General features: G+C 43.8%; 52 protein-coding genes and 1 other annotated feature (1 of these 53 running past the window's edge). Of the genes, 43 read left to right on the top strand and 9 right to left on the bottom strand.

Features of this window, described 5'->3' with window-relative positions; translation table 11 throughout:
- Window positions 1-351 carry the 3' portion of an MIP/aquaporin family protein gene (locus O3626_RS02860; RefSeq protein ID WP_371495178.1) on the top strand. Its footprint begins 318 nt before the window's first position, so only the last 351 of its 669 coding nucleotides appear in the window; the start codon falls outside the window, past its left edge; the stop codon is at window positions 349-351.
- A 31-nt stretch (window positions 352-382) separates the two neighbouring features.
- Here the strand turns inward: O3626_RS02860 and O3626_RS02855 are convergent, their stop codons facing one another.
- The gene (locus O3626_RS02855) at window positions 383-1240 is read right to left on the bottom strand and encodes a metallophosphoesterase (RefSeq protein WP_371495176.1); all 858 of its coding nucleotides are present in this window, start codon (window positions 1238-1240) and stop codon (window positions 383-385) included.
- Window positions 1241-1414: 174 nt separating this feature from the next.
- Here O3626_RS02855 and prfB point away from each other — a divergent pair.
- From prfB to ftsX, 3 genes are all read left to right on the top strand, one after another.
- A protein-coding gene (gene prfB / locus O3626_RS02850; protein WP_100209015.1) for a peptide chain release factor 2 occupies window positions 1415-2510 on the top strand; the annotation gives its coding sequence in 2 pieces (ribosomal slippage) (window positions 1415-1486 and window positions 1488-2510; 1095 coding nt in all).
- Between the two features lie 44 nt (window positions 2511-2554).
- Window positions 2555-3247, top strand: coding sequence for a cell division ATP-binding protein FtsE (ftsE, locus tag O3626_RS02845; protein ID WP_003008021.1), 693 nt, complete (start codon window positions 2555-2557; stop codon window positions 3245-3247).
- On the top strand, window positions 3240-4166 hold the full coding sequence (gene ftsX / locus O3626_RS02840; RefSeq protein WP_042759907.1) for a permease-like cell division protein FtsX: 927 nt from the start codon (window positions 3240-3242) through the stop codon (window positions 4164-4166). Before ftsE ends, ftsX begins: the two co-directional genes overlap by 8 nt.
- A gap of 69 nt (window positions 4167-4235) precedes the next feature.
- On the opposite strand, the gene O3626_RS02835 is transcribed toward ftsX, so the two are convergent.
- Complete coding sequence (locus tag O3626_RS02835; RefSeq protein ID WP_371495173.1) at window positions 4236-4877, bottom strand: MBL fold metallo-hydrolase; 642 nt, start codon at window positions 4875-4877, stop codon at window positions 4236-4238.
- 118 nt (window positions 4878-4995) lie between these two features.
- Between O3626_RS02835 and O3626_RS02830 the strand changes: the two genes are divergently transcribed.
- From O3626_RS02830 to O3626_RS02790, 9 genes are all read left to right on the top strand, one after another.
- Window positions 4996-7449 carry a bifunctional DnaQ family exonuclease/ATP-dependent helicase gene (locus O3626_RS02830; RefSeq protein WP_371495282.1) on the top strand — a complete coding sequence of 818 codons (2454 nt, stop codon included), beginning with the start codon at window positions 4996-4998 and terminating at the stop codon, window positions 7447-7449.
- A gap of 4 nt (window positions 7450-7453) precedes the next feature.
- Window positions 7454-8434, top strand: a complete 981-nt coding sequence (locus O3626_RS02825; RefSeq protein WP_371495171.1) for a YeiH family protein — start codon at window positions 7454-7456, stop codon at window positions 8432-8434.
- A gap of 33 nt (window positions 8435-8467) precedes the next feature.
- Complete coding sequence (locus O3626_RS02820) at window positions 8468-9697, top strand: FtsW/RodA/SpoVE family cell cycle protein (protein WP_371495169.1); 1230 nt, start codon at window positions 8468-8470, stop codon at window positions 9695-9697.
- 19 nt (window positions 9698-9716) lie between these two features.
- A complete protein-coding gene (locus O3626_RS02815; RefSeq protein WP_371495167.1) occupies window positions 9717-10268 on the top strand; it encodes a DJ-1 family glyoxalase III in 552 nt (183 codons plus the stop codon).
- 165 nt (window positions 10269-10433) lie between these two features.
- The gene (locus tag O3626_RS02810; protein WP_371495165.1) at window positions 10434-10997 is read left to right on the top strand and encodes an HAD-IA family hydrolase; all 564 of its coding nucleotides are present in this window, start codon (window positions 10434-10436) and stop codon (window positions 10995-10997) included.
- A gap of 12 nt (window positions 10998-11009) precedes the next feature.
- Window positions 11010-12959: a DNA topoisomerase (ATP-hydrolyzing) subunit B gene (gene gyrB / locus O3626_RS02805; RefSeq protein WP_371495163.1), complete on the top strand. Its 1950-nt coding sequence runs from the start codon at window positions 11010-11012 to the stop codon at window positions 12957-12959.
- Window positions 12960-13045: 86 nt separating this feature from the next.
- A complete protein-coding gene (gene ezrA / locus O3626_RS02800) occupies window positions 13046-14770 on the top strand; it encodes a septation ring formation regulator EzrA (protein ID WP_021153558.1) in 1725 nt (574 codons plus the stop codon).
- Between the two features lie 114 nt (window positions 14771-14884).
- Complete coding sequence (serB, locus tag O3626_RS02795) at window positions 14885-15553, top strand: phosphoserine phosphatase SerB (RefSeq protein WP_347112948.1); 669 nt, start codon at window positions 14885-14887, stop codon at window positions 15551-15553.
- Window positions 15538-16665, top strand: coding sequence for a glycerate kinase (locus O3626_RS02790; protein WP_371495161.1), 1128 nt, complete (start codon window positions 15538-15540; stop codon window positions 16663-16665). Before serB ends, O3626_RS02790 begins: the two co-directional genes overlap by 16 nt.
- Before the next feature lie 31 nt (window positions 16666-16696).
- On the opposite strand, the gene O3626_RS02785 is transcribed toward O3626_RS02790, so the two are convergent.
- Entirely contained in the window at window positions 16697-17149 is a 453-nt protein-coding gene (locus tag O3626_RS02785) for a DUF1694 domain-containing protein (protein ID WP_214259841.1), read from the bottom strand.
- Window positions 17150-17360: 211 nt separating this feature from the next.
- Here O3626_RS02785 and eno point away from each other — a divergent pair, with 211 nt between their 5' ends.
- The gene (gene eno, locus O3626_RS02780) at window positions 17361-18665 is read left to right on the top strand and encodes a surface-displayed alpha-enolase (protein WP_031574100.1); all 1305 of its coding nucleotides are present in this window, start codon (window positions 17361-17363) and stop codon (window positions 18663-18665) included.
- Window positions 18666-18767: 102 nt separating this feature from the next.
- On the opposite strand, the gene O3626_RS02775 is transcribed toward eno, so the two are convergent.
- Both O3626_RS02775 and O3626_RS02770 read right to left on the bottom strand, forming a co-directional pair.
- A complete protein-coding gene (locus O3626_RS02775; protein ID WP_049497454.1) occupies window positions 18768-18953 on the bottom strand; it encodes a hypothetical protein in 186 nt (61 codons plus the stop codon).
- A 95-nt stretch (window positions 18954-19048) separates the two neighbouring features.
- Window positions 19049-20059 (bottom strand): lactonase family protein, encoded by a 1011-nt coding sequence (locus O3626_RS02770; RefSeq protein ID WP_371495158.1) that lies wholly within the window; start codon window positions 20057-20059, stop codon window positions 19049-19051.
- A 165-nt stretch (window positions 20060-20224) separates the two neighbouring features.
- Between O3626_RS02770 and O3626_RS02765 the strand changes: the two genes are divergently transcribed.
- From O3626_RS02765 to budA, 3 genes are all read left to right on the top strand, one after another.
- A complete protein-coding gene (locus O3626_RS02765; protein ID WP_371495156.1) occupies window positions 20225-21400 on the top strand; it encodes an AI-2E family transporter in 1176 nt (391 codons plus the stop codon).
- Window positions 21390-22619 carry a tetratricopeptide repeat protein gene (locus O3626_RS02760; protein WP_371495154.1) on the top strand — a complete coding sequence of 410 codons (1230 nt, stop codon included), beginning with the start codon at window positions 21390-21392 and terminating at the stop codon, window positions 22617-22619. Before O3626_RS02765 ends, O3626_RS02760 begins: the two co-directional genes overlap by 11 nt.
- 72 nt (window positions 22620-22691) lie before the next feature.
- Window positions 22692-23408, top strand: a complete 717-nt coding sequence (gene budA, locus O3626_RS02755) for an acetolactate decarboxylase (RefSeq protein WP_049486420.1) — start codon at window positions 22692-22694, stop codon at window positions 23406-23408.
- A 325-nt stretch (window positions 23409-23733) separates the two neighbouring features.
- Here the strand turns inward: budA and O3626_RS02750 are convergent, their stop codons facing one another.
- Window positions 23734-25395, bottom strand: coding sequence for an NFACT family protein (locus tag O3626_RS02750; RefSeq protein WP_371495151.1), 1662 nt, complete (start codon window positions 25393-25395; stop codon window positions 23734-23736).
- 150 nt (window positions 25396-25545) lie between these two features.
- Window positions 25546-25778 (top strand) — a binding site (T-box leader).
- 131 nt (window positions 25779-25909) lie between these two features.
- On the opposite strand from O3626_RS02750, the gene trpX reads away from it, so the two are divergent.
- From trpX to pheT, 5 genes are all read left to right on the top strand, one after another.
- Entirely contained in the window at window positions 25910-26911 is a 1002-nt protein-coding gene (gene trpX / locus O3626_RS02745; protein ID WP_371495149.1) for a tryptophan ABC transporter substrate-binding protein, read from the top strand.
- 123 nt (window positions 26912-27034) lie between these two features.
- Window positions 27035-27454, top strand: coding sequence for a ParB-like protein (locus O3626_RS02740; RefSeq protein ID WP_023918620.1), 420 nt, complete (start codon window positions 27035-27037; stop codon window positions 27452-27454).
- A gap of 314 nt (window positions 27455-27768) precedes the next feature.
- Window positions 27769-28824 (top strand): phenylalanine--tRNA ligase subunit alpha, encoded by a 1056-nt coding sequence (pheS, locus tag O3626_RS02735; protein ID WP_371495147.1) that lies wholly within the window; start codon window positions 27769-27771, stop codon window positions 28822-28824.
- The gene (locus tag O3626_RS02730; RefSeq protein WP_371495145.1) at window positions 28818-29348 is read left to right on the top strand and encodes a GNAT family N-acetyltransferase; all 531 of its coding nucleotides are present in this window, start codon (window positions 28818-28820) and stop codon (window positions 29346-29348) included. Before pheS ends, O3626_RS02730 begins: the two co-directional genes overlap by 7 nt.
- Window positions 29349-29415: 67 nt before the next feature.
- Window positions 29416-31821, top strand: coding sequence for a phenylalanine--tRNA ligase subunit beta (pheT, locus tag O3626_RS02725; RefSeq protein ID WP_371495143.1), 2406 nt, complete (start codon window positions 29416-29418; stop codon window positions 31819-31821).
- A gap of 56 nt (window positions 31822-31877) precedes the next feature.
- Here the strand turns inward: pheT and O3626_RS02720 are convergent, their stop codons facing one another.
- Entirely contained in the window at window positions 31878-32348 is a 471-nt protein-coding gene (locus O3626_RS02720) for an N-acetyltransferase family protein (protein WP_371495141.1), read from the bottom strand.
- Window positions 32349-32584: 236 nt separating this feature from the next.
- On the opposite strand from O3626_RS02720, the gene O3626_RS02715 reads away from it, so the two are divergent.
- From O3626_RS02715 to O3626_RS02665, 11 genes are all read left to right on the top strand, one after another.
- Window positions 32585-32899, top strand: coding sequence for a hypothetical protein (locus O3626_RS02715; protein WP_371495280.1), 315 nt, complete (start codon window positions 32585-32587; stop codon window positions 32897-32899).
- Between the two features lie 5 nt (window positions 32900-32904).
- Window positions 32905-33114: a helix-turn-helix transcriptional regulator gene (locus tag O3626_RS02710; protein ID WP_003002675.1), complete on the top strand. Its 210-nt coding sequence runs from the start codon at window positions 32905-32907 to the stop codon at window positions 33112-33114.
- Window positions 33115-33116: 2 nt separating this feature from the next.
- Window positions 33117-33902 (top strand): DUF3169 family protein, encoded by a 786-nt coding sequence (locus O3626_RS02705; protein ID WP_371495137.1) that lies wholly within the window; start codon window positions 33117-33119, stop codon window positions 33900-33902.
- A gap of 11 nt (window positions 33903-33913) precedes the next feature.
- The gene (locus tag O3626_RS02700) at window positions 33914-34807 is read left to right on the top strand and encodes an ABC transporter ATP-binding protein (protein ID WP_371495134.1); all 894 of its coding nucleotides are present in this window, start codon (window positions 33914-33916) and stop codon (window positions 34805-34807) included.
- Complete coding sequence (locus O3626_RS02695; protein WP_371495132.1) at window positions 34804-36018, top strand: ABC transporter permease; 1215 nt, start codon at window positions 34804-34806, stop codon at window positions 36016-36018. The genes O3626_RS02700 and O3626_RS02695 overlap by 4 nt, the downstream gene beginning before the upstream one ends.
- A 96-nt stretch (window positions 36019-36114) precedes the next feature.
- Complete coding sequence (locus O3626_RS02690) at window positions 36115-37038, top strand: aldo/keto reductase family oxidoreductase (RefSeq protein ID WP_371495130.1); 924 nt, start codon at window positions 36115-36117, stop codon at window positions 37036-37038.
- Window positions 37039-37187: 149 nt separating this feature from the next.
- Entirely contained in the window at window positions 37188-37763 is a 576-nt protein-coding gene (locus O3626_RS02685) for a TetR/AcrR family transcriptional regulator (protein WP_155169484.1), read from the top strand.
- Window positions 37760-38440, top strand: coding sequence for an ABC transporter ATP-binding protein (locus O3626_RS02680; RefSeq protein WP_155169486.1), 681 nt, complete (start codon window positions 37760-37762; stop codon window positions 38438-38440). Before O3626_RS02685 ends, O3626_RS02680 begins: the two co-directional genes overlap by 4 nt.
- A gap of 3 nt (window positions 38441-38443) precedes the next feature.
- A complete protein-coding gene (locus tag O3626_RS02675) occupies window positions 38444-39589 on the top strand; it encodes an FtsX-like permease family protein (protein ID WP_155169488.1) in 1146 nt (381 codons plus the stop codon).
- A gap of 384 nt (window positions 39590-39973) precedes the next feature.
- A complete protein-coding gene (locus O3626_RS02670) occupies window positions 39974-41719 on the top strand; it encodes an ABC transporter ATP-binding protein (RefSeq protein ID WP_272144595.1) in 1746 nt (581 codons plus the stop codon).
- The gene (locus O3626_RS02665) at window positions 41709-43577 is read left to right on the top strand and encodes an ABC transporter ATP-binding protein (RefSeq protein ID WP_061590967.1); all 1869 of its coding nucleotides are present in this window, start codon (window positions 41709-41711) and stop codon (window positions 43575-43577) included. The genes O3626_RS02670 and O3626_RS02665 overlap by 11 nt, the downstream gene beginning before the upstream one ends.
- Before the next feature lie 36 nt (window positions 43578-43613).
- Here the strand turns inward: O3626_RS02665 and O3626_RS02660 are convergent, their stop codons facing one another.
- Window positions 43614-44096, bottom strand: a complete 483-nt coding sequence (locus O3626_RS02660; RefSeq protein WP_371495127.1) for a glutathione peroxidase — start codon at window positions 44094-44096, stop codon at window positions 43614-43616.
- A gap of 159 nt (window positions 44097-44255) precedes the next feature.
- On the opposite strand from O3626_RS02660, the gene rexB reads away from it, so the two are divergent.
- From rexB to O3626_RS02645, 3 genes are read left to right on the top strand one after another with little or no spacing between them, the layout of a single operon-like run.
- Window positions 44256-47522 carry an ATP-dependent nuclease subunit B gene (rexB, locus tag O3626_RS02655; protein WP_371495125.1) on the top strand — a complete coding sequence of 1089 codons (3267 nt, stop codon included), beginning with the start codon at window positions 44256-44258 and terminating at the stop codon, window positions 47520-47522.
- Complete coding sequence (gene addA / locus O3626_RS02650; protein WP_371495123.1) at window positions 47519-51184, top strand: helicase-exonuclease AddAB subunit AddA; 3666 nt, start codon at window positions 47519-47521, stop codon at window positions 51182-51184. The genes rexB and addA overlap by 4 nt, the downstream gene beginning before the upstream one ends.
- Before the next feature lie 3 nt (window positions 51185-51187).
- Window positions 51188-51505 (top strand): DUF4298 domain-containing protein, encoded by a 318-nt coding sequence (locus O3626_RS02645; RefSeq protein ID WP_201088043.1) that lies wholly within the window; start codon window positions 51188-51190, stop codon window positions 51503-51505.
- Between the two features lie 357 nt (window positions 51506-51862).
- On the opposite strand, the gene O3626_RS02640 is transcribed toward O3626_RS02645, so the two are convergent.
- Complete coding sequence (locus tag O3626_RS02640) at window positions 51863-52033, bottom strand: DUF3042 family protein (protein WP_003002781.1); 171 nt, start codon at window positions 52031-52033, stop codon at window positions 51863-51865.
- Window positions 52034-52116: 83 nt separating this feature from the next.
- On the opposite strand from O3626_RS02640, the gene miaA reads away from it, so the two are divergent.
- From miaA to O3626_RS02605, 7 genes are all read left to right on the top strand, one after another.
- A complete protein-coding gene (miaA, locus tag O3626_RS02635) occupies window positions 52117-53004 on the top strand; it encodes a tRNA (adenosine(37)-N6)-dimethylallyltransferase MiaA (protein WP_201088042.1) in 888 nt (295 codons plus the stop codon).
- Window positions 52997-54244, top strand: a complete 1248-nt coding sequence (gene hflX / locus O3626_RS02630) for a GTPase HflX (RefSeq protein WP_031576943.1) — start codon at window positions 52997-52999, stop codon at window positions 54242-54244. The genes miaA and hflX overlap by 8 nt, the downstream gene beginning before the upstream one ends.
- Window positions 54228-54857 carry a cystathionine beta-lyase gene (locus O3626_RS02625; RefSeq protein WP_371495120.1) on the top strand — a complete coding sequence of 210 codons (630 nt, stop codon included), beginning with the start codon at window positions 54228-54230 and terminating at the stop codon, window positions 54855-54857. Before hflX ends, O3626_RS02625 begins: the two co-directional genes overlap by 17 nt.
- A 3-nt stretch (window positions 54858-54860) precedes the next feature.
- Window positions 54861-55790 carry a ribonuclease Z gene (rnz, locus tag O3626_RS02620; protein WP_049483030.1) on the top strand — a complete coding sequence of 310 codons (930 nt, stop codon included), beginning with the start codon at window positions 54861-54863 and terminating at the stop codon, window positions 55788-55790.
- Between the two features lies 1 nt (window position 55791).
- Complete coding sequence (locus O3626_RS02615) at window positions 55792-56547, top strand: SDR family oxidoreductase (RefSeq protein WP_350007266.1); 756 nt, start codon at window positions 55792-55794, stop codon at window positions 56545-56547.
- A gap of 10 nt (window positions 56548-56557) precedes the next feature.
- Window positions 56558-57268 (top strand): methyltransferase domain-containing protein, encoded by a 711-nt coding sequence (locus O3626_RS02610; RefSeq protein WP_371495117.1) that lies wholly within the window; start codon window positions 56558-56560, stop codon window positions 57266-57268.
- A gap of 1 nt (window position 57269) precedes the next feature.
- The coding region (locus tag O3626_RS02605; protein WP_371495115.1) for a GNAT family N-acetyltransferase at window positions 57270-57671 on the top strand (402 nt) is incomplete at its 3' end.

Genomic DNA, 57671 nt, shown 5'->3' with positions numbered 1-57671 from the left:
ACAGCTAGTCTTGGTGAAAATGCCTTGGCTAAAGGAGTGACTCCATTTGGCGGTTTCTTGTTTGAAGTGATTGCATCATTTATCTTTATCTTGGTCATCATGACAGTGACATCAGCTTCTAAAGGAAATGGCAAGATTGCTGGTCTTGTGATCGGTTTGAGTTTGACTTTGATTATTCTTGTTGGTTTGAACATTACAGGACTTTCTGTTAACCCAGCTCGTAGCTTGGCACCTGCCCTCTTTGTTGGTGGTGCAGCCCTTCAACAAATTTGGATCTTTATCTTGGCTCCAATTGTCGGTGGTGTTCTGGCTGCAATCGTTGCAAAAAATCTCTTGGATACAGAAGAGTAAAAAAATTGGTTCCGAAGGAACCAATTTTTTTTTATAGTTCAAGGATTGTCATAGCTTGCGAAAATTCATGAGCGAGCTGTTTTTTCTTGTAGGCTTTAAATTCAGGAAGGTCTTTAATTCTGCGATAGCGTTTGTAGGGGTCGTACCTTTTTGGAAAATCATATTCAGGAAAAACCTCAAAGAATTGTTTGCAGAGCTCCCATTCTCTGACATAGCCTAAAGGTCTGGCATGATAGGTGATCGTGTCAATCGTTGTTGCTGGCATTCGGTGGTGGCTATGACCAAAAATTACTTCTCTGACAGGAAATTGTCTAAAAAGCTCATGAAAGGCTTGGCTCCCTAAAAAAGCATTGAAACGTTCAAAATAAGGGTGGCGTAGGAGAAACTGACTATGGGGAACAAAGTGCATAGCGATGATCAGGGGTTGATCCACTTGCAGGAGTTCTGTTTCGAGCTCTCGCAACAAACGTTGGGTAATGGCTGGATCAGCTCCCATTCGTTGGAGGCGTCTGTCAAACCAAAACAGATTCTTGGTTTGGAGATGTTTTTGGGGAGAGAGATTAGGAACAAAGCTGTAGTCATACCAGCCAGAAAAGGCAAGGAGTGTATGCTTTGAAAAAGGAATCTTTTGAAATTCAAAAGATCTCATGGCTTCTTCTGATAGACCCAACATATCATGATTTCCCAAGCTAAAGGTCACAGGAAGATGACATTGGAGTTGGGCTAAAAATTCTTGTGAGGTATTTTCAAAGCCGTTGGCAATATCTCCTGCAATATGGAGATGTTGAATTTTTCTGTCCTTGAAAAGAGTGATAAGGGTCTCTAATTCATCTTTTCCAAAGTTGTTTGAATCAATATGTAAATCGGACATAAAAGCTACTGTTGTCATGCTACCAGTCTAGCATAAGAGGATCTTTTTTTCTAACAATTAGGTTACAAATGAATGGAAAAATGTTGAAAATTAGCTGGATTGGCAATGGTCAACCAGCAGATCCAATATTGGAAGGTGGGCAAATAGTGAAGGTTATGATATAATAGACTAGATACATAGAAAGAGGTACTTATGGACATTTCAGAAATTCGTCAAAAAATTGACGCAAATCGTGAAAAATTAGCTTCTTTCAGGGGGTCTCTTTGACTTAGAGGCATTGGAAGAAGAAATTGCCATTTTAGAAAATAAAATGACAGAACCTGATTTTTGGGATGATAATATTGCTGCGCAAAAGACATCTCAAGAATTAAATGAACTCAAGCAGACCTATGAAAATTTCCATCAAATGGTGGATCTCTTTGATGAGTCAGAAATCTTACTGGACTTTTTGGCAGAAGACGATTCGGTCAAGGAAGAATTGATCGAGAAGTTGGAGGAGCTGGATAAACGTATGACCAGCTATGAGATGACCTTGCTATTGTCTGAACCCTATGACAATAATAATGCCATCTTAGAAATCCACCCAGGTTCAGGAGGGACAGAAGCTCAGGATTGGGGTGACATGCTTCTTCGGATGTATACTCGTTTTGGAAATGCCCATGGCTTCAAAGTTGAAGTCTTGGACTATCAGGCTGGAGATGAAGCTGGAATTAAGTCTGTGACCCTATCCTTTGAAGGGCCACATGCATACGGTCTTCTGAAATCTGAAATGGGGGTACATCGTTTGGTTCGAATTTCTCCATTTGATTCTGCTAAACGTCGGCATACGTCCTTTACATCAGTTGAGGTTATGCCTGAACTCGATGATACCATCGAAGTTGAAGTTCGTGATGATGATATCAAGATGGATACCTTCCGCTCTGGTGGAGCTGGTGGACAAAACGTCAACAAGGTTTCTACAGGTGTACGCTTGACCCATATTCCGACAGGAATTGTAGTGGCATCCACCGTGGATCGGACCCAATACGGAAACCGTGATCGTGCTATGAAAATGCTTCAAGCTAAACTCTACCAATTAGAGCAAGAGAAAAAAGCAGCAGAAGTGGATTCTCTAAAAGGGGATAAAAAAGAAATCACCTGGGGAAGTCAAATCCGCTCTTATGTCTTTACCCCTTACACCATGGTTAAGGATCACCGGACCAACTACGAAGTAGCACAGGTGGATAAGGTGATGGATGGAGATATCGATGGCTTTATTGATGCCTATCTCAAATGGCGTCTCCAATAACTTAGAGGAAATCAACCAGAAAAGAATGAAAGGAATTTCATTACATGTCAATGATTGAAATGAAAGATGTTGTCAAAAAGTATGACAACGGGACGACGGCCCTTCGCGGGGTCTCTGTCCAAATTGAACCAGGAGAATTTGCCTACATTGTAGGACCTTCTGGTGCAGGGAAGTCGACCTTTATTCGACTTTTATACCGTGAAGTCAAACACGATAAAGGAAGCTTAAAAGTAGCTGATTTTGATTTGGATAAAATCAAAAAACGCGATATTCCTATGTTGCGACGCAATGTGGGAGTGGTCTTCCAAGATTATAAATTGCTTCCAAAGAAAACCGTTTATGAAAATATTGCCTACGCAATGCAAGTTATCGGTGAGCGCCGTCGCAATATTAAAAAGCGTGTTATGGAAGTTTTGGATCTTGTCGGATTGAAACACAAGGTCCGCTCATTCCCGAATGAATTGTCCGGTGGGGAGCAACAACGGATTGCGATTGCTCGTGCGATCGTCAACAATCCGAAAGTCTTGATTGCGGATGAGCCAACGGGGAACTTGGACCCAGATAATTCATGGGAAATCATGAATCTTTTGGAGCGGATTAATCTGCAAGGAACCACGGTATTGATGGCGACCCACAATAGCCAGATTGTAAATACTTTACGTCACCGTGTCATCGCGATTGAAAATGGTCGTGTAGTGCGTGATGAAGCGGAAGGAGAGTACGGATACGATGATTAGAAGATTTTTCCGACACTTAATCGAATCGCTTAAAAGCTTGAAACGAAATGGTTGGATGACGATTGCAGCGGTCAGCTCGGTTATGATTACCCTTAGCTTGGTTGCTATTTTCGCCTCTGTGATTGCCAATACCATCAAGCTTTCAGATGATATTCAAAACAGTGTGCGGGTTGTAGTATACATGCGCAAGGATATTCAAGATCAGAGCGAGCAAATTGAAAAAGACGGTCAAACCGTGACCAATGAAAACTACCATAAGGTCTACGATGCTCTGACAGCCATGAAACATGTTGACAAGGTTGATTTTTCTAGCAAGGAAGAACAGTATGATAAACTGATCAAAACGGCTGGGAACAACTGGAAGATTTTTGATGGAGACGCAAACCCCCTCTACGATGCCTATTATGTAGAGACGACAGCTCCAAAATATGTGAAGCAAGTCTCAGCAGATGCCAAAAAAATTGAAGGGGTCTCTGAAGTGAAAGATGGTGGGGTCGATACCCAACGCTTGTTTGCACTTGGAACCTTCATCCGAAACTGGGGCTTGATCGGTGTAGCTTTATTGATCTTTATCGCAGTCTTCTTGATTTCTAATACCATACGGATTACCATCATTTCACGTAGTCGTGAGATTAAGATTATGCGACTGGTAGGAGCAAAAAATGGCTATATTCGTGCACCATTCCTTTTAGAAGGTGCTTGGATCGGTCTCTTGGGAGCCTTGGTTCCTTCAGCTTTGGTCTTCTATGTTTATAATGTTGTCTATACGTCAATGAACAATAACTTGGCAGATCAAAACTTGTATCTCTATAGTCCTCATCTCTTGGTACCGATCATGGTCGGTGGCCTCTTTGGATTAGGAATTTTGATTGGGGCGATTGGTTCTTCAATCTCCATGAGACGTTTTCTTAAGATATAATAAAAAAGCAAGTACGAACTTGCTTTTTTTGTCTACTTTATGAGGACAGGAAGGAGGATACATGATTCTTTAAGATTGTCTAAAGAAGGGATTGAACATCTTCTCGTGACCAATAGAAGTTTCAGGGCCATGACCGGGATAGACGGTGTAGGAAGATGGAAGGGTAAAGAGTTCTTCTCTGATACTGCTAAGCAACTGTGCCGCGTTCCCTGTTGGAAGATCGGTCCGTCCAATGGTTTCACGAAAAAGGGCATCACCAGATAGAACCAAGTGATCCTCAGGAAAGACGATGGAAACCCCTCCGGCAGAGTGGCCTGGTGTCTCCAGAACATAAAAGTGGAAATCAGCTATTTGGTAATCGGAGCGAATATTATAAAGGAAGTCGGCCTCCTGACAGACAACATCTTCTAAATCCGCATGACGATCCAAACCAGATAAATTATCGACAGGAGAAGACAACCAACTGGCTTCTGCTGAATGGACATAGACTGGTGGGAAATGATACATCTGACGAACCTTTTCAAGACTCATAATGTGATCGTAATGCGTATGGGTTAAAAGAATCGCTACGATTGGTTTTCCGATGCGATCAATTTGTCTTTGAATGGTCGCCCAGTCGCTCCCTGGATCGACAAGAATGAGGGAGTGGTCATTTTCAAGGTAGTAGGTGTTTTCATAAGCTATAGGATTAACAGTACGATAGATTTTCATAAGGACTCCTTTCTAGAATAGTGTATCAAATTGCGAAGAAAATAACAGGATTGAAGTCAGCATGAAAGGAGAAAAAAATCTGCAGAGCTTGCTCAAACGTGATATAATTTTAAGTATTATGACAAGACAGAAACGGAAATATGCCATTGTGGATCTGGAAGCGACCAGTGCTGGAAGCAATGCTAAGATCATTCAGGTTGGGATTGTCATCATCGAAGATGGGAGGATTACGCAATCCTATGAGACGGATGTGAATCCCCATGAACGATTGGATGAGCATATCAAACAATTGACTGGCCTGACAGATGCTCGCTTGAAAAAAGCACCAGAGTTTGCACAAGTGGCAAAAGAAATTTTTGAATTAATAGAAGATGCCGTCTTTGTGGCCCATAATGTCAAATTTGATGCGAATTTATTGGCAGAAGCCCTCTTTTGGGAAGGATTTGAGCTAACGACTCCTCGGATTGACACGGTTGAATTGTCTCAAATTTTCTATCCGACTTTAGAACGCTACAATTTAGGAGCGCTTGCGGCTGAACTGGAAATTGAGTTGCACCATGCTCACTCCGCTCTAGCGGATGCTATGGCAACAGCCCAGCTGCTGTTGAAATTGAGAGAGAAAATTGCGAGCTTACCAAGAGGATTGATCGAAAAACTTCTTTCGATGGCAGATTGTTTGATTTATGAATCGCGACTCTTAATAGAAGATGCGCTTGAAGACAGTAGTCTTTTTTTACCAGCTCATTTAGTAGAAGTTCATGGACTCTACCTGCGAAAGCCACAGCAGTTCTTAGAAAGTCACTATTTGTCTGAACAGTTTGAACTCAATATGCAGTTGTTGGGAATGGAAGCTTATCCGGAGCAGAGAGAATTTGTTGCCTATATCGAGGACAGTTTGCACCAGCCGCTTCCGAGTTTTATCGAGGCGCCAACGGGAATTGGGAAGACCTACGCTTATCTTTTAACGCTTTTGGCTAAAACCTCCAAGCGCATTCTTGTGAGTGTTCCAACTAAAATTCTTCAGGATCAAATTATGAAGAAAGAAGGAAAGACCATCCAGGATCTTTTCCAAATTCCCTTTCATAGCCTTAAAAGTCCCAAGGATTATATCCAACTCGATAAATTTTATGAGACCTTACAGAGTGAGTCAGATAATGGGATGATTCGACGCTTTAAAATGCAACTGTTGGTTTGGCTGACGATGACTGAAACAGGAGAGTTCAGTGAAATTGGCCAACTCTATCGTCATGTCCATTTTGTAGCTGACATTTGCCACGATGGTCAATTGTCGAAACGTTCACTATTTTATCAGGAAGATTTTTGGCGTCTTGGTCAGGAAAAAGTGAAAACCAGCCGGGTGATTTTGACCAATCATGCTTATCTGCTAACCCGTCTAGAAGATGATAAGAGTCTACTTCAAGAGTCTGTTCTGGTCGTGGATGAAGCGCAAAAACTCTTCTTTGCTTTAGAGCAATTTTCACAGAGAGAAGAAACCTTGCAATCTCTTCTTTTAAACTTGCAACACGCTATTGAAGAGGAAAAAGATCTTCTACAACGACGTTTGCTGGAGAGTATTCAATTTGAGTTAAATGCCTGCTCCAAAGAAGTTGTGCAAGGAAAAACGGCAGTCTTATCAGATCAAACGGTGGCAAAAATTCGGCAGGATGTATCGGAATTAAAAACCGAATCTCTAGAGAATCTAAAGGAATTGTTTGATGAGCGATACCAAACCTTTTGGATAGACAAAGAAGTGGTTGAAAGCCACCAGATTCTTCGTCTTCATGGAGGAGTGGAGGACTTACTATCCTTTAAGGAATTTGTACCTGAAGAAGTGACCGTGCTCTTTGTATCAGCGACGATCGCGATCAGTAAAAAGGTGCATTTGCCTGCTCTTTTAGGATACCAAGAGCAGCAAATCTACCGGGTGCCAATAACAGTCAAACAACACCAGGAATTGTTGGTGCAGATAGATTTCCCAGATGTTGTTTCTTTATCTTCAGTGGAGTACGCAGGGGAGATTTGTCAGCTCGTCGGTGAACTCCTTCCTTTACGAAAGCCAATTTTTCTTTTGTTTACTTCAAAAGAATTGTTACTGGAAACGTCAAACGCATTGAAGTTTCCCCACTTGGCCCAGTATCGAAATGGGGATGCAGCCAATATTAAGCGACGATTTGACCGAGGAGAAAGCTCCATTTTATTGGGAACAGGAAGCTTCTGGGAGGGAGTCGATTTCTCTCAACAAAAAGAAGTGATTCAAATCATCACGCGCCTTCCTTTTGACAATCCTAAAGATTATATGGTTCAAAAGCTGAATACAAAACTCAGAGAACAGGGGAAGAACCCCTTTTACGACTATAGTCTTCCAGTCGCGATTTTAAGGCTCAAACAGGCTATTGGGAGAACCAGCCGTTTTCAAGATCAGGAATCTTTGGTGCTTTTATTAGATCAGCGGGTGGTAACCAAGCGATATGGAAAACAAATTTTGGACGGGTTGCAACAAGTGTTGCCCCTTCACACGACATTGAGAGAGCGGCTTGTTGAGCAAGCAACTGACTTTTTTGAAAGGAATTGAGAAAATGAAAAATAAAGGATTTGGACTTGCAATTGCATTTGTACTGGCTCTTTGTGCCATGTTTTTGGGAACTTTCTTTCCCATTATTGGCTCCAGTGTTTTTGCCTTAATTTTAGGAATAGTCCTGAATGAATTTGTGGATTTGCCGGAGAATTCACGACCAGGCTTGAACTGGTCAGGTAAGAAATTGTTGCAGTATTCGATTATCTTCATGGGATTTAGCTTGCCCATTGCAACAGTAGCCTCTACTGGTCTTTCATCTTTAAAGATTAGTCTGCCAACGATAACCGTTGCCTTTCTTGCAGCTATTATTTTTGGGAGAGTCTTCCACCTGAAATCTCATCTACGGACCTTAATTGGGTTTGGTACAGCTATTTGTGGTGGATCTGCTATTGCAGCAGCAGCGCCGATCATTGAAGCTGACGAAGAGGAAATTGCCCTATCTATGTCAACTATCTTCTTCTTCAACATTTTGGCTGTCTTTATCTTTCCAGTATTAGGGCATTTATGGCATATGTCTAATTTCCAATTTGGCCTCTGGTCAGGAACAGCCATTAACGATACGTCATCTGTTGTAGCAGCAGCATTTTCTTACAGTAAATCAGCGGGGCAAATGGCTACAATTGTTAAGTTAACACGCGCCCTGATGATTGTACCAGTTTGTTTGGGCTTGATCGGTTTAAAATGGTATCGGAGTAAACAACAAGGAAGAAACAAAGGAATGTTAAAAAAAATTATTCCTTGGTTTATTATCTGGTTTATTGTGGCTTCCATTCTTTCTTCTATTGGCCTGGTACCTAAAGTGGTCCTACCTTACCTAAATGACCTTTCTCACCTCTTTATGGCCATGGCCTTGGTTGGAATCGGAAGCAAGGTTTCTTGGAAACAGTTCCGTGCGGCAGGAGCAGCCCCCCTTCTGGTAGGTTTGATTGCTTGGTTCTGTGTGGCAGGATCTAGCTTGATTCTACAGATGTTGTTCTACTAATCCATCATTGAATCATTATAGAAAGGAACGTGAATGAAGAAAAATCATTTTTGGACGATCCACCTGGATTATTCGATCATTGGAATTGTCTTCACCCTACTTATGATTGGGATCTTATCCGTTTATGTGGCAGTTTCTCATGATTATCCCCAAATGATGTGGCCTTTTTTGGGGCAGCAATTGGCCTGGATTGGTGTGGGATGTATCATTTGCCTGATTGTGACGATTTTTAGTACGAAATTTCTTTGGAAAATCACTCCCTTTCTTTACCTACTAGGCTTGGCCTTGATGGTTCTTCCTCTTGTTTTTTATAATCCAAACTTGGTGGCTTCAACAGGAGCAAAAAACTGGGTAGCTTATGGAAACATCACCTTATTTCAGCCTTCAGAATTTATGAAGATTCCCTTCATCCTGATGCTGTCGCGTTCTATTGTTCGATTTTTACAAAGAAATAAGGGGCGTGAGCGATTGTTACGACAAGATTGGTTTTTAATTCTAGAGTTGACCATCTATACAATTCCGGTCTTTGCCTTATTGGCCCTCCAGCAGGACTTGGGAACGGCCTTAGTATTCTTGGCCATCTTTGCGGGCTTAGTGCTCGTTTCAGGAGTTTCCTGGAAAATTATCTTGCCGGTCATCTTGCTTCTGGCAGGTGGGTTAGCAGGCTTTCTCTTTCTCTTTCTATCAGAAGGGGGTCGGGCTTTTCTGCACCAGCAAGTAGGGATGCCAACCTACCAAATGAACCGTATTTTAGCCTGGTTAAATCCTTTTGACTATGCACAAACAACCACCTACCAGCAGGCGCAAGGACAGCTAGCCATTGCCAGTGGTGGCCTCTTTGGTCAAGGCTTTAATGTCTCCAATTTATTGGTTCCCGTACGGGAAAGCGATATGATTTTTACAGTAGTAGCAGAAGACTTTGGCTTTGTTGGAGCTCTTGTGCTGTTGATTTTATATGTGACCCTGATTTACCGTATTTTAAAAATCACCCTCCAGTCCAACAACCAATTTTATACCTATATTTCCATCGGATTTATTATGATGCTGGTCTTTCATATTTTTGAAAATGTCGGAGCGGTAACAGGTCTTCTCCCCTTGACGGGGATTCCTCTCCCCTTTATCTCACAAGGAGGCTCCTCTATTATTAGTAATCTGATTGGTGTTGGTCTAGTACTCTCAATATATAATCATAGTAGTAAAAAGAAAGGGCCAGAAAAAGAGGTTCCAATCCGTAAAAAAGTAGTCCTTAAAAAGGCGCAATAGTTAGAAAGAAGGAATGAAAATGAAAAAAGTAGCAACGATTTTAGCAAACGGTTTTGAAGAAATTGAAGCCTTGACCATTGTCGATGTTTTGAGACGTGCTGGGATTGACTGCGACCTCATTGGCATGGAAGAAACAGTCACGGGTTCTCACCAAATTACAGTGGAAGTAGATCGCCTTTGGAATGGAGATCTTTCAGATTATGATGGAATCTTCTTACCAGGTGGGATGCCAGGAGCAGCGAATTTGAGGGACAATGCAGAATTGATCACAGCCCTTCAGGAAGAAAGTGGCAAAGGAAAAACCATCTCTGCAATTTGTGCTGCTCCCATTGTTTTGGCGCGTGCAGGTCTCTTAAAAGATAAACACTATACGTGTTACGATGGCTTTGAAGAAGAGATTCAAGATGGCCATTATCAGAAAGAAACAGTGGTGAAAGACGGTAATCTTCTCACCAGTCGTGGTCCTTCAACAGCCCTAGCCTTAGCTTATGCCTTGGTAGAGCAATTTGGAGGAGATGCCCAAAGCCTTCGGGAAGGAATGCTCTATCAGGACGTCTTTGGAGGTGCATAAAAGGGCTCTTTTGGACACAACGGTTTCTGGTGATAGATCACTTTTTATAGTGTGAAATGAGTTTTATTTGATTTAAAATGAAATGACCGTAAAAAATGGCTAAAATCCCCCCTAAATGAGGGTTTTAGCTTATTTTTTTTGTCCATTTGTGGTATAATATTGACTATGAATTATCATGATTTTATATGGGATCTTGGTGGGACGCTATTGGATAATTACGAAACGTCCACAAATGCCTTTGTAGCGACATTGAAGGACTTTCATATCCAAGCCGATCATGATTCTGTTTATGCAGCGTTAAAAATCTCAACACAGGATGCAATCCATACCTTTGCCCCTCATATTTCCAATTTTCGTACGGAATACAAGAAAAAAGAAGCCTTGGGTTTGCAAGATCCGGTTTTATTTGATGGAGCAAAAGAGTTACTAGAAGAGATTCAAGCACATGGAGGACGTCATTTTTTGGTATCTCATCGAGATCGCCAAGTTTTGACCCTTATTGATCAGACGGGCATTGCTCCCTTCTTTACGGAGATTGTAACAGCAGACGAGGGCTTCCCTCGCAAGCCAGATCCAACCTCGATGCTCTATTTGAAAGAAAAATATGGCATTCAAGACGGTCTGGTCATTGGAGATCGTCCGATCGATATAGAAGCTGGGAAGGCGGCAGGGCTGACAACTTATTTATTTGATACCATGCCCCACTTACACCAGTTTATATTTGAATAGAAAAGGGAAATTATGACAGAGGATAAACAGCAAGAAATTCAAGCGCAAGAATATGATGCCAGTCAGATTCAGGTCTTGGAAGGACTAGAAGCCGTTCGCATGCGTCCGGGGATGTATATTGGATCTACTTCAAAAGAAGGTCTTCATCATCTGGTCTGGGAAATTGTAGATAACTCGATTGACGAAGCCTTAGCCGGTTTTGCTAGCCATATTGAAGTTTTCATTGAAAAAGACAATTCTATCACGGTTGTCGATGATGGTCGGGGAATTCCAGTGGATATCCAAGAAAAGACGGGTCGACCTGCCGTTGAAACTGTCTTTACCGTGCTCCACGCGGGAGGAAAATTCGGCGGAGGTGGCTACAAGGTTTCTGGTGGTCTTCACGGGGTAGGGTCATCTGTTGTCAATGCCCTTTCCACATCCCTCGATGTTCGCGTCTATAAAAACGGCAGTATCCATTACCAAGAGTATCGTCGTGGACAAGTTGTGGATGATTTGAAAGTCATCGGAGAGACAGATCGGACAGGGACAACTGTTCACTTTATTCCAGATCCAGAAATCTTCACGGAAACGACTGAGTATGATTTTGAAAAATTAAACAAACGGATTCAAGAATTAGCCTTTTTGAATCGTGGTTTGCGTATTTCCTTGACGGATAAGCGCGAAGGCTTAGAGCAGGAAAAGCATTACCACTACGAAGGTGGGATCTCTAGTTACGTTGAATACATCAATGAAAATAAAGATGTCATCTTTGAAACACCCATCTATACAGATGGCGAAATGGATGATATTACCGTTGAAGTGGCGATGCAATATACTACGGGCTACCATGAAACGGTCATGAGTTTTGCGAATAACATCCATACCCATGAAGGTGGTACCCACGAGCAAGGTTTCCGTACAGCCCTCACTCGTGTGATCAATGATTACGCTAAGAAAAATAAACTCTTAAAAGAAAATGAAGACAATTTAACAGGTGAGGATGTTCGGGAAGGTTTAACAGCAGTTATCTCAGTTAAACATCCAAACCCACAGTTTGAAGGACAAACCAAGACAAAGCTTGGAAATTCAGAAGTTGTAAAAATTACCAATCGACTCTTTAGTGATGCCTTTTCTGATTTCCTTTTGGAAAATCCACAAATCGCTAAGAAAATCGTTGAAAAAGGGATTTTAGCAGCTAAAGCTAGGGTAGCAGCTAAGCGGGCACGGGAAGTGACCCGTAAGAAATCGGGACTTGAGATTTCTAACCTGCCTGGTAAATTGGCAGACTGTTCTTCAAACAACCCACATGAAACAGAACTCTTCATCGTCGAAGGGGATTCTGCTGGAGGATCTGCTAAATCAGGTCGGAATCGTGAATTTCAGGCAATTCTTCCAATCCGTGGTAAAATTTTGAACGTTGAAAAAGCAAGTATGGACAAGATTCTTGCCAATGAAGAGATCCGTAGTTTATTTACTGCTATGGGAACTGGATTTGGTGCTGAATTTGATGTCACAAAAGCGCGTTATCAAAAATTAGTCATCATGACCGATGCCGATGTCGATGGCGCACATATTCGAACCCTTCTGTTGACCTTGATCTATCGCTATATGAAACCAGTCTTGGAAGCGGGATATGTTTATATTGCGCAACCACCAATCTATGGGGTCAAAGTCGGTAGTGAGATCAAAGAATATATCCAACCTGGTGCGAACCAAGAAGCAGAATTAGCTGCAGCTTTGGAACGCTATTCAGAAGGTCGCTCAAAACCAACCATCCAACGTTACAAAGGTCTTGGGGAAATGGATGATCACCAATTATGGGAAACAACCATGAACCCCGAACACCGCTTGATGGCACGGGTATCAGTAGACGATGCTGCGGAAGCAGATAAGATATTTGATATGTTGATGGGGGACCGCGTGGAACCACGTCGGGAATTTATCGAAGAAAACGCTGAATATAGTACACTCGATGTATAAAATTCAACGAACGCTTCCCATTAATGGATATTTTATGGTATAATTACTAGGATTACGTTCAAGTAATACGATGAAGGAGTTTTTATATGTCTAGTGGACTAATTGTTCTCATCTTTATTGTCGCCCTTATCTTGATTGTAGGATATGTGGTTGCAGTAATTTTGAGAAAACGAAACGAGGCCTTACTGGCAGCACTGGAAGAACGAAAAGAAAAGTTATATAACCTTCCGGTCAACGATGAAGTTGAGGCCGTAAAAAACATGCATTTGATTGGTCAAAGTCAAGTTGCATTTCGTGAATGGAATCAAAAATGGGTAGATTTATCCTTAAATTCATTTGCTGATATTGAAAACAATCTGTTTGAGGCGGAAGGCTACAATAATTCTTTCCGTTTCATGAAGGCTAAACAAGCCATTGACAATATCGAAAGTCAGATCCAATTGATCGACGAAGATATCAAGGCGATTCGCCAAGCCCTTTCAGATCTTGAAGAGCAGGAACAAAAAAATAGCGGACGCGTGGTTCATGCCTTAGATATGTTTGAAGAACTTCAAAAAGAAGTCACTTCAGATCCAGAGCGTTATGGCAGTGCGCTTCCTGAAATTGAAAAGCAAATTGGGAATATTCAATCTGAGTTTTCACAATTTGTCACCTTGAATTCTTCAGGTGACCCTGTTGAAGCGGCTGAAATCCTTGATACAGCTGAGAATCATATTGTGGCCTTAAAACAAATTGTTGAGCGAGTGCCAGAAATTGTCACTGCTCTTCAGTCAAAACTTCCAGACCAATTAGAGGATTTGGAAAGTGGCTACCGCAAGCTTTTGGAATCTGGCTACCACTTCACTGAAACAGATATTGAATCTCGTTTCCAACAGTTGCATGCTTCCTTGAAGAACAATATGGCAAATGTATCCGCGCTTGAATTGGACAATGCTATTTACGAAAATGAGCAAATTCAAGAGGAAATCGATGCATTGTATCACATCTTTACTCGTGAAATCGAATCACAAAAAGTCGTGAAGAAGTTAGTGAAACAACTGCCTGGCTATTTGAAACACGCAAAAGATAACAATAGCAACCTTGCAGCAGAAGTGGAACGCCTTGGTAAAACATTCGTCTTGAATGAAGCTTTCAGTCAACAATTAAAAGAGTTAGAAGCTGAGCTATCTTCACAAGAAAATGTGGTAGAAGATGCTTTGAAAGATTCATCTGAAACACAAAAAGCTTATTCTATCGTAGAAGAAGAGTTAGAAGCTATTGAGGCTCGCTTGAAAGAAATCGAAGATGAGCAAATCAGCTTAAGTGATTCCCTTTCAAAAATTGAAAAAGACGATGCCAATGCTCGCCAAAAAGTCAATATCTATGCCAACCGTTTGCATGCCATTAAACGCTATATGGACAAGCGAAACTTGCCAGGAATCCCTCAAGAATTCTTGGAATTATTCTTCACAGCAAGCAACAATACAGAGGCTTTGATGGATGAGTTGGAAGGGGATAAAATCAACATCGAATCAACCAATCGTTTGTTAGATATTTTGACAAATGATATGAATGAATTGGAAGAAGCGACTTATCGAATTGTACAAAATGCGACTTTAACAGAGCAGTTGTTGCAATACTCAAATCGCTATCGTTCCTTTGATGATCATGTGCAGGCAGCCTTTGACGAGTCACTCTATATTTTCGAAAGAGAATACGACTATGCGGCTTCCTTCAAAGTCATCTCAGATGCTTTGGAGATGGTAGAAGCTGGAGTGACCGATCGCTTTGTTACTTCGTATGAAAAAACTCGGGAGCAAATTCGCTTCTAATAACAAAAAAACGACTTTTTAGGAGGTCGTTTTTTTTTATCTTCAAATGATCATTGAAACTTGAAATTTAAACCCTATTTTTGTATAGTAAGGGAGAAATAAGAAGGGAAAGCGATGAAAGAAGTAACAGGTCTCCTCGTTATGGATGTAGATGGAACTTTGATCCAACAAGAAGGAATTGATTTACTAGCTCAAGAAGCTGGCGTGGGACAAAAAGTAGCAGAGATTACGGCACAAGCAATGAATGGAGAGTTGGATTTTAAAGCATCTTTACAGGCGCGTGTCGCTTTATTGAAGGGATTAGAGGCCTCTATTTTTCCGAAAATTGTAGAGCAGATGGACGTCACACCGGGAGCTAAGATCTTAATCACGGAACTTCATCAAAGAGGTTACAAGGTTGGCCTTGTTTCAGGGGGATTTCATGAAGTCATCGATCCTATCGCGAAGTCTTTAGGAATTGATCTGGTTCGTGCTAATCGTTTGCAGACTTTTGATGGCCGTCTGACAGGGAAAGTGCTCGGAGAGATTGTGACCCCTGAAAGAAAAAAAGACTCTCTCCGGACATGGGCGAGAGAAAATCATATTCCACGAAGTCAGACGATTGCTATGGGAGATGGTGCCAATGATCTTCCCATGATTGAAACAGCCGGAATCGGGATTGCCTTTATGGCAAAGCCGATCGTTGCCGAACGAGCTCCATACCGTATTGAAACGAGGGATCTAAGCCTTGTTCTTGAAATTCTAGACCAGCATAGAAAGGAAACAGCATGCATATCCTACTAGCACCGGATTCATTTAAAGAATCCTTATCTGCCAAACAAGTAGCAGAAGCCTTAAAAAAAGGATTTCAAGAGGCTCTACCAGATGCAACTTTTGACCTCCTTCCCATAGGGGATGGTGGCGAAGGAACCATGGATACACTTGCTGGCGTTCTGAATTTAACCAAGAAGCATACTCAGGTAACAGGACCATTTGGGAAGCCTGTTTCAATGGCTTACTACCAAAAAGATGAGATGGCATTTTTTGAGATGGCCTCTCTTGTTGGCTTAGGCTCTATCCCAGCTGAAAAACGCAATCCACTAGAACTAGAGACACGAGGAATTGGTGAACTGATTTTGCAATTGGTTGACCAAGGGGTTAAAACGATCTGTGTGGGAATTGGTGGTTCAGCGACCAATGATGGTGGGATTGGAATGGCAGCCGGACTAGGGGTAGCCTTCTATGATGACCAAGGTCATCTGCTTCGTCCTGTAGGTGCTTCGATCGGTCGTGTGGATAGAATAGATACCAGTGCGGTTCCTAAAGCTTTACAAGACATCGAGCTCCAGGTCTTAACGGATGTCACCAATCCACTCTGTGGCAGTCAAGGAGCAACCTATATCTTTGGCGGGCAAAAGGGATTGAATCCCCTTCTGTTTCCAGCAGTTGATCAAGCTATGGAGGATTTTTATCAGCTAGTCGATCCACGAATCTTGTCTATGGCTGGCGCCGGAGCTGGAGGTGGCATGGCAGCTGGCTTGGTCGCTTTTGCGGGAGGTCAGATTTCCTCAGGAATTGAGAAAAGTTTGGATCTAATCGACTTCGATCGTAAGGTTCAAAAAGCGGATCTGGTCGTCGTGGGAGAAGGTAGGATGGACCTCCAATCTTTGTCTGGAAAAGCTCCTGTCGGGGTAGCTAAACGAACACCAGAGAAGATCCCAGTGCTTGCTATTTGTGGTAGCTTAGCGGACGATTTGCTAGCATTCCCAAGTCATCATATTGAGGCTGCCTTCTCTATTGTAGCAGGTCCTTGTGAGGTGGCAGATGCACTCACTCATGCTGAAAAAAATCTGATTTCCTGTGCCCGAAATATTGGTAACCTCTTAAAAATGAAAGCAAACAAAAAAACCAATTGAAAAGGAAATTCCTTTTCAATTGGTTCTTTCTTTAGCTAAAGAGGCGTTTCCAAAATGATTTTTTTTCAGGTGCTGTGCTCTCTTCTTTCTTTTCAAACAAATTTGGATACTGGAGGCTGATATCGGTTGGAGAAATTCCAGATGGATGATCAGTATGGATGATGAGACCAAAGGGAGAGTGGCGACAGTCATCTGAAACAATGCTTGCCACAAGACCAAGATCCTTTGTCTTTTTCAAATATTGAAGTTGGCTGCTTTCATCCAAGGCAGGCGAAATCTTGACCAATACAGGTTCAAAGCGTTCTGAAATGTTCGTAAGAATTGAAGAATAGTGCTCCAAATAGAGATTGTCCCTTGCCTCCTCCAAGGTACATGATGCAATCACACGCTCCTCATAAGTCTCCAAAAATCGACGCTGTTCATCAGGATTGAACCGAGTAGGACCAGCAGCTTTTTCTAAAATCGTTTTATTAATATCTGTCATAAGTTTAGTATAGCATAAAGCGTAGCAGAAGAGTAGAGGAATGCTAAAAAATTAAATAAGGAGGGGAAATGGAAGAAAATAAGACAGTGGAACCGTTTTCTTGTTAAAAACTTCTCAATTTTCGTAGATTTCCTTGTTTTTTCTTGAAAAAATAGCCTAATTACGATATGATAGAGGAGTAAAAAATATAACTCAATAAGGAGAGTAAGAAATGTCAATTATTACTGATGTTTACGCTCGCGAAGTCCTAGACTCACGCGGTAACCCAACACTTGAAGTAGAAGTTTATACTGAATCAGGTGCTCATGGACGTGGTATGGTTCCATCAGGAGCTTCTACTGGTGAACACGAAGCAGTTGAACTTCGTGACGGTGACAAATCTCGTTACGGTGGTCTTGGTACTCAAAAAGCTGTTGACAACGTAAACAACATTATTGCTGAAGCTATCATCGGCTATGATGTACGTGATCAACAAGCTATCGACCGTGCTATGATCGCTCTTGACGGTACTCCTAACAAAGGTAAATTGGGAGCAAACGCTATCCTTGGTGTGTCTATTGCCGTTGCTCGTGCAGCTGCTGACTACCTTGAAATCCCACTTTACAGTTACCTTGGTGGATTCAACACTAAAGTTCTTCCAACTCCAATGATGAACATCATCAACGGTGGTTCTCACTCAGATGCTCCAATCGCTTTCCAAGAATTCATGATCGTACCTGCTGGTGCACCTACATTCAAAGAAGCTCTTCGTTGGGGTGCTGAAATCTTCCACGCTCTTAAGAAAATCCTTAAAGGTCGTGGTCTTGAAACAGCCGTAGGTGACGAAGGTGGATTTGCTCCTCGTTTCGACGGAACTGAAGATGGTGTAGAAACTATCATCGCTGCTATCGAAGCTGCTGGTTATGTTCCAGGTAAAGACGTATTTATCGGATTTGACTGTGCATCATCAGAATTCTACGATAAAGAACGCAAAGTTTACGATTACACTAAATTTGAAGGTGAAGGCGCTGCTGTTCGTACTGCTGAAGAACAAATCGCTTACCTTGAAGGATTGGTTGACAAATACCCTATCATCACTATCGAAGATGGTATGGATGAAAACGACTGGGACGGTTGGAAAGCTCTTACTGAACGTCTTGGTGGTAAAGTTCAATTGGTTGGTGACGACTTCTTCGTAACAAACACTGACTATCTTTCACGTGGTATCGAAGAAGGTGCTGCTAACTCAATCCTTATCAAAGTTAACCAAATCGGTACTCTTACTGAAACATTCGACGCTATCGAAATGGCGAAAGAAGCTGGTTACACTGCCGTTGTATCACACCGTTCAGGTGAAACTGAAGATTCAACAATCGCTGATATCGCAGTTGCAACAAACGCAGGACAAATCAAGACTGGTTCACTTTCACGTACAGACCGTATCGCTAAATACAACCAATTGCTTCGCATCGAAGATCAACTTGGTGAAGTAGCTGAATACCGTGGATTGAAATCATTCTACAACCTTAAGAAATAAGCTAGTTTACTAGACTAAAAAGATCCTTGAGTTTTCTCAAGGATTTTTTTGTTATCGAGCCAAACAAAAACTCCTCAACTACAGCGTTGAGGAGTCGTGTTATTAGAACAAGCCTTTGATTTTGTCCAAGGCACCGCTGACCATTTCATTTCCAGAAACAAGCCCTTTTGCTTGTTCAAGGTAGTCACCGAGGTTGTCTTTGTTGTCTTCAACAAATTTCTTTGCAGCGTCGAAATCTTTCTTTTCGATCATTTCTTTTACTTGGTTAAATAAGTCCATTGGATTCATACTTGGATCTCCTAAAATATAAGTTGTGAAGTCAGGCACGCGCCTTTTTCTCATCTATTTAATCATTTTTTTAGAGGTTTGACAACTAAAACGACTTAATGAAAAACCGTACAAACTGCCTCTGGAACATAGAAGTCGTCGGATAGAAGGGTCAATTTTCCGCTAGCAGAATCCCGCTTGAAGACTGTTGCGTTAGGTGAATCTTGATGGGCTGCGATGAGGTAGTTTTGATCTGGACTAATAGTGAAATCACGTGGATTGAGCCCTTGGCTTGGAACAATTTCAATGAGTTCTAAGCTGCCATCTGCTACAACTTTAAATACAGCGATAGAATTGTGAGCACGGTTAGATGCATAAAGGAATTTTCCATCGGCTGAGAGCTTGATAGCAGAAGCCCATTTTTGACCATCGTAGTCTGATGGAAGTGTGGAAACGGTTTGGAAGTGTTCGAATTCACCCATACCGTCATAAAAGAGGACGTCGATTGTGGCATTTAATTCATTGATGAGATAAGCAGTCTTGTAGTGGGGATGAAAGACAAGGTGACGAGGTCCTGATCCTGGAGCTGTTTGGTACTGATTGATCTGGGTAAGTTTTCCTTCCTCACTGACATCATAGACATGCAAACTGTCTGTTCCTAGGTCACACGTGATCAGGTACTGATCTGGCGTAAGGTCTGCATAGTGGGCATGCGGACTTGCTTGATTGGCGTGGGGACCACTTCCTTGGTGAGTGTCCTCATCAACAAAGGACAAACGCCCATTTGCCTCTATCTTGTATACAAGAACTTGCCCTTTGTGATAGTTGGCTCCATAGACTAGTTGACGGTTATCATCGACAGAGACATAGCAGAGTGGAGCCCCTTCTTCGACAACATGATTGAGCGGCTGAAAATCGGCTGCAAAACTAGCGATTCCCCCTTTTCCATCTTCAGCTCCGACACTATAAAGATTTCCTTTTTTAGAAAAAGCGATGTAGGTTGGATTGGGCTCAGCTGCCACTAGTTCAAGTTGGCTCAATGCCCCTATTTCAGGGTCAAATTGTGCCTTGTAAATTCCTTTGGATTCTTTTTTGGTATAGGTACCGAAATAAATGGTTTGAGACATAGGTCACCTCGTAAGATTTGTTAGGTTTATTATATCAAAGGTCCTATTGGAAGGCAATTGCTAGTTGAAGAAGGGAGTGGTCTTTCTGATTTTACTAGTTTTTTCGTAACTTCACGCTAAAAAAATGCTAAAATAGATACATGTTGAAATGAAAAGGAGTTTTCCGTGGATAATAAAGAAAAACAGTTTAGTATGTCCTGGTTTTTTAGATGGTTTTTAGACAACAAGGCTATTACCGTATTTTTAGTTACCTTGCTCTTGGGTCTGAACCTCTTGGTCTTGAGTAAGATTACCTTTATTTTTATTCCGATTTTTGAGTTTGCAGGAGCTGTCATGCTGCCAGTCATTATTTCTGGTTTGCTCTATTACTTGCTCAATCCTATTGTCGACTTTCTTGAAAGAAAAGGTCTTAAGCGGATTTTTGCGATTTCCTTCGTCTTTTTCTTGATTGCAGTCCTCTTGGTATGGGGGCTGGCCGTCGTGATTCCAGCTGTTCAACGACAAGTGGTGAGTTTCTTTCATAACCTGCCAACTTATTTGGAGAAGGCCAATGCAACCATCGACGATTTTCTAGACAATCGCGTCTCTTCTGATATCAAACCCCAGTTGGATGAGATCACCAAGGAATTGTCTGCAAACATTACTTCTTGGGCTAGTTCGATCTCTGGACGAGCTGTCAATTGGGTCAGCAACTTGATCGGAGTTGCTTCACAAGTCATTGTTGCCTTGATCATCATGCCTTTTATTGTCTTTTATCTTCTTCGAGATGGGAAAAATTTAAAGGGTCACATTGTTCGCTTCTTACCGACTAAGATTCGTAAATCGGCTGAACAAGTTCTCTCAGATGTCAATACCCAGCTCTCCAATTATGTTCGAGGGCAAATTACGGTAGCCATTGTCGTCGCTATTATGTTTATCCTCTTCTTTAAAATCATTGGCTTACGTTATGCGGTGACACTGGGGATCTCTGCGGGGATTTTGAATTTGATCCCTTACTTGGGTAGTTTTTTGGCTATGTTGCCTGCTATGGTCTTAGGTTTGGTGGCAGGACCGGAGATGTTTATCAAGGTCTTAATTGTATTTGCAGTGGAGCAAACCATTGAAGGACGTTTCGTATCTCCTTTGGTTTTGGGAAGCCAGTTAAATATCCATCCGATTACCATTTTATTTGTGCTCTTGACGTCAGGATCTATGTTTGGAATCTGGGGAGTTTTCCTTGGTATTCCGGTCTATGCGTCTGCTAAGGTCGTTATTGGAGCTATCTTTGAATGGTATAAGGTCGTCAGTGGCTTGTATGAAGAACATAATGAAATAGAAGAGGAAACACAGAGTGAGTCATAGTCAACAAATGCTAGAGGCTCTTGCTCAGCAAGAGCTAGAAGAAGCAGAAGTTCAATTTCAAAAGGCCTTGTTAGAAGATAGTGAAGCGAAACTATTGGATTTGGGTCAATATCTTGAAAGTATTGGTTTTTACCCTCAGGCAAAAGAGGTTTATGAACAGATTGTAGAAACCTATCCAGAAGTATATTTGAGTTTGGCAACCATCCTTGCAGAGGAAGGGCAAACGGAAGAGGCCTTTGCTTATTTAGAAGAAATTGGCCCTGAGTCTAACTGGTATGTAGCCAGTCTCTTGGTCAAGGCTGATCTCTATCAGCTGGAAGGTCTTGCAGATGTGGCGCGTGAAAAATTAGTTGAAGCAGCCAGTCTGTCTGATGACCCGATCATTCAATTAGGACTTGCAGAAATCGATCTGGAATTGGAACGCTACCAAAAGGCTATCCAAGAGTATGCCCAGTTGGACAATCGGGAGATTTTGGAAGCGACAGGGATTTCTACCTATCAACGGATTGGTTTTGCCTATGCCAATCTTGGTAAGTTTGAAGCAGCTGTTCCTTTCTTAGAGAAAGCTCTGGAGATTGAGTTTGATGACCAGATTGCTTACGAATTAGCGACCTTATTGTCTGACCAAGAAGAATTCCAAAAAGCCCTGATCTACTACAAACAAATTGATACCTTGTCGCCTGATTTTGAAGGGTATGAGTACGGGTATGCCTTGGCCTTACAGGCAGAAAATGATCGTGAAAAAGCGCTTGAGATTGCTAAACAAGGGATCCAGAAGAATCCCTTTGATGCCCAATTGAAGCTTCTTGCTTCTCAGCTTTCTTATGAACTTCACCAGCCTGAACAGGCAGAAGCTTATCTATTAGAGGCTAAAGAAGTGGCAGATGATCTCGAAGAGATTGCTCTTCGTCTGACTACCCTTTATTTGGAACAGGAACGCTTTGACCAAGTCTTGGCTTGGCAAAATGAAGAAGTCGAAACAGTTGTTACCCGGTGGAACATTGCCCGTGCCTTGGCTGCCTTGGAGAAAACAGAAGAGGCTGTCTCAGCCTACCAAGAGCTCTATGAGGACTTAAAGGACAACCCAGAATTCCTCGAAGCCTATGTTTATTTGTTGCGTGAGGCTGGAGATGTGACGAAGGCGCGTGAAGTGGCTAATCAGTATTTGGCGATCGTACCAGACGATGTACAGATGCAAACCCTCTATGATAGCCTCTAATCAAAACCATATCGTGAAGATTCGGAATAGTTTGTGGTATACTGGTAGAAGATAGAATGAGGAGAGAAAAACATGGAACCAGTAAAACTTTTTCAATACAATACCTTAGGTGCCCTAATGGCGGGTCTGTACGGGGGTTCATTTACGATTGGAGAACTCTTGGAACACGGAGATCTAGGAGTTGGGACGCTTGATTCTATTGATGGAGAGTTGATCGTATTAGATGGTAAGGCATATCAGGCCAAGGGATCAGGGGATCATCCTGAAATAGTCGAAGTTTCTCCGGATGCCAAGGTTCCTTATGCAGCAGTCGTTCCTCACCAAGCAGAAGTGATTTTCCGCCAACGCTTTGAAATGACGGACGAGGAATTGGAAGCTCGTATTGAGTCTTATTACGATGGCGAAAATCTTTTTCGCTCCATTAAGATTCGTGGTGACTTTGTCAAGATGCATGTCCGTATGATTCCAAAATCAACACCGGAGATGAAGTTTGCAGAGGTTGCAACCCATCAGCCAGAGTATACACGGGAAAATGTCACAGGGACCATCGTCGGCTTTTGGACACCAGAAATTTTCCATGGCGTGAGTGTGGCAGGATACCATTTGCACTTTATTTCAGATGACCACACCTTTGGTGGCCATGTGATGGATTTTGTCATCTCAGAAGGGATTGTAGAGGTGGGGGCTATCGATCAGCTGGATCAACGTTTCCCAGTCCAAGACCGTCAGTACCTCTTTGCCAAATTCAATGTCGATGAGGTCAAAGAAGACATCAATAAAGCAGAATAAAAGGTTGAGCGTCGCTCAACCTTTCGAATTGAAGATAATGTTATTTAAGAAACTTTCCTTAGGTGAGAACGGACGTCAGCGAACTTCAAAGAAGTTCCATGACTTAGTTTTGGACCTAAGGTTCCAAAACTCCCGAGTGCTAGAAACAAGATTGTTTCTAGCACTTTTCTCACAGCGGAAAGTTTCAATATATATTGAATGAGCCTAAAAGTATACCTCATTTTGTTTTTTCAACATACTTAGAATGTGACTTTCAGTCCGTCTCGCTCCGTTAGGTGCGAGACAAAAAAACCACCCGTTTGACGGGTGGTCATGATTTTTGAAATCAGTCTGTTAGTTTCATGGCTTTGATTTTTTCTTCTTCTGGGGTAACCCGCAGAGTCTTCTGGCCGGTATAGGTCACAAAGCCTGGTTTTCCGCCGGTTGGTTTATTGAGTTTCTTGGCTTCGATCATATCGACTTGGACCAGATTTGAGAGACGAGCCTTGGAATAGTAGGCGGCCAACTCTGCGGCATCGGTCTTCACTTCATCCGTCGGATCGAGATTTCCTGTAATGACGACATGGCTGCCTGGGATATCTTTGGCATGGAACCAGAGTTCGTCTTTTTTAGCGATTTTAAAGGACAGTTCATCGTTTTGCAGATTATTGCGACCCACTAAAATGATGGTTTTGCCATCACTAGCCAGGTATTTCTCAGGTTTTTTCCGTTTATGAATTTTTTCACGGTTGCGCCGTTTGATAAAGCCGGTCTGGATTAACTCTTCACGAATCTCTGCCACCTCAGCCAGGCTCGCTTGAGAAAGGGCCGTTTCAACCGTTTCAAGATAAGAAATGGTTTCCTTGGTTTCTTGAATGAGGATGGTCAAATGTTTGACGGCTTCTTTTAATTTCTGGTAGCGTTTGAAGTAGCGTTGCGCATTTTGGTTGGGGGTCAGGGCCTTGTTGAGTTGGATGGTGATCGGTTCGTTGGTATAGTAATTGTCCAGGACAACCTGGTCTTGGTCGTTTGGTACCTGATGGAGGAAAGTTGTCAGCAATTCTCCTTTTTGGCGGAACTCTTCTGCATTGTCGGTCGCTGCTAACTCGGCTTCTTGTTTGGCTAATTTTTTCCGGTTCTTTTCAAGATCGTTTTCGACCTTCCGGATCAATTCGCTGGCCTGTTGTTGCACCCGATCGCGCTCAGCCTTGTCTCGGTAATAGTCATCTAGCAGATCTGAAAGTGTCTCAAAGGTTTGACTGGTCGCATCCGAAAAGGGGATAGCCGAGAAGGATTTGGTCGTTAGGCGAGGCTCAGAAGGTGTCTTGAAAAAGGCACGGAAGGTCTTTAATTTTTCATCTGTCTCAAGTCGCTTGGCTAATTCTTGAGCCGTATCTCGCCCCAAACCTTGGAAACATTTTTGAAGGTTTTTGGGACTTAACTCTTCCTTGTGAAGAAGGGCGAAGAGGGCTTCATCTCCAATTGTAAAAGGATTGACAGCGTCAGTTTTCGGAGGGGCTACATAGGTTGATCCAGGAAGAATGGTCCGGTAGCTATTTTGTGAGAAGCCGACATGTTTGATGGCTTCGATGATTTTATTGCTGGTCCGGTCTAGGAGAATAATATTACTGTGCTTGCCCATGATTTCGATCATGAGGCTGACGGAAATGGCATCTCCAATTTCGTTTTTATTGGAGACACGGATTTCGAGAATCCGGTCGTTCTCTAATTGCTCAATCCCTTCGATGACAGCGCCTTGAAGATATTTACGCATGACCATAATAAAGGTATTAGGAAAGGCAGGATTTTCAAAGTTGGTCTGGGTCCGTTGGATCCGTCCGAAAACAGAATGGGCAGAGAGCAAAATCTTTTGGTTTTTCCGATTGCCTCGGATTTGGAGTACCAATTCTTGCTCGAACGGTTGGTTAATTTTTTGAATGCGACCACTTAAGAGTTCGGCCTTCAATTCGTGGACCATATGGTGTAAAAAAAATCCATCAAAAGACATGGGATTCCTCATCATTCTAGCGTTTATTCTAGTAAATTATATCAAAAATAGAGCGGAAATCCCAGAAAGAAGCTAGAGGTTGTTAAATAGAAAATGCGAACGTTTTCAAAAAAATGCAGAAAAAGTATTGACATTTTTGAAAGAAAACTTTAAAATGTAAGAAATTAGAAAAGTAGTAAATGAAAGTTTCAAGAGAGCCCACGGTTGCTGAGAGTGGGTAGCGGCAGTTTATGAAATTGGACTAATGATGAGATGAATTTGAAACAATAAAAATTCGGTTGGCACACCTTATCGTGCAACTTGTTGCTAGACAAGACAGAGATATGGGAGGAGACTATCCTTTTCCCATAAGTGAGGTGGCACCGCGATGACACGTCCTCACATAGCTTTTGCTATGTGTGGGCGTGTTTTTTGTTTTAGATGAGAAGGGAGAAAAGATATGAAGAAACGATGGCGTCGCATTCTTTAGAGGATGAAAAATAGAAGAAAATAAAAAAATAGAAGAGGTAGTAAAATGAAAAATAAACGGTTAATGGGAATTATTGGTTTGATTGCAGCAGCAGTCATTGGGACAGCGATCTATTCAGCTACAGCAGGTAAAGACAACAAGGCAGCAAGCAGCAATGAAAAGGCTAAAGTTGGGGTCTTGCAGTTGGTCAGCCACCCTTCGCTTGATTTGATCTACAAGGGGATTCAAGATGGTTTAGCTGAAGAAGGTTATGACAAGGACAAAGTGGACATTGATTTCCTTAATGCTGAAGGCGACCAAAACAAAGTTGCAACCATGAGTAAACAATTGGTAGACAAGGATAACCAAGTCTTGATTGGAATTGCAACTCCATCTGCTCAAGGTTTGGCTAGTGCAACCAAAGACAAACCAATTGTCATGGGTGCTGTAACCGATCCAGTCGGCGCAAACTTGGTCAAAGATTTGAAAAAACCAGGTGGCAATATCACTGGGGTATCTGACCACAATCCTACTGAGCAACAGTTGAAATTAATCAAAGAATTGACTCCGAACGTGAAAACAATTGGGATCCTGCACTCAACCAGTGAAGATAACTCAAAATCTCAAGTAGAAGAATTTACAAAATTGGCTGAAAAAGCAGGCTACAAGGTCGTTCCTTATTCTGTTCCTTCTACAAACGAAATTGCTTCCACTGTGTCTGTAATGTCAGGCAAAGTCGATGCCATCTGGGTTCCAATCGATAATACCATCGCTTCAGCCTTCTCAACAGTTGTCGAAGCCAACAAAACAGCTAAAAAACCAATCTTCCCAAGTGCGACAGCTATGGTAGAAGCTGGTGGTCTTGGTTCAGTCGTTGTCGACCAACACGATCTTGGAGTAGCAACTGGTAAAATGGCTGCGAAGATCTTGAAAGGTCAAAAACCTGCGGATACACCTGTTGAAATCTTTAGCCAAGGAAAATCTGTCATCAATAAAAAAGTCGCAGATGAATTGGGTATTACTATTCCAGAATCTGTCTTGAAAGATGCTGGACAAGTCATTAAATAAAAAGAAAACGAATCACAAGAATGGCGGGGGAATTTGGCTTTGGCAGGTCTTTAAATTGTGACCTTTGAAAATGTCTACCAGTGCCCAGAACCAACTTTTATACTCTTGGTAGAGGAGAAAGAAATGGAAGTCAAGATAACAGATCTTCATCCGACCCAACTATATTTATCAGAAAAGAAGTTACAAGCTATCCAGATGCTGGATCAGTCGGTAGACATCATCAATGTGGATCCAATTAGTGTTCTTGCATTTGGAAATCGCTTCTTGATTACAGACGGGCATCACAGGGCTTATCAGGCTTTATTGGCAGGTCGGGATACGATTTCTGTTGAGTTTGATAGAGACGGTGGTGATGAACTCTATCATCTCTATGCGCAAGCTTGCGAGGAAAGAAAGATATCCTCTGTTTTGGATTTAAAACATCGTATCTTACCTCAAGATGAGTATGAAGCAAAATGGTATAACTGGTGTGATGGTTTTAACCAAGCAACCACTCTTCTATTGAAAAGGCAAGCAGATGAAACAGACAAGGCAAATAGATAATGTACTGCCTCTTGTTCCTTTGTCTATTGAAATTAGTCTCATCTAACTTGTTTTTTAACAAAAAATCTGCTAAACTAGATAGTAATCGAATAGAAATCTGCAAGACTAGTATCTCAAGGGAAGTGCGACAGGGAGAAGGGCCGTGACTGAAAGCTCTTTGCATGAAAGCTGAGTGAATTCACTTGCGTAAAGGATTTAGAAATTAAGGTCTGGTTTACAGATAAAAACGGATGGTACCGCGTGTCAACGCTCCGAATGAGGATGTTGGCGCGTGGTTTTTTCTATGTCTGTAGAGGGACCATGATGGAGGAAATATGTCAACGATTGAAGAACAATTAAAAGCGCTTCGTGAAGAAACGCTGGCAGCTTTGAAGCAGATCTCTGCTGAAAATGAAAAAGAATTGCAAGAACTACGGGTCTCTGTCCTTGGGAAAAAAGGATCTCTGACTGAGATCCTCAAAGGGATGAAAGATGTCTCTGCAGAGATGCGTCCGGTTATCGGGAAACACGTCAATGAAGCCCGCGATGTCTTGACGGCTGCCTTTGAAGAAACAACCAAACTCTTGGAAGAAAAGAAAGTCCAAGCTAAACTAGCTAGCGAAAGCATCGATGTGACCCTTCCTGGTCGTCCGGTTGCTAGTGGTTACCGTCATATCTTGACCCAAACCAGTGAAGAAATCGAAGATATCTTTATCGGGATGGGCTACCAAGTTGTGGACGGTTTTGAAGTGGAGCAAGACTACTACAACTTTGAACGCATGAATCTGCCGAAAGATCACCCTGCGCGGGATATGCAGGATACCTTCTACATCACAGATGAAATCTTGCTTCGGACCCATACCTCACCTGTACAGGCGCGGGCGATGGATGCGCATGACTTTAGCAAGGGACCATTGAAGATGATCTCTCCAGGGCGTGTTTTCCGTCGGGATACAGATGATGCGACCCACAGCCACCAATTTCATCAGATCGAAGGCTTGGTCGTTGGGAAGAACATCTCAATGGCAGACCTTCAAGGAACACTTCAATTGATCGTGCAAAAGATGTTTGGTGCAGAACGTCAAATCCGTCTTCGTCCTTCTTACTTCCCATTTACCGAGCCATCGGTAGAGGTGGACGTTTCTTGCTTCAAATGTGGTGGAGCTGGATGTAACGTATGTAAGAAAACTGGTTGGATTGAAATCATGGGAGCCGGTATGGTTCACCCACGCGTCCTTGAGATGAGTGGTATTGACCCAACAGTCTATTCAGGATTTGCCTTTGGACTTGGTCAAGAGCGTGTAGCTATGCTTCGTTACGGAATCAATGATATCCGTGGCTTCTATCAAGGGGATATCCGTTTTTCAGAACAATTTAAATCATCATGTTAGTAAAAGTTAAGCCGAATGAATTTCAAATTTTAAGGGAATTAGAGGTGGAAACCTATGGGGATACCTTTGGTCCCTACATCTCTGATGCCGATATGGAAGATTACTACCAGACGGTTTTATCGCTAGAGCAAATCCAAAAGGATTTGGCAGACCCGGAATCAGAGACCTATTTTGTCCTAGATCACAATCAGGAAATTTGTGGTTTTCTCAAGTTTAACTGGGGTAAGGCACAAACAGAGCCAGTAGAGATGGACAATGCTTTTGAAATCCAGCGCATCTATGTCAAAAAAGAACATCATGGCAAGGGCTATGGCAAGGAAATGTTTAGCTTTGCCTTAAAAGAAGCTCAAAAACGTGGATTTGACTGGGCCTGGCTGGGTGTCTGGGAACGAAATTTTAAGGCCCAAAACTTTTACAAACAATTCGGATTTAAACGGTTTAGCGAGCACCACTTTATCACAGGTGAAACTGTAGATACAGACTGGTTGCTGCGCAAGCATTTGAAGGAGAATCCGCAAACTTAATTGTGGGTCCAAATTGAGAGAAAGGAATTGAAAAGGTCTCACCCGGTGGGATCTTACGATCAGAATTATGTTAGTATCATATAAATGGTTAAAACAATTGGTGGACGTGGATGTGCCATCAGAAGAGTTGGCTGAAAAAATGTCAACCACAGGGATCGAGGTAGAAGGTGTGGCATCACCTGCTGCTGGTCTCTCAAAAATTGTCGTTGGAGAAGTCTTGTCTTGTGAAGATGTGCCAGAAACACACTTGCATGTCTGCCAAGTCAATGTGGGTGGAGAAGAAGCCCGTCAAATCGTCTGTGGAGCACCAAATGTTCGAGCAGGCATCAAGGTCATGGTGGCTCTTCCAGGTGCTCGCATTGCGGACAACTACAAGATTAAAAAAGGGAAAATCCGTGGTTTGGAATCTCTCGGAATGATCTGTTCCCTTGGTGAATTGGGAATTTCTGACTCCGTTGTACCAAAAGAATTTGCAGATGGCATCCAAATCTTGCCAGAAAATGCTGTTCCAGGAGAAGAAGTCTTCTCTTACCTCGACTTGGATGATGAAATCATCGAACTTTCCATCACTCCAAACCGTGCAGACGCTCTTTCTATGCGTGGGGTGGCGCACGAAGTAGCAGCGATCTATGACAAGGCAGTCAATTTCAAAGACTTTACGTTGACTGAAACGGACCAAGCTGTAGCAGATGCTCTTTCTGTCAGCATTGACACTGATAAGGCACCTTACTATGCAGCCCGTATCTTGGACAATGTGACCATCGCACCAAGTCCACAATGGTTGCAAAACCTCCTCATGAACGAAGGCATCCGTCCCATCAATAACGTGGTCGATGTAACCAACTATATTCTGCTTTACTTTGGTCAACCTATGCATGCCTTTGACTTGGATACCTTTGAAGGAACTGATATCCGTGTGCGTGAAGCGCGTGCTGGTGAAAAATTGGTAACCTTGGATGGGGAAGAACGTGAGTTGGAAACAAGTGACCTCGTGATTACAGTAGCTGACAAACCAGTAGCCCTTGCAGGTGTCATGGGTGGAGAAGCTACAGAAATCTCTGAAAAATCTACTCGTGTTGTTCTTGAAGCAGCTGTCTTCAATGGCAAATCGATCCGTAAGACTAGCGGTCGCCTTAACCTTCGTTCTGAATCATCTTCTCGCTTTGAAAAAGGGATCAATGTGGCAACCGTCAATGAAGCCCTTGATGCGGCAGCGAGCATGATTGCAGAGCTTGCAGGTGCCACTGTTCGCAAGGGAATCGTTTCAGCAGGCCAGCTCGATACTTCTGATGTGGAAGTTTCTTCTACCCTTGCAGACGTTAACCGTGTCCTTGGGACAGATCTTACTTATGCCGATGTCGAAGATGTCTTCCGTCGTCTTGGATTTGGTCTTTCTGGAAATGCTGAAAGCTTTACTGTCAGCGTCCCTCGTCGCCGTTGGGATATCACCATTGAAGCGGACCTCTTTGAAGAAATCGCTCGGATTTACGGTTATGACAAATTACCAGCAACCCTTCCAAAAGATGACGGGACAGCCGGTGAATTGACAGCGACACAAAAATTACGTCGTCAGGTTCGGACTATTGCTGAAGGTGCTGGTTTGACAGAAATCATCACTTATGCACTGACAACACCTGAAAAAGCAGTGGAGTTCACGACTGCACCAAGTAACTTAACGGAGCTCATGTGGCCAATGACTGTGGACCGTTCAGTCCTCCGTCAGAATATGGTATCTGGTATTTTGGATACAGTAGCTTATAATGTCGCTCGTAAGAACAAAGATTTGGCTCTCTATGAGATCGGAAAAGTTTTCGAGCAAACTGGTAATCCAAAAGAAGACTTGCCAAATGAAATCAATAGCTTTGCCTTTGCTTTAACAGGTTTAGTTGCTGAAAAAGACTTCCAAACAGCAGCGGTTCCGGTTGACTTCTTCTATGCCAAGGGAATCTTGGAAGCCCTCTTTGCTCGTTTAGGTCTTGATGTGACTTATACAGCAACACAAGAAATCAAGAGTCTCCACCCTGGCCGGACAGCCTTGCTCTCACTTGGTGACCAAGTAGTCGGTTTCCTCGGTCAAGTACACCCTGTTACGGCTAAGGCTTACGATATTCCAGAAACTTATGTAGCTGAGCTTAACCTTTCAGCTATTGAAGCAGCTCTTCAACCAGCCGCAGCCTTTGTGGAAATCACCAAATTCCCAGCGGTGAGCCGTGATATCGCCCTTCTCCTCAAAGCAGAAGTGACTCACCAAGAAGTGGTCGATGCCATCCAAGATGCGGGCGTGAAACGTTTGACAGCTATCAAACTCTTTGACGTCTTCTCAGGTGAAAAACTGGGACTTGGCATGAAGTCTATGGCCTACAGCCTGACCTTCCAAAATCCAGAAGATAGCTTGACCGATGAAGAAGTCGCTCGCTACATGGAAAAAATCCAAGCATCACTTGAAGAAAAAGTCAATGCAGAAGTGCGGTAACAAATGTGTATAGGAAAAACCGTTGATGAGATGCATCAACGGTTTTTTAATCAGTTTTATAAGATGGTTTCCATGACAGTTTCTTGAGGCTTCATTCCCTGTCTTTGATAGAAGCGAAGGGCTCTTTCATTGTCATTCCAGACATTAAGTGTCATGTTGTAGCATCCGATTTCCTTGGCATAACGAAGGGCAAACTGATAAAGTTGATCGCCGATTTTTTGTCCACGCGTTGCTTGATCGACACACAAGTCCTCGATGAAGAGGGTTTTTATCAGATGAAGTACAGGATTGTCAGAGACTTCTTTAATAGTGACGAAGAGATGTCCTAGGATCTGGCCATCCGCATTTTCATAGACGAAAATTGGTGTCTGATCTTGTGCCATTAACTGTTCTAACTCTTCTTCACTATATTTTCCGCCACTTTCCTTGAAAATATCGGGACGAGCTTGGTGGTGAACGGAAAGAATCTGTTCTAAGAGACCAATCAAAGCAGGAATATCTTTTGGTTGCGCTAAACGAATCGTCATGTAGGTTCTCCTTAGTCGTATTTTCTATATTATAAAAATTTTTTACAGAGCTTGTCAATGGAAAAAGGATCGTTAAAAGGTGCGCAAATGCGGGCCTTTTATTTCTTACCTCAAAATATCTATGTCAACAATCCTGCTATTTTTGACAAATATTTTTATTTTTTTGACAAATATACTTGTCAAAAAGAAAAAGAAGTGTTACAATGTTTTTAGTTGAAAGAAGAGGAGATATTCTTATGGGAGCTATATGGATTCTATTTATCCCTTTTCTGGTTATCATTTATGCAAGCACAGAAAAGAAGATAAAAAAGTTGAACAAACGTATTAAAAGATTAGAAAAACAAGTGAAAGGAAATCAAGACATGTCTAGACTTTTAGAAGAATTAAAAGGCCAAACGGCCACGGTTACTGTAAATGGTTTTGGAACTAAGTGGGAAATTGTTGATTTTGATGAAGATTGGGTCAAATTGAGTCGTGAGACCGATAAACAACATGGGGTGACAAAATTAGTTCGTATTGAAGATGTTGAATTAATTCAACAATTGAGGTAGTCATTATGATATTAAAAAATCGACTGAAAGAGCTGAGGGCGCGTGATGGTCTCAACCAATCCGAGCTAGCCAAGCTAGCAGGAGTCTCGCGCCAGTCCATCAGTCTCTTGGAGCGTGGGGAATACACCCCATCGGTTATCATTGCGATCACCATCGCCCAGATTTTCAAGGAACCGGTGGAGAATGTTTTTAGTCTAGTAGAGGGAGAAGAATAAAAATGAAAAAGCAACAACAAGAACGATCTGATCGTTACCGTTTTTGGAGAAATGTCGGAATCATTACGGTTTCCGGCTTGATAGGAGGAGTTATCGGATTTTTGACAGGAATGTTTGGATCCGAAAAGCCCCTGGAAATCCAATCCTTCTTTAGTAAAGAGCTGCTTCTTTTGGGCTCAGTAGTTTTTTTCCTGGTCGTGTTTCTGATCACGATGGCTTTATTGATGCGGGTAAGAAAACTTCATTACAAGTTGCTCCAAATAGAAGACGATGATGAAGCCTATCACTATGACATCCAGAAGGAAAAACTGTATGGGTTAGCGACCATCTTTAAAGGCATCATGATCTTGCCCTACTTTTTCGTTATCATCTTTTATATTCAATTGATGTATTTGGATAAACCTACGGCCTTTATCTTTGGACCTTTTACCATGCTCTATCTTTTTCTTGCTTTGATTGTCCTATTTTTCCTAGTGAGTATCTTCTATCGTAAGACCTTTAACTTGGTTTACGGGAAACCGATTCCCCGCAATGCCGATGCCAAGGAAATGCGTGAATTTATGATGAGTATGATGGATGAAGCAGAAAAGCAGATTAGCTACGAGGAAAATTTCGAAGTGGTGGTTAAGTTAAGCAATTATATCTTGCCGAGCCTTCTCCTTGCTCTCCTCCTCATTGGGGTTGCCTTCAAAACGGATATCCTCTTAGCTTTGTTCGTCGTATCCATTCTCTATATTTATATCCTTATTTCACAATACAAAATTACCAAACGTTATTATAAAGAGTAAAGGAGTCATCTATGTTAGAAATTAGACATTTAGAAAAAAGCTTTGGGAATAAGCAGGTTCTCTTCGGAGTAGATCTGACAGCTCAACAAGGGCATATCCTTGGCTTAGTTGGGAAAAATGGTGCCGGGAAAACAACTATTTTCCACAGCATCCTGCGCTTTTTGGACTACAGCGGCGAGATTCGCCTAGGTGGCAAACCCATTACACAAGAGACTTACAAGGAAATTGGCTATTTGCCTGAAGAGCGCAGTCTTATGCCAAAACTTACGATTTTTGAGCAGGTCCGCTATTTGGCTGCCTTAAAAGGAATGAGCACCGCCGAGGTCAAGGAAAAATTACCGATTTGGATGGAAAAACTCCAAGTAAAAGGGAAATTGACTGATAAAATCAAGAGCCTCTCAAAAGGGAACCAACAGAAGGTGCAACTGATCATCACTTTGATCCATGAGCCTAAATTGATCATATTAGATGAACCATTTAGCGGATTGGATCCGGTCAATACAGAGGTGCTCAAGCAGGTCATCTTTGAAGAAAAAGAGCGTGGGGCAACCATTATCTTTTCTGACCACGTCATGACCAACGTCGAAGAGTTGTGTGATGATATCCTAATGATCCGTGATGGTTCGGTTGTCCTTTCAGGGCCTGTCCAAGAGGTCCGGAATAGCTATGGCAAGACCCGCCTCTTTGTCTCTAACGACTTTAGCAAAGAAGAGCTAGAAGCTCTGCCACACGTGACCAAGGTCAGCATGACCAAGCAAGGGACTTGGAAGTTGATCTTGGATGATGCGTCAGCTGGTCCAGAATTATTTAACCGCTTGACCAAGGGCCACTACCTTGCGACCTTTGACCACCAAGCCCCAACTATTGATGAGATCTTTAAACTTGAATCAGGAGTAGAAGTATGAAACAGATGTTTGTCGTAATGAAAGAAACCTATATCAGACAAGTGAAATCATGGAGTTTCCTCTTCATGGTCTTCGGTCCCTTCCTCTTTTTAGGATTGAGCATTGGAATCGGTTATCTGACAGGTTCTTCTACAGATGCCAAAAACCAGGTGGCCTTGGTGACAGAAGTTCCAGCTGTCAAAGAAAGTCTCAAAGGAACTGATGGCTTGACCTTGGACTACAAGGATGAAGCTGCAGCTAAAAAAGCTATCAAGGATGAGAAAGCAGCTGCTTACCTAACGGTCGATGAAAAAGATGGTCAGCTAGAAGCTACTTATGTGGGCGACCAAGCCATGAAAACAGAATTGAAAACCCTTGTCGCTGCGAAATTAAGCCAAGTCCAACAAGGAATCAATCTAGCGCGTGCTAATCTAAGCAAAGAGCAGCTGACAGCCTTGTCTCAACAGGTTTCTCTCAAAGAAAAAATTGACGAGAAAAAAGAAGGCTTGAAAATGGTGCAAACCATGGTTGCAGGTGGTCTGGGAATGCTGCTTTATATGATTTTGATCTTCTACTCTAGTATCACAGCCCAAGAAGTGGCCAGTGAAAAGGGAACCAAGATCATGGAAGTGGTCTTCTCTAGTATCAAAGCAACCGACTATTTCTTCGCACGCATGCTCGGACTCTTCGGAGTGATTTTTACCCATATTTTTGTCTATGTCGTTGGGTTAGTAGCTGTTTGGATCTTTAGAGCAGATATCCCAGTTGTCAAGGATATTCTCGCTCCAAACTCTCCGATTACCCAACACCTTGCAGAGGCGATCTCGCTCAATACCGTCTTCTTCATTATCCTTGGCATCTTTATGTATGTAGTGCTCTCTGCCTTCTTAGGCTCAACAGTTGCACGACCTGAAGATTCAGGAAAAGCGATTTCGCCACTAATGATGTTAGTTATCTTTAGCTTCCTTGGGGTAACCACCTTGGGAAGTGCCGGTGATGTCTTCTTATTGAAGATCGGTTCGTACATTCCTTTCATCTCAACCTTCTTTATGCCTTTCCGTACCATCAATGGCTATGCAACTGGTCTTGAATCTTGGGCTTCATTGGGAATTGCGGTCCTCTTTACCATCGTGGGAACAGTGCTTATTGCCCGTATCTACGCGAGCTTAATCCTCCAGACCGATGACCTCGGACCGTGGAAGACCATCAAACGTGCTCTCAGCTATCGCTAATCAAACAAGCTCTCAGTTATAGCTGGGGGCTTTTTGATTTCACATTGACTTTTGCAACCCTTTTCAATACAATAGAACTACAGAAAGGAGGCGGACATGAACTATATTGAGTTTGCTGAAAATGAGCATCTGTCCACGATTGTCCTTGGGATGATGCGGATCAGTCAGATGAGTGAAGACGAGGTGGAGGCCTTGGTGGAGGCGGCCTTGTCGATTGGGATCAACACTTTTGATCTAGCAGATATCTATGGCGATGGCCAGTGTGAGGTCCTGCTGGGGAAGGTTCTCAAGCGTCGTCCGGATCTTCGGGACCAGATGTGGATCCAGTCCAAGTGTGGGATTCGCAAAGACGGCTTTACCTATTTTGATTTTTCCAAGGACTATATTTTGGGCTCTGTCGATGGCATTCTCGAGCGTCTGCAGATCGAGCGCTTAGATAGCCTCCTCCTTCACCGACCGGATGCCCTCATGGAACCGGAAGAAGTGGCGGAAGCTTTTGATCACTTGGAGCAAGCGGGCAAGGTCCGTCATTTTGGGGTGTCCAATCAAAATCCCATGATGATGGAATTGCTTAAGACGGCTGTCAAACAACCTCTCAAGGTCAACCAGCTGCAGTTGAGTGCAGCCTTTACACCGAGCTTTGAAGCTGGTTTTCATGTCAACATGGAAGGGCCAAAAGCAGCCGTGCGAGATGGCAGTGTCTTTGAGTATTGTCGCTTAACCGATACGGTGATTCAAGCTTGGTCTGTCCTACAGCATGGCTATTTCAAGGGGAATTTTGTCGGCAAGGAAGAGTTTGCAGCTCTCAATCATGTCCTCAATGACTTAGCGAAAAAATACCAGGTCACACCTACAGCTATCGCCCTTGCCTGGGTCCTCCGCTATCCTGGTAAGATGCAGGCGGTCATCAGAACAACCAAGCCACAGCATGTCCTTGAAGCAGGGAAAGCAGCAGAGGTGAATTTGACCCGCAAGGAATGGTACCAAATCTACTTGGCTGCAGGAAATGATTTGCCTTAGAATCTTGTTAGTAAACCAGATTTCACTCTTATCGGTGGTCTGGTTTTTTGTTTTGTGATTTTCAGATTTTTCTTGACAAGTCTTTCTTTTTTATGGTATTCTTTTATGCAACAAGTGTTGCGCAACGGATGTTGCGCGAAAGGAGTCTTATGCCACCCAAGGTTAAATATAGTAAAGAGGCTATCATTGGGACAGCTTTACAATTGGTGAAAGAAGAGGGAATGGCTAGTTTGACGGCTAGAGCCTTAGCGGAGAAACTGGGAGCTACACCGAGAGTCATTTTTGGGCAATTTGCTAATATGGCTGAGTTACAAGCAGAGGTTATTGGTGCTGCGGAGATGGTCGTGGTGGAGTATATTCGCAAGGCCTTAGAAGATGAGAAACCTTTTCGATCTGTCGGGGTTGCTTATATCCTTTTCGCCTCAAAAGAGCCACAACTCTTTCAATTGCTTTTCCAAAATCCTAGCAAAGATCCGATTCGTCGCTTTCAAGATTTTCTTCCCATGAAGGATCATAGTTACCAATTGGTTCTGGATTCGATTGTTGCAGACTATCCTTTGACTGTAGAGGAAGCTAGTCGCTTGTACCAGCATCTATTTATTTACTCACACGGGATGGCCTCTATGGTTGCTTCTGGTATTTATCAGTTCGGCATGGAAGAAGTGATTGGATTACTGACAGAGGTTTGTCAATCTCTCATCAAAGAAATGGTAGGAAAGAAATGATTCAACTAGAAAATGTGCACAAAAGTTACGGCCAAACTAAGGTTTTAAAAGGGATTGATTTGCAGATTCAAGACCAGGATGATGTGGTTATCCTCGGCCCTTCTGGATCGGGGAAATCAACTCTCTTAAATGTGTTATCAGGCTTAGAAAAGGTGGACGAAGGGCATATCCTCATTCAAGGACAAGATTTGTCTCAACTCACGGATGCTCAATTGACAGCCTTTAGACGGGAGAAGATTGCCTTTATTTTCCAGCAGTATTATCTATTGCCGAATCTAACGGTTAGACAGAATGTAAAGATGGGAGCTGATCTGGCAAACAATCATGATTTTTTGCAGATCATCGAGGATTTGGGGCTTGGCGATAAGCTGGACAAGTATCCGAGTGAATTGTCTGGTGGAGAACAGCAGAGAGTCTCCATTGCTCGGGCCTTGGCCAAAAAGCCAGAGATTCTTTTCTTAGATGAGCCGACGGGCGCCCTGGATGAAGAAACAGGGCGAAAGATTCTCGACTATATCTGGAAACTGAAGGAAAAGCTGGGCTTTACCCTCGTCATGGTGACGCACAACCAAAATATTGCGGATATGGCCAGAACTATTATCCGTGTCAATAGTGGCAAGATTACAGAAGTTGAGACCAATGATCAACCTCAGACTGCTTATGAGATTGGATGGTAAGCCATGTTTTCAGTAAAAGATATTCGTAAATTAGTTGTCGTCAGTATCATTGGGGTTTGTGCGGTCTTTGTGGCCAATCTCTTCTTGAATTTTTACCTGGATATCGAGCAGTTGGAGATTTCGAAAACCAATCCCATGATGCAGACCTACTATGATGCCCAGGTTTCGCTTTCCTGGATGGTGGCCATGGTCAGTGGGGTTGTCTTGTCCTTGACGTCGGTCCTTCTCATGTGTTTTTATATCAAACAATTTGTTGATGACCACAAGGAACAATTAGGGATTTTAAAGGCTTTGGGATACAGCAATGGCCAGTTAGCTAAACGGTTTTGGGCCTTCGGGCTCAGTTTTGGAGCTGGAGCGCTTCTTGGCTATTTCGCTTCATTTCTCATGATGGGGCATTTTTACGACTTCCGTAATGAGAAGGGGATTTTGCCAGAAATTACCATTCACTTTCATTGGCAGCTCTTGCTTGCCTTGGTGATGCTACCAACGATCTTCTTTATGGTTCTCGCGATTGGTTATGCTGGAAGACAACTACAAACGCCAGCGCTTCGCTTATTGAAAAAATCTCCAACACCAATCAAGGTCCAAAGGAGAAAGAGGGCTCCTAATAAAGAGAAAGACTTCTTAAAAGAGCTAGCTTCGTCACTGATTTGGGGAAGAAAATCTATCTTGTTTTTTGTAGTCTTTGGCTCCATGTGTTTTGCGGCCATGGTTCAATTGTCCTTTGGCCTCAGGGATTACACAGATGATATCATCCAAACCATGATGATTATGATTGGTTTGATCCTTTCTTTCTCGATTCTCTTTTTGTCATTGGGAATTGTTGTCTCTGAAAGTCGGGAAACCTTGGCTCTTATGAAGGCTTTTGGCTACACCGATCGTGAATGCCAAAGTCATATTCTCGCTCCCTATCGTTTTTGGGCTTATTTAGGATTTGTTCTTGGGACAGCTTATCAATATGGCATCATGGAAATTTTGATCGGTGTGATCAAAGACACGGTTCCTGAAAAGATTGAGCATCACTTTGATGGGAATGTGTGCTTTTGGACTTTAATAGGTTTTGTGGTGGTTTATGAAAGCCTCTTTTATCTATCCAACAGAAAACTCCAAAAGCAAACCATCAAAGAAGTGCTCTTAGCTGAATAAATAAAAAAGAGAGTGGGACAGAAATTGGTAATTCGTTAGAATTCGATTTCGTCGTCCCACCTCCGCACAGTTGAGTAGGCCTGTAAAAGCTGATAAAATCAGCGTAGTAGAGCCCACTCAGCCACTGCGTCTTGCTCGACAATCAAAAACAATTGAGAGGCTAGGACTTTTGTCCCAGCCTCTTTTGTACTAGATAAACAGAAAAACGGATGCTGTCTAAAAATCTTGCATTTTTTTGCAATTTAGGTTACAATGAAGACTATAAAAAACGCGTAATCCCTAGGGTCTTTCCCTCAGGGAATTTTGTGTGTTTTGACCTATTTTCGGTGGAAATAAGATTTGCTTCTACCGCAAGAAAAAGTATGAATAACATTGGAGGTAATAATGATTCGATCCTTAATTTCCGAGATCAAAGAATTTAAGAAGCCCTCGATTTTGGCTTCCTTGTTCATGGTCTTTGAAGTCATGTTTGAGATTTCGATTCCCTTTGTCATGGCGAGTCTTTTGGACCAGGGTGTTCAACAAAGAAACATGAACAATATTTTGTTTTACGGTGGGCTCATGCTGGTCTGTGCCTTTCTCTCCCTCTTTTGTGGGATGCAGTCTGCCCGTTATGGCGCCTATGCATCGGCTGGTTTTGCCAAAAACCTTCGTCGGGCTATTTTCAAAAAGGTTCAAACCTTCTCATTTGAGAATATTGATCAGTTCTCATCTGGTGGTCTGGTTACTCGGATGATGACGGATGTGACCAATGTGCAAAATGCTTATCAAATGGTGATCCGGATCTGTGTGCGGGCACCGCTCAATTTGATCTTTGCCATTGTGGCTTGTTTCTTGATCAATCCGGAAATGGCCATGATCTTTGTCTATGTGACCATCTTTTTGGCAGCGGTCTTAAGCATCATTATGAAGATTGTGTATCCGCTCTTTACAGAAGTATTTGAAGCTTATGACAATCTCAACAACAGCATTCAGGAAAACATCACCAATATGCGAGTGGTGAAGTCCTACGTTAAGGAAGCAGATGAAACCGTTAAATTCAAAAAAGCTTCACGCCGGATTTATAACATGTTTATGAAGGCTATCCGTGTCGTTGTCTTGAGTAGCCCAGCTATGATGCTTTCCATGTATGCTTCTTTCCTTTTGATCTCTTGGATTGGGGCTCATCTGATCGTTGGTGGCCAACTCTCCACTGGGAATCTGACTTCTATGTTTAGCTACACCATGACCATTCTCATGTCGCTCATGATGTTTATGATGATCTTTGTCATGTTGTCGATTTCCATGGCCTCTGTCGAGCGGATCAATGAAGTCTTGACGACCAAAACGACGATTGACTCTCCAGAAAATGGGATCAAAGATGTCGCTGATGGTTCGATCAACTTTGAGGATGTGACCTTTGCTTATACCGATGAAAATGGCGACAAGACCCATGTCTTACAAGGGATTAATCTTTCCATTCGTTCAGGGGAAGTAATTGGTATCTTGGGAGGAACAGGATCAGGGAAATCAAGCTTGGTTCAGTTGATTCCTCGTCTCTATGATGTCGAGTCTGGTCGGGTGACAGTAGCAGGCCACGATGTCAAAGAATACGATCTTGATTCCCTTCGTAAGCAAGTGGCCATGGTTCTTCAGACCAATGTCCTTTTCTCTGGTACGATTAAAGAAAATATGCGCTGGGGAAATAAGGATGCGACAGATGAAGAGATCATCGCAGCTTGTAAAATTGCGCAAGCCGATGAATTTATTCAAGATTTCAAAGAGGGTTATGACACCATGATTGAACGTGGGGGATCCAACGTCTCTGGTGGGCAACGCCAGCGTCTCTGTATTGCGCGTGCTCTTCTCATGAATCCGAAGATCTTGATCTTGGATGATTCGACTTCAGCGGTCGACACCAAGACAGATAGTTTGATCCGTCAAGGATTGGCAACCAGCTTGAAAGAGACTACCAAAATCATCATTGGTCAACGGATTTCCTCTATTCAAGATGCAGATCGCATCATCGTGATGAATGATGGCCAAATCGATGCGATCGGTCGTCACGAGGAATTGCTTGCGACCAATGCCATCTACCAAGAAGTATATGAAATGCAAACACAAGGGAAAGGAGAAGCAGATGAAAACTAAGAAAAAAGCAAATCTAGGCTCTATCCTTCGCCTGCTCGACTTCCTTTGGAAAAACTACAAGGTATCCTTGATTGTTTCCTTTATCTTAATCATTCTATCGTCTCTTGCGACGGTCAATGTAACAGCTTCGATTCAGTCCTTGGTCGACGTCTATGTGGAGCCCATGTTAACGTCAAACAGCCATGATTTCGGACCGCTCTTGTCCTTCTTGACACGGGTTGGTTTGATCTGTTTGATCGGGGTACTTGCCAACTATGGCTTTACCTTGATCATGGCGACCGTTTCACAAGACTCACTTAGAAGTCTTCGAAATCAGTTGTTTGCTCGCATGCAAAAACTGCCGGTACGTTACTTTGATACCCACCAACACGGGGACATCATGTCTATCTATACCAATGATATTGATGCCCTTCGCCAAGCGATTGAACAATCCATTCCTCAACTTCTATCCTCAGCGATTACCATCCTTGGGGTAACGATTACCATGCTGACGGTTAGTCCACTCCTGTTTTTGATTGTTCTTTTCATGGTTATCGTCATGGTCTTTATCATCAAGGATGTTTCTGGTAAATCAGGTCGTTACTTTGGGGCCCAACAAAAGAACTTGGGGATTGAGAACGGCTTTATTGAAGAAATGATGTCTGGTCAAAAAGTGGTCAAGGCCTTTGTGCATGAAAGAGAAAGCATTGAAGATTTTGATCGGATCAATGACCAACTCTTTGAATCCTCTTACCAAGCCAACCGCTATGCCAATGTCCTCATGCCGATTCTTGGGAACTTGGGAAATGTTTCCTTTGTTCTGACAGCCTTGATCGGTGGACTCTTTGCGCTAAACGGCGTCGGTGGTTTAACCATTGGTGGTCTCATGGCCTTTCTGCAATTGAACCGTTCCTTCACAGGTCCCATTGCCCAGGTCTCTCAACAATTGAACTTTGTCCTCATGGCCTTGGCTGGTGGAGATCGTGTCTTTGATCTCTTGGATGAAGAAGAAGAAGTCGACCAAGGAAAAGTGACGCTGGTCAATTATGAACTGGTCGATGGAGAAATGGTCGAAACGGATCAGAAAACCAACAAATGGGCTTGGAAACACCCACGTCCAAATGGGGATTACCAGCTTGTCAAGATGGTCGGAAATGTGGTCTTTGATGATGTTGATTTCTCTTATGATGGGAAGAAACAAATCCTTCATGGCATCAATTTGTACGCGGATAAGGGTCAAAAAGTGGCCTTTGTCGGAGCGACTGGTGCAGGAAAGACAACCATCACCAACTTGATCAACCGCTTCTATGACATCCAGTCAGGAATGATCACCTATGATGGGATCGATATTAAATTGATTGAGAAAGATTCTCTGCGTCGTTCCCTCGGAATCGTTCTTCAAGATACCCACTTATTCACTGGTACGATTGCGGAAAACATCGCTTATGGCCGTGCTGATGCAACACGGGAAGAAATCCTTGAAGCAGCTCGGATTGCCAATGTGGATTCCTTTGTTAAGCACTTGGATCAGGGCTATGAGACAGTCTTGACGGATGATGGGGCTGGCCTATCAAATGGTCAACGACAATTGATCGCCATTGCCCGTGCAGCCCTTGCCAATGCGCCAGTCTTGATTCTGGACGAAGCGACGTCTTCGATTGACTCACGGACAGAGAAGATGGTGCAAGAAGGGATGGACCGCTTGATGGAAGGTCGGACAGTCTTTGTCATTGCCCACCGTCTATCGACAATTGTCAATTCCGATGTCATCATGGTGATGGACCACGGACGCATCATCGAGCGAGGCAACCATGCTTCCTTGATGGCAGAACGTGGCACCTATTACCGCTTGTACACCGGTGGACTTGAAATTGATTAAAGAAAAAAAGCTTGAGCGTTGGCTCAGGCTTTTTGCTTATTTCTCAAGTAATTCTTGGATCAAGTCTTTCATGGCAGCTGGTTCTGTTTTGGAGGAGAAGCGTTGGGCGACTTGGCCTTGTCGGTCGATGACAAATTTTGCGAAGTTCCATTCGATGCGTTTGCCCAGTGGCCCGGCTGCTTGGCTTTTGAGCCAGTCATAGAGAGGAAGGGCTTCTTTACCATTGACCTTGGCTTTAGCGAATCGTGGGAAGGTGGTCTGGTAGTTGAGGCTGCAGAAGCTATTGATTTCTTCTGCCGTTCCTGGTGCCTGCCCCATGAATTGGTTACAGGGGATGTCTAGGATTTCCAGCCCCTTTTCCTGGTAGCGCTGGTAGAGATCTTGCAGTCCTTGGTATTGCGGGGTCAAGCCACAGCCTGTTGCTGTATTGACCACGATGAGGACCTTGCCTTGGTAGTGGGAAAGGGGAATCTCCTCCCCATTCTGGTTTTCTAAAGAAAAATCATAAATGCTGGTCATAGGTGGTATCCTTTCTGTCTCTTCAACTTTTATTGTAGCATAAATCTCCTAATATTGGGCCTAGAGGAGCATGACTTCTTGCTTTAGTCCCTCCTGTGAAAATGATATAATAAGAAGATAACAAGCTCTCAAGAAAATGCCAAAAGGAGAACGGATCGGATGAAATTACTCTATACGGATGTTCGGACCCCCTTGACCCAGGTCCTGACACAAGAAGCCGTAGGGTTAGTAGAACAGGGCAAGCGTGTGTTTTACATTGCGCCCAACTCTCTTTCCTTTGAAAAAGAAGCCAAGGTCTTGTCCTATATAGAAGGTCAGGCTTCTTTTGCCATTACCGTCACGCGCTTTGCCCAAATGGCCCGTTATTTCATCCTGAATCAGGTTTTTGAGGAGCAACCCTTGGATGACATCGGTCTAGGTATGCTATTTTTTAAAGCTCTTTCCCACATGAAGGAGCAGGATCTCAAAGCTTACGGGGCCCTGCGCAAGGATCCTCAGTTTATCCAGCAACTGGTCCAGCTCTATCATGAATTGCAGACAGCCCAGATGGATTTTACCGATTTAGAGTTGCTCGAGGAAGCTGAAAAAAGAGAGGACCTATTGGCGATTTTTGAAGCGGTCTCTGAGATGCTGGTCAAGCATCAGTATGAATCCCAGTCCAAGATTGCCTTTTTCCTCAATCAGGTTGAAGAAGGACACTTGGAAGAGCAATTAAAGGATGTAGCGATCGTTGTCGATGGCTTCACGCGTTTTTCTGCGGAAGAAGAGGCCTTGATTAGTCTCCTTCATAGAAAAGGAGTGGAGATTGTCATTGGGGTCTATGCCAGTGAAAAAGCCTATCGAGCAAGCTTTAGAGAGGGCAATCTTTACCAGGCTAGTGTTGACTTTCTCCTTCAGCTGGCAAAGACTTTTGAGGTACAGCCTCAGTATTGTGGGCAAGCACTCGAAGACTCTTTTAGTCGCATTACCCGCATGCTAGAAGCGCGCTACGATTTTTCACAAGTGGAAGATGAGTTAGGGGACCAAGATCGAACAGCGGTTCAACTCTGGCAGACCAATACGCAAAAAGAAGAGTTGGAATTTGTCGCCAAATCTATCCGTCAGCGTCTTCATGATGGGGCCCGCTATCGGGATATTCGGGTCTTGTTAGGCGATGTAGAAGCTTATCAACTGCAGCTCAAGACCATTTTTGACCAGTATCAGATCCCCTTTTACTTGGGACGAAGTGAGGCCATGGTCCACCATCCCTTGATTCAGGTCATTGAATCGCTAGGGCGGATCAAGCAGTTCAATTACCAGACGGAAGACGTCATCAATCTGTTAAAAACGGGTCTGTATAGTGATCTGACGCAAGAAGAAGTCGATGCTTTTGAGCAATACCTTCGCTTTGCGGAAGTAAAGGGCGCTACAAAATTTCACAAGCCTTTTACTAGCAATCGTCAGGGCAAGTTTGATCTGGAAGCACTCAATGACCTCCGGGAACGCGTCGTAGAACCTCTAGTCCCTTTCTTTTCACAGCGCAAACAAAAGGTGACCCAACTCTTAACCGCCTTTACAGAGTTTCTGCAAGAGGCCCAGCTTTCTCAGAATCTACAAGCTTTGATCAAGGATCTAGCCTTGGAGGAGCAGGAGCGCTATGATCAGGTCTGGAAGGCCTTTCTCCATGTCTTAGAGGAGTTGAACCTGGTCTTTGAGGACCAAGAGCTGACAGTGGATGACTTTTTGGCCCTCCTCTTATCGGGGATGCAATTATCTCAATATCGGACAGTTCCTGCTACGGTCGATGTGGTGACCGTTCAGTCCTATGACTTGATTGAACCCTTGACAGCGCCTTATGTCTACGCGATCGGGCTGACCCAGGAGCGTTTTCCAAAGATTGCTCAGAACACCTCTCTACTCAGTGAAGAAGAGCGCCAGCAGCTCAATGAGTCCACCCAAGAAGGAGCAGAGCTCCAGGTGGTGACCAGTGAAAATCTCAAGAAAAATCGCTTTGTGGCAGTTTCGCTTCTCAATGCGGCGACCAACCAACTGGTCCTATCGGCCCCTAGCTTGGTCAATGAAATGGAAGATAGTGTCTCTCCTTACCTTGTCGAATTGACCAAGAAACCTATTGCCATCGAGTGGACGACCAAACAAGCCCAAGCCTCGAGTGATGATATCGGGACCTACCGGGCCCTCCTAGCGCGCGTGATCGAACTCCATCAAGAAGAAATTACGAGTGAGTTGTCTCCTGAAGAAGCCAGCTTTTGGGGTGTGGCCGTACGGGTCTTGCGCAAGAAATTAGCCGCTGAAAGCATCCAGATTCCTCAAATTTCAACGGAATTAAAGAGCCGTCAGCTTCAGTCGGATACGCTTCAAGCGCTCTATCCAGAGGGCAAAGCCTTGACCTTATCCGCTTCTGCCTTGAATGAATACTACAAGCACCAGTATGCCTTTTATCTGCGCTATGTCTTGGGCTTACAAGAAGACGAAACCATCCGGCCAGATGCTCGCAGTCATGGGAATTTCTTGCACCGGATCTTTGAAAAAGTCTTAAAAGATAGCTCCGATCAAGCGTTTGATCGGCGTTTAAACGAGGCGATTCGAGAAACCAGCCAAGAAGCAGAGTTCCAGCAATTGTATGGAGAAAATGGAGAGACCGAGTTTATTCGCAACTTGCTTCTTGATACCGCGAAAAAGACAGGGCGTGTCCTCGCCCAGCAAAATGGGATCGAGACCATCGGTGAGGAGACCCTCTTTGGCGGAAGCACCCATACCTCTTATCCATTGTCCGATGGCCGTCTCCTGCAGCTACGAGGCAAGGTGGATCGCATTGATCAATTGAGGGATCAGGGAGCCCTCGGAGTCGTGGACTACAAGTCCAGTCTGACGCAGTTCCACTATGACAAGTTCTTTAATGGACTGAATTCTCAATTGCCAACCTATCTTTCTGCGATTCAGGATTTGAAGGAGTACCAAGAGGAGCAGGGGATTTTCGGAGCCATGTATTTGGAAATGGGAGATCCTGTAGTGGATCTGAAAAAGACCAAGACAGTAGAGGATGCCATCAACCAAACCATGAAAAGTCAACAGTACAAGGGGCTCTTTATGGCAGATCAGGCGCCTTATCTGGGAGAGGCCTATGATAAGAACAAGGCTATGATGCTGAGTAAGGAAGAACTGGACTTGCTCCTCTTGTACAACGCTTATCTTTATAAAACAGCAGCAGAAGGGATCCTCAAGGGGCAATTTGCCATCAATCCCTATAGCGAAAATGGGCGCAATATCGCACCATTCGTGGAGCAGTTTAAATCTATCACAGGATTTGAAGCCGATCGTCACCTAGGTCAGGCACGGTTCTTGACCAAACTAGACCAAAAAGGCATACGCGGTGAAAAAGTGAAAGCCGCTTGGATCGAGAAGATGAAGGAGGTCTTGAACAAATGATCAAACAAGCATTTTTGACAAGAGAAGAAATCAAGGCCCTTCAGGCCCAAGAGGCAGCTTCTACCAAAGAGCAAAAGCGAACACCAGAACAGATCGATGCCATCTATAGTTCGGGGACCAATATCTTGGTGTCAGCCTCTGCTGGATCAGGAAAGACCTTTGTCATGGTGCAAAGGATTTTGGATCAGATACAGCGTGGCATTTCGATTAAGGAGCTCTTTATTTCGACCTTTACGGTCAAGGCAGCAGGTGAGCTCAAGGAGCGTTTGGAAAGTGAACTTGGAAAAGCCCTGCAAGCGAGCGATGATCCAGAGCTCAAGCAACACCTGGCCCGTCAAATTACAGATGTCGCCACCAGCGATATCGGAACCATGGACTCTTTTACCCAAAAGGTCCTAACGCGCTATGGCTATTTGCTTGGGTTGGCACCCCAGTTTCGCATTTTACAAAACGCTAGTGAGCAACGCCTCTTACAAAATGAAGTCTTTCAGGCTGTTTTTGACCGCTATTACCAGGGGGAAAACCAAGAAGCCTTTGTGCAGATGGTCAAGAATTTCACGGGACAGCGCAAAAATTTAACCTTGTTTAAAGAACAGATCTACCAGATCTATGACTTTCTTCAGTCGACTAGTGATCCGGAGAAATGGCTGGAAGAGCATTTCCTAAAAGGTTATGAGGAGACTGATTTTGAACAGGTTGAAGGCGATCTGATGGAGAGCATCCAGCAGGCCCTTTATGAGGCAGAAAGCTTTTTTGCCTTTCATTTGTCCAATGAGGGCCAAGCATTTGGCAAGGCCAAATATTTGGAAGCTGTCGAAGAGGTGCTCGATCAGATTGGAAGCCTGACAGGTAGTGTCAATAAAGAGCAACTGACCTCTGTCCTAAAGGCGGTCGTGGCGATTAGTCGGGCTTCAAATGGGGGAGCCTTGACCAACAGAGCCCGAAAAGAAGAGCTAAAAGACCTAGTCACAGCCTATAACCAAGACAAAACCATACATATCAATCGCCTCAGAGACTTGGAAAATCAGCTCTATCAGCTGGAATTTCAACAAACCTTCCACCAAGAAGAAGGCCCCATGCTCTCCTTGTTGCGGGACTTTATCAGAGACTTCGCTCGCGCTTATCTAGAGCGAAAAATCCAAGAAAAAGCTTATGAATTTGGGGATATCAGTCATTTTGCGATTCAAATTTTAGAGCAATTCCCAGAGGTGAGACAAGCCTTTCAAGAGCGTTATCATGAGGTTATGGTCGATGAGTATCAGGATACCAATCACACCCAAGAGCGGATGTTGGACTTGCTGTCAAATGGCCACAATCGCTTCATGGTGGGGGATATCAAGCAATCGATTTATCGCTTCCGTCAGGCAGATCCACAGATTTTCAATGATAAATTTAAAGCCTACCAAGAAGAAGGGGCGAAAGGGAGGTTGATCCTCCTCAAGGAAAATTTCCGGAGTCATGTGGAAGTATTGGACGCGACCAATGATGTCTTTCGCCATTTGATGGACGAAGAGGTGGGCGAGATTGACTACAATCAAACCCACTATCTGGTCGCAGGAAGCGACAAGCAGCGGATGGCCTTGCCACAACATCGGGCAGAATTTTTGCTTTATGATGGCTCCCAAGACCAGGAAGAAAAGACCGAAGACGAGGAAGCTCCTCTTGGAGTAGAGACGATTTCCAAGGGAGAAATTCTCCTGGTCATCAAAGAAATTTTACGTCTCCATCGGGTAGAAAAAGTGCCCTTTAAAGAGATCACGCTCTTGACTGCGACTCGAACGCGAAATGATGCGATTCTGGAAGCTTTTGACCAGTACCATATTCCGATTGTGGCAGATAGCGGACAGGCGCATTATCTTGAGTCACTGGAAGTGATGGTCATGTTGGATACCTTGCGGACCATTAACAATCCCTTGCATGATTATCCCTTGGTTGCTCTCATGAAATCACCCATGTTTGACTTTGATGAAGATGAATTGGCACGGATTTCCTTGCAGACCCTTCCAGAGCAAAAGCAAGTGGCCTTCTACCACAAGGTCCAGTTAGCCCTTGAAAAGACTGCAGAGCATGCAAATCTGATTGATGCCAAGCTCTCAGCTAAAATCGAGAACTTCCTCAAGGTTTTATCTACTTGGAGAGCTGCTGCCAAGACCCATTCGCTCTATGATTTGCTGTGGAAAATCTATGAGGATCGCTATTACTATGACTATGTCGGCGCCCTTCCAAATGGGGCCCAGCGCCAGGCCAATCTCTATGCCTTGACGCTTCGGGCCAATGATTATGAGAAGGCCAGCTTTAAGGGCTTGTCGCGCTTCATTGCCATGATCGACAAGGTGATCGAAAATGAACACGATTTGGCTAGCGTACCTCTTGCGGCTCCAAAAGATGCCGTCCAGCTCATGACCGTCCATAAGAGTAAGGGGCTGGAATTCAAGTATGTCTTTATTCTCAATATGGACAAGGCTTTTAACCGTAAGGATCAATCGGGGCCAATTATTCTCAGTCGTCAAAAAGGGATTGGCTTTAAATATGTTGCGAACCTGCCGGTTGAGACAGAGAATCCAGCTGCTCCTGAAACCATTCGCCTGCAGGTCGAAACGCCTTGCTACCAACGCAATGTGGAAGAAACAAAATTGGCTACAATTTCTGAGCAGATGCGTCTTCTTTATGTCGCTATGACACGGGCTGAGATCAAGCTCTATCTAGTCGGAAAAGGCCGCGAGGACAAACTGCGTGATACCGATTGGGGGACTAGTCGCAATGGCAAGTTGGATCCGGAAAAACGAAAAGCATGGACCTCTTATCAGGACTGGCTCTTTGCTATTCAAGATGTATTTACCAAGAATACCCTGGCCTATGACACGCGTTTTGTGACAGATGAAGACCTGACACCAGACCAGCTGGAACCACTAGAGAAAGAGAAGGATTCCAGCCTTGATCAGCTCAAGGATGTCCGTCAGTCAGAGGATATTCGTCGAGCCTTGGATATCTTGGAAAATGTTGATCGGCTCAATCAGCTCTATGCTCCGGCCATTCATTTACCAAGTGTTCGTACTCCAAGTCAGATCAAGAAGTTCTACGAGCCGGTCATGGATGCCAATGGCGTCCAAATCATGGATGCAAAGCTAGTTGCGCCTGACTTTGAGCTGCCAACTTTTGGTCAAGAAAAAGCCGTGACAGGAGCCCAGGTCGGTAGTGCTGTCCATGAACTCATGCAGCGCGTGTCTCTTGGAGAAGAAATCACGCTGGATACGCTGCATCAAGCCTTGGAGCAAGTTCAAGCGGAGCCAGCGGTCAAAGCCCGCATCAAGCTAGAGGCCATCCTTACTTTCTATGATACCCCTTTGGGTACCTTGCTTCAAAAAGAGGCCTCTCGAGTTCGGCGCGAAGCTCCCTTTGCCATGCTGAAGAAAGATCCAGCTAGTGGTGAGGACTTTGTCGTGCGGGGGATCTTGGATGGTTACGTGGTGCTAGAAGACCGGATCTTGCTCTTTGATTATAAGACGGATCACTACAAGGTTCCTAGTCAATTGGTCGAACGCTACCGGGATCAGCTCGATCTCTATGCAGAAGCTCTTCGTCGTTCTTATGGCAAAGAGCAAGTAGAAAAATACCTCGTGCTTCTAGGCGGCCCCCATCTAGAAGTGGTGAAAGTGGAGTAAATCATGTCAATTGCACAGGAAAATATCGAACGCATCCAAAGAATGGAAGGTTATTTGAATGACTATGCCAAGACTTTGGAAGAAACTAAAAAAGCAGTGGATCAGCTAAGAGAGCATCAAGAAAGCTATATCCAACTGCGCGATTATTATAGTAGTCAGGTCTATTTTGATGATTTGGACTTGTCCAATCAAGCTGACTTTCCAACAGATCTACCTTGTGGTGTCTTGTCCGAAGATGCTGTCTATGATTTGTTAGACGAGCATTTTCAGATGGGAGTGGAACTCTTGGAGATCGCAACGAAGATGATCAAAGAGCGGTGAAATTTCAATCTAAAAGCTCCGGTTTCCCGGGGCTTTTAGATTGAAGACAATCGTCATCATAGAAACTTTCCTTAGGTGAGTACGGACGTCAGCGAACTTCGAAGAAGTTCCATGACTTAGTTTTGAACCTAAAGTTTCAAAACTACCGAGTGCTAGAAACCATAGTGTTTCTAGCACTTTTCTCGCGGCGGAAAGTTTCAGTATATGTTTGAATAAACATAATATATATCATTCTAATTCTTTTAGCATAACTTGTGTTAGCATATCGTGACAAACCCTACCAATAAGAGAAAATTTTCCAAAATGGACTTTTTCTTCAGCAAAAAAAGCTCCGGTTGCCCGGAGCTTTTTGAATGATTAGTGTGAGACACGGCGACGTGCTGCTTTTTTGCGGTTTTCTTCGATGAAAGCTGCTTTTTGTTCTTCTGGTTCGATTACTTTCTTCTTGAATGTGTAAACTGCACCTGCGACAGCAGCAACTGTACCAGCAACACCAGTAACAAAACCTTTACCAAATCCTTTAGCCATGAGAATTTCTCCTTTTCTGAACTTTAAATATTTATGTTATAATATATGGTAACGAAAAAACGTGAATTTTGCAAGGAAAAACGATGAAAACCAAGATAATTGTGATTGTGGGACCGACTGCTGTTGGAAAGACAGCTCTTGCGATCGATTTAGCGCAAGCCCTCAATGGTGAAATTATCAGTGGCGATAGTCAACAAGTCTATCGCAAGCTAGATATTGGAACAGCCAAGGCTACACCAGAAGAGCAAGCAGCAGCTCCCCATCATTTGATCGATGTCCGGGAGGTGACCGAGTCTTACTCGGCTTTTGATTTTGTAAGAGAAGCTAAGACTGCAATTGAGGAGATCACAGCTCGAGGCAAGCTTCCTATCATTGCAGGTGGGACGGGCCTTTACATCCAAAGTTTGCTCGAAGGTTATCATCTAGGTGGTGAAGTTCCTCATGAAGAGATTCTGGCCTATCGCGCTCAATTGGACTTGCTGTCGGATGAAGACTTGTACCAAAGAGTGGCGGAGCAAGGACTTGTGATTCCTCAGCTCAATCGCCGTCGGGCCATGCGGGCTCTTGAAATTGCGCATTTTGGGCAGGACCTCACAAACGAAGAGACCGATTATGAACCCTATCTCATCTGTCTAGATGATGAACGGTCCTTGATCTATGAGCGCATCAATCGCCGAGTAGATCGCATGCTAGAGGAAGGCTTGCTGGATGAAGCCCGGTGGCTCTATGATGACCATCCGGAGGTTCAGGCAGCTAAAGGCATTGGCTACAAGGAACTCTTTCCTTACTTTAAGGGAGTGCAGAGCCTAGAGGAAGCTAGTGAGATCCTCAAGCGCAATACGCGTCGTTTTGCCAAACGCCAGCTGACTTGGTTTCGAAATCGAATGGAAGTGACCTTTTACGCCATTTCTGCCCCCCACTTCAAGGAGCAGGTTCTTGCAGATGTAAAGGAGTTTTTACAGCATGATTGAAACAGAAAAAAAACAAGAACGCATCCTTTTGGTCGGTGTGGAACTTCAAGGCATGGACAATTTTGACATGTCTATGGAGGAGTTGGCGAGCCTGGCTAAAACAGCCGGTGGAGATGTCCGGGGTTCCTATACACAAAAGCGGGAGAAATACGACACCAAGACCTTTGTCGGCTCAGGAAAACTAGAAGAAATCGCTCAAATGGTCGAAGCAGATGAGATTACGACCGTGGTGGTCAATAATCGCCTGACCCCGCGTCAAAATGTCAACTTAGAAGAAATCCTTGGGGTCAAGGTCATTGACCGGATGCAGCTGATTTTAGATATCTTTGCTATGCGGGCTAGGAGTCATGAAGGGAAGTTGCAGGTACACTTGGCCCAGCTCAAATACCTTTTGCCACGCCTTGTCGGTCAAGGAATCATGCTCAGCCGTCAAGCTGGGGGAATTGGTTCTCGTGGTCCAGGGGAAAGTCAGTTGGAGTTGAACCGCCGGAGCGTTCGCAATCAAATCACCGATATCGAGCGACAGCTCAAGGCAGTTGAAAAGAACCGGGAAACCCTTCGTGAAAAACGCTTGGAATCACCTGTCTTTAAGATTGGTTTGATCGGCTATACCAATGCTGGAAAGTCGACCATTATGAATCAGCTGACCAGTAAGAGCCAGTATGAAGCCGATGAACTCTTTGCGACCTTGGATGCCACAACCAAGAGCATCCACCTAACAGGCAATCTGCAAGTGACGCTGACCGATACGGTTGGCTTTATCCAAGATCTACCAACAGAGCTGGTATCGAGCTTTAAGTCGACCTTGGAAGAAAGTAAGAATGTAGACCTTCTGGTCCATGTCATCGATGCATCTGATCCTAATCACGAGGAGCATGAAAAGACCGTGCTTTCGATCATGAAGGACCTGGATATGTTGGAGATCCCTCGTTTGACGCTTTACAACAAAGCAGATAAAGTAGCAGACTTTACACCAACCCAGACACCTTTTAGCTTGATTTCAGCGCGCTCTGAGACAGCCCGTGAAGATCTCCAGGCTTTGCTTCTAGAAAAACTGAGAGAACTCTTTGTTCCCTTTACCATTCGCGTTCCCTTTTCAAAATCTTATCGGACACATGATCTAGAAACAGTTGCGATCATTGACCAGCGCGAATTTGAAGAGGATGTCGAGGTCATTCAAGGCTATATCGCAGAGAAAAATAAGTGGAAGTTGGAAGAATTTTATGACGGATTACGTTGATTTAGCAATAAAATATGGAGGTTATACCAGCCTCGATCGGGTCTATCTGACCAATCTTTTAAGCACGATCCCTGAGGAATTGCGTCTCCGTGTGATTACACCTCCGCCAAGTGTGATCAACGCTTATTTCGCTGAGCTCTACCAAAAGAAGAGCCCCAAGGAGGCCATGGATTATTTCTTGGACTTGAGCCGGGCATTTGACTTATTCACAGTTCAGCAAAGCTTTGATGAACGGAAACCTTTTATCCGCCTCAACTTATCAGGTAAGTCTTATGGCTTGGCCTACGCAAATGAAGAGCTAGCCTGTGTCTTTGCTGAACATCCAGCAGAGGATATCACCTCTTCGATTTTATTCGAAATTGCAGAGATCTTTCCACATTGTTTGGTCTTTGAAACAGATGGCAAGATCTGTCTGCAAGAGGCTGAACCAGAAGTGGTCACTGAAACAGAGGCCCTCTCAGCCCTGACTGACTTGATGACCTTGGAAGATGGACGCTTGAAACTGTCAGGATATAACCAAGAAGAGCTCCTCGAGCTAGCGCAAGCCTACCCAGGCAACCTTTCTTTCCGTTCAGAGAACCGGACGGCCATGATTTATATAGATAGAAAGTAGACAATGGACATTCAATTTTTAGGAACGGGAGCTGGGCAACCCTCAAAAGCCCGTAATGTATCGAGCCTAGCGCTCAAATTGCTGGACGAGATTAATGAAGTCTGGCTCTTTGATTGTGGCGAAGCGACACAGAATCAAATTTTAGAAACGACCATTCGTCCGCGAAAGGTTAGCAAGATCTTTATCACTCACTTACACGGAGACCATATTTTTGGTTTGCCAGGTTTCCTCTCTAGTCGGGCCTTTCAGGCCAATGAAGAGCAGACGGATCTGGATATCTATGGACCAGTAGGAATCAAATCCTTTGTGATGACTAGTCTTCGTGTATCAGGCTCTCGGCTACCTTACCGCATCCATTTTCATGAATTCGATGAACATTCTCTAGGTAAGATTTTAGAAACTGATAAATTCACGGTTTATGCGGAGGCTTTGGACCACACCATTTTCTGTGTGGGTTACCGGATCATGCAAAAAGACCTCGAAGGGACGCTGGACGCAGATAAGCTGAAGGCAGCGGGTGTTCCCTTTGGACCGCTCTTTGGTCAGGTCAAAAATGGCCAAGATGTCACCCTGGAAGATGGGACTAAGATCATTGCAGCGGATTATATTTCAGCCCCTCGGCCTGGTAAGATTATCACGATCCTTGGAGATACCAGAAAGACTGATGCCAGCGTCCGCCTCGGGGTCAATGCAGATGTCCTCGTCCATGAGTCCACCTATGGTAAGGGCGATGAGAAGATTGCTCGTAAACACGGCCACTCGACCAATATGCAGGCAGCAGAAGTGGCGCGTGAAGCTGGAGCCAAGCGCCTTCTTTTAAACCACATCAGTGCTCGCTTCTTATCAAAAGACATCAGCCAATTGCGCAAGGATGCGTCCACCATTTTTGAAAATGTCTATGTCGTCAAAGATTTGGAAGAAGTGGAGATCTAAGATGCGAACTATTCTCATAACAGGAGCAAGTGGAGGCTTGGCCCAAGAAATGGTCAAGCTCCTCCCTGAAGATCGGCTTATTCTCCTAGGTAGAAATCAAGAAAAACTGGAACAACTCTATGCCAGTCATCCTCAAGCTGAATGCATCGGGATCGATATCACTGATTCCTCAGCCGTCCAAGATTTGGTAGAAGAGCTCTATCAGCGCTACGGGCAGATTGATATCTTGGTCAACAACGCAGGCTATGGGATTTTTGAGGCCTTTGATCGCATTTCTGACCAGCAGGTGCAGGAAATGTTTGAAGTCAATACCTTTGCCCTCATGCAGCTTTCACGCTTGATGGGTGCGCACATGAAGGAAGCAGGCAAGGGGCACATCGTCAACATCGTCAGCATGGCGGGTCTCGTTGCAACAGCCAAATCCAGCCTTTATTCGGCCACCAAGTTTGCGGCCATTGGCTTCTCGAATGCCCTGCGGTTAGAACTGATGCCCTTTGGTGTCCATGTGACGACGGTCAATCCAGGCCCTATCCGGACCACTTTCTTTGATCAGGCAGACCCAGACGGAAGCTATGTCAAAGCTGTGGACCGCTACATTTTGGAACCCGACTTTGTAGCCAAGAAGATCGTGAAGAACTTTGGAAAAGCAAAACGCGAGCTCAATTTGCCTTGGCTCTTGAACCTGACCCACAAGCTCTATACCCTTTTCCCTCGCATCTCAGACAAGCTAGCCAGTAAGATGTTCAATTTCAAATAGGAGGAACCAGATGGCCGCAAATATTCAAGCCTATTTAGAAAACCTCCGGCAACCCTGGGGACAGATCTATTATGATATACTTTTTGAACAATTGAAGGACATCAAGGGAAAGCGAGTGCTTGATTTTGGCAGTGGCTTTGGCCTGGTGGCCAACCACCTGGCGCAAGACAATGAAGTCCTAGCTGTGGAGCCTAATGGGGAAATGGTGGCTTTGCGGGCCCAGGACCATCCCTACCAGCAATTCGTCGGAAGTCTGGAGCAGATAGAGAGCTTTGAAGATGCCAGTTTTGATGTCATCCTTTGCCACAATGTCTTGGAGTATGTGGAGGATCGCAAGGATGTTCTCAAGGAATTCACCCGTCTCTTAAAACCAGGAGGCCTGCTCTCTATCGTCAAGCACAATGAGGTTGGCCGCGTTCTGCAGACAGTCGTCTTTGAAAATGATACTCAAAAGGCCCTTGATCTCTTAGCCGGTCAAGACCTGGAAACCCACTCCATGGGCTTGGCACAGGCCTATGATCTAGATAGAGCAGTCGACGATCTAGCCCTCGAAGTTCAGGACTACCAAGGGATCCGTGTCTTTTATGCCTTGCAGGACAATCGTTTCAAGGACCAAGAAGGCTGGCGAGAGTCTATGCTCAAGATGGAGCTAGCTGTTTGCCAAGAGTCCCCTTACCGGGATATCGCCTTCTTCCAGCACTATCGGTTAAAAAGGAGTTAAGATGTTAGATTATAAAAAAGAAATTCCAGCGATGACAGACCTACTCGCACTCTACAGCTCGGTGGGTTGGACCAATTATACCAACAATCCAACCATGCTGGAACAAGCTGTCAAAGCTAGTCTCTGGCAGTTGGCCGTCTATGATGAGAAAGAGCTCGTCGCCTACATTCGCTTGGTAGGTGATGGCCACTCGGTTATTTTTGTGCAGGACCTTTTGGTAAGACCAGATCACCAGCGCCAAGGCATTGGAAAGAAACTCTTAAAAGAGGCTTTAGCGACCTTCCCAAATGTCTATCAACGGCTCCTTGCCACTGAACGTAGCGAGAAAAATCTAGCCTTTTACCAATCCCTGGGCTTTGTTGAACTTTCCGAGCAATCCTGTACAGGGATGATCTATATGAAA

The organism is Streptococcus sp. 20925_1_77 (assembly GCF_041432125.1).
Taxonomy (GTDB): Bacteria; Bacillota; Bacilli; order Lactobacillales; family Streptococcaceae; genus Streptococcus.
This window is presented reverse-complemented; position numbering and strand designations above follow the sequence as displayed.

What these genes read in the sequence shown, in the direction of transcription:
- O3626_RS02640 (WP_003002781.1), bottom strand. Translation starts at nt 52,033, where the DNA reads ATGGCTAAAGGATTTGGTAAAGGTTTTGTTACTGGTGTTGCTGGTACA.
- gyrB (WP_371495163.1), top strand. Translation starts at nt 11,010, where the DNA reads ATGACAGAGGATAAACAGCAAGAAATTCAAGCGCAAGAATATGATGCC.
- O3626_RS02670 (WP_272144595.1), top strand. Translation starts at nt 39,974, where the DNA reads ATGATTCGATCCTTAATTTCCGAGATCAAAGAATTTAAGAAGCCCTCG.
- addA (WP_371495123.1), top strand. Translation starts at nt 47,519, where the DNA reads ATGATCAAACAAGCATTTTTGACAAGAGAAGAAATCAAGGCCCTTCAG.
- hflX (WP_031576943.1), top strand. Translation starts at nt 52,997, where the DNA reads ATGATTGAAACAGAAAAAAAACAAGAACGCATCCTTTTGGTCGGTGTG.
- eno (WP_031574100.1), top strand. Translation starts at nt 17,361, where the DNA reads ATGTCAATTATTACTGATGTTTACGCTCGCGAAGTCCTAGACTCACGC.
- O3626_RS02730 (WP_371495145.1), top strand. Translation starts at nt 28,818, where the DNA reads ATGTTAGTAAAAGTTAAGCCGAATGAATTTCAAATTTTAAGGGAATTA.
- O3626_RS02625 (WP_371495120.1), top strand. Translation starts at nt 54,228, where the DNA reads ATGACGGATTACGTTGATTTAGCAATAAAATATGGAGGTTATACCAGC.
- O3626_RS02665 (WP_061590967.1), top strand. Translation starts at nt 41,709, where the DNA reads ATGAAAACTAAGAAAAAAGCAAATCTAGGCTCTATCCTTCGCCTGCTC.
- O3626_RS02695 (WP_371495132.1), top strand. Translation starts at nt 34,804, where the DNA reads ATGAAACAGATGTTTGTCGTAATGAAAGAAACCTATATCAGACAAGTG.
- O3626_RS02775 (WP_049497454.1), bottom strand. Translation starts at nt 18,953, where the DNA reads ATGAATCCAATGGACTTATTTAACCAAGTAAAAGAAATGATCGAAAAG.
- O3626_RS02790 (WP_371495161.1), top strand. Translation starts at nt 15,538, where the DNA reads ATGCATATCCTACTAGCACCGGATTCATTTAAAGAATCCTTATCTGCC.
- O3626_RS02830 (WP_371495282.1), top strand. Translation starts at nt 4,996, where the DNA reads ATGACAAGACAGAAACGGAAATATGCCATTGTGGATCTGGAAGCGACC.
- O3626_RS02680 (WP_155169486.1), top strand. Translation starts at nt 37,760, where the DNA reads ATGATTCAACTAGAAAATGTGCACAAAAGTTACGGCCAAACTAAGGTT.
- trpX (WP_371495149.1), top strand. Translation starts at nt 25,910, where the DNA reads ATGAAAAATAAACGGTTAATGGGAATTATTGGTTTGATTGCAGCAGCA.
- O3626_RS02715 (WP_371495280.1), top strand. Translation starts at nt 32,585, where the DNA reads ATGGGAGCTATATGGATTCTATTTATCCCTTTTCTGGTTATCATTTAT.
- O3626_RS02855 (WP_371495176.1), bottom strand. Translation starts at nt 1,240, where the DNA reads ATGACAACAGTAGCTTTTATGTCCGATTTACATATTGATTCAAACAAC.
- O3626_RS02685 (WP_155169484.1), top strand. Translation starts at nt 37,188, where the DNA reads ATGCCACCCAAGGTTAAATATAGTAAAGAGGCTATCATTGGGACAGCT.
- O3626_RS02690 (WP_371495130.1), top strand. Translation starts at nt 36,115, where the DNA reads ATGAACTATATTGAGTTTGCTGAAAATGAGCATCTGTCCACGATTGTC.
- O3626_RS02710 (WP_003002675.1), top strand. Translation starts at nt 32,905, where the DNA reads ATGATATTAAAAAATCGACTGAAAGAGCTGAGGGCGCGTGATGGTCTC.
- O3626_RS02675 (WP_155169488.1), top strand. Translation starts at nt 38,444, where the DNA reads ATGTTTTCAGTAAAAGATATTCGTAAATTAGTTGTCGTCAGTATCATT.
- O3626_RS02740 (WP_023918620.1), top strand. Translation starts at nt 27,035, where the DNA reads ATGGAAGTCAAGATAACAGATCTTCATCCGACCCAACTATATTTATCA.
- O3626_RS02815 (WP_371495167.1), top strand. Translation starts at nt 9,717, where the DNA reads ATGAAAAAAGTAGCAACGATTTTAGCAAACGGTTTTGAAGAAATTGAA.
- rexB (WP_371495125.1), top strand. Translation starts at nt 44,256, where the DNA reads ATGAAATTACTCTATACGGATGTTCGGACCCCCTTGACCCAGGTCCTG.
- O3626_RS02785 (WP_214259841.1), bottom strand. Translation starts at nt 17,149, where the DNA reads ATGACAGATATTAATAAAACGATTTTAGAAAAAGCTGCTGGTCCTACT.
- O3626_RS02645 (WP_201088043.1), top strand. Translation starts at nt 51,188, where the DNA reads ATGTCAATTGCACAGGAAAATATCGAACGCATCCAAAGAATGGAAGGT.
- O3626_RS02770 (WP_371495158.1), bottom strand. Translation starts at nt 20,059, where the DNA reads ATGTCTCAAACCATTTATTTCGGTACCTATACCAAAAAAGAATCCAAA.
- ftsE (WP_003008021.1), top strand. Translation starts at nt 2,555, where the DNA reads ATGTCAATGATTGAAATGAAAGATGTTGTCAAAAAGTATGACAACGGG.
- O3626_RS02615 (WP_350007266.1), top strand. Translation starts at nt 55,792, where the DNA reads ATGCGAACTATTCTCATAACAGGAGCAAGTGGAGGCTTGGCCCAAGAA.
- pheT (WP_371495143.1), top strand. Translation starts at nt 29,416, where the DNA reads ATGTTAGTATCATATAAATGGTTAAAACAATTGGTGGACGTGGATGTG.
- miaA (WP_201088042.1), top strand. Translation starts at nt 52,117, where the DNA reads ATGAAAACCAAGATAATTGTGATTGTGGGACCGACTGCTGTTGGAAAG.
- ezrA (WP_021153558.1), top strand. Translation starts at nt 13,046, where the DNA reads ATGTCTAGTGGACTAATTGTTCTCATCTTTATTGTCGCCCTTATCTTG.
- O3626_RS02820 (WP_371495169.1), top strand. Translation starts at nt 8,468, where the DNA reads ATGAAGAAAAATCATTTTTGGACGATCCACCTGGATTATTCGATCATT.
- O3626_RS02720 (WP_371495141.1), bottom strand. Translation starts at nt 32,348, where the DNA reads ATGACGATTCGTTTAGCGCAACCAAAAGATATTCCTGCTTTGATTGGT.
- budA (WP_049486420.1), top strand. Translation starts at nt 22,692, where the DNA reads ATGGAACCAGTAAAACTTTTTCAATACAATACCTTAGGTGCCCTAATG.
- O3626_RS02610 (WP_371495117.1), top strand. Translation starts at nt 56,558, where the DNA reads ATGGCCGCAAATATTCAAGCCTATTTAGAAAACCTCCGGCAACCCTGG.
- ftsX (WP_042759907.1), top strand. Translation starts at nt 3,240, where the DNA reads ATGATTAGAAGATTTTTCCGACACTTAATCGAATCGCTTAAAAGCTTG.
- O3626_RS02810 (WP_371495165.1), top strand. Translation starts at nt 10,434, where the DNA reads ATGAATTATCATGATTTTATATGGGATCTTGGTGGGACGCTATTGGAT.
- O3626_RS02825 (WP_371495171.1), top strand. Translation starts at nt 7,454, where the DNA reads ATGAAAAATAAAGGATTTGGACTTGCAATTGCATTTGTACTGGCTCTT.
- O3626_RS02660 (WP_371495127.1), bottom strand. Translation starts at nt 44,096, where the DNA reads ATGACCAGCATTTATGATTTTTCTTTAGAAAACCAGAATGGGGAGGAG.
- pheS (WP_371495147.1), top strand. Translation starts at nt 27,769, where the DNA reads ATGTCAACGATTGAAGAACAATTAAAAGCGCTTCGTGAAGAAACGCTG.
- O3626_RS02705 (WP_371495137.1), top strand. Translation starts at nt 33,117, where the DNA reads ATGAAAAAGCAACAACAAGAACGATCTGATCGTTACCGTTTTTGGAGA.
- O3626_RS02750 (WP_371495151.1), bottom strand. Translation starts at nt 25,395, where the DNA reads ATGTCTTTTGATGGATTTTTTTTACACCATATGGTCCACGAATTGAAG.
- rnz (WP_049483030.1), top strand. Translation starts at nt 54,861, where the DNA reads ATGGACATTCAATTTTTAGGAACGGGAGCTGGGCAACCCTCAAAAGCC.
- serB (WP_347112948.1), top strand. Translation starts at nt 14,885, where the DNA reads ATGAAAGAAGTAACAGGTCTCCTCGTTATGGATGTAGATGGAACTTTG.
- O3626_RS02835 (WP_371495173.1), bottom strand. Translation starts at nt 4,877, where the DNA reads ATGAAAATCTATCGTACTGTTAATCCTATAGCTTATGAAAACACCTAC.
- O3626_RS02700 (WP_371495134.1), top strand. Translation starts at nt 33,914, where the DNA reads ATGTTAGAAATTAGACATTTAGAAAAAAGCTTTGGGAATAAGCAGGTT.